This window comes from Pseudomonas sp. GW460-12-10-14-TSB1, from assembly GCF_017349775.1.
In the GTDB taxonomy this organism is placed as follows: domain Bacteria; phylum Pseudomonadota; class Gammaproteobacteria; order Pseudomonadales; family Pseudomonadaceae; genus Aquipseudomonas; species Aquipseudomonas piscium.
Map to the genome: position 1 here is coordinate 1 of NZ_JACNAC010000048.1, position 53,387 is coordinate 53,387.

Annotated in this window: 45 protein-coding genes; 19 read left to right on the plus strand and 26 right to left on the minus strand. The window is 62.8% G+C overall.

The genetic code is table 11. The features are described from left to right. From J4D52_RS23110 to J4D52_RS23120, 3 genes are all read right to left on the minus strand, one after another. The coding region (locus tag J4D52_RS23110) for a gamma-carboxygeranoyl-CoA hydratase (protein ID WP_207272157.1) at positions 1–714 on the minus strand (714 nt) is incomplete at its 3' end. 17 nt (positions 715–731) lie between these two features. After that, positions 732–2,339, minus strand: coding sequence for a carboxyl transferase domain-containing protein (locus J4D52_RS23115; RefSeq protein WP_102677741.1), 1,608 nt, complete (start codon positions 2,337–2,339; stop codon positions 732–734). Between the two features lie 11 nt (positions 2,340–2,350). Continuing rightward, complete coding sequence (locus J4D52_RS23120) at positions 2,351–3,514, minus strand: isovaleryl-CoA dehydrogenase (RefSeq protein WP_025804740.1); 1,164 nt, start codon at positions 3,512–3,514, stop codon at positions 2,351–2,353. A gap of 225 nt (positions 3,515–3,739) precedes the next feature. On the opposite strand from J4D52_RS23120, the gene J4D52_RS23125 reads away from it, so the two are divergent. Further along, complete coding sequence (locus J4D52_RS23125; RefSeq protein ID WP_102677742.1) at positions 3,740–5,434, plus strand: AMP-binding protein; 1,695 nt, start codon at positions 3,740–3,742, stop codon at positions 5,432–5,434. Between the two features lie 7 nt (positions 5,435–5,441). After that, entirely contained in the window at positions 5,442–5,699 is a 258-nt protein-coding gene (locus J4D52_RS23130; protein ID WP_155738298.1) for a hypothetical protein, read from the plus strand. Between the two features lie 390 nt (positions 5,700–6,089). Here J4D52_RS23130 and J4D52_RS23135 read toward each other — a convergent pair whose 3' ends face one another. The 3 genes from J4D52_RS23135 to J4D52_RS23145 all read right to left on the minus strand — a co-directional run bounded on the left by J4D52_RS23135 (position 6,090) and on the right by J4D52_RS23145 (position 8,615). Next, positions 6,090–6,989 carry a hydroxymethylglutaryl-CoA lyase gene (locus J4D52_RS23135; RefSeq protein WP_102677743.1) on the minus strand — a complete coding sequence of 300 codons (900 nt, stop codon included), beginning with the start codon at positions 6,987–6,989 and terminating at the stop codon, positions 6,090–6,092. A 126-nt stretch (positions 6,990–7,115) separates the two neighbouring features. Continuing rightward, on the minus strand, positions 7,116–7,520 hold the full coding sequence (locus J4D52_RS23140; RefSeq protein WP_025804737.1) for a MerR family DNA-binding transcriptional regulator: 405 nt from the start codon (positions 7,518–7,520) through the stop codon (positions 7,116–7,118). A gap of 168 nt (positions 7,521–7,688) precedes the next feature. Further along, entirely contained in the window at positions 7,689–8,615 is a 927-nt protein-coding gene (locus tag J4D52_RS23145; RefSeq protein WP_009044615.1) for a LysR family transcriptional regulator, read from the minus strand. 210 nt (positions 8,616–8,825) lie between these two features. Between J4D52_RS23145 and J4D52_RS23150 the strand changes: the two genes are divergently transcribed. Further along, positions 8,826–10,055: an acyl-CoA dehydrogenase gene (locus tag J4D52_RS23150; protein ID WP_016701915.1), complete on the plus strand. Its 1,230-nt coding sequence runs from the start codon at positions 8,826–8,828 to the stop codon at positions 10,053–10,055. Between the two features lie 80 nt (positions 10,056–10,135). On the opposite strand, the gene J4D52_RS23155 is transcribed toward J4D52_RS23150, so the two are convergent. Continuing rightward, positions 10,136–11,518 carry a substrate-binding domain-containing protein gene (locus J4D52_RS23155; protein WP_102677744.1) on the minus strand — a complete coding sequence of 461 codons (1,383 nt, stop codon included), beginning with the start codon at positions 11,516–11,518 and terminating at the stop codon, positions 10,136–10,138. 250 nt (positions 11,519–11,768) lie between these two features. On the opposite strand from J4D52_RS23155, the gene J4D52_RS23160 reads away from it, so the two are divergent. After that, entirely contained in the window at positions 11,769–12,095 is a 327-nt protein-coding gene (locus tag J4D52_RS23160; protein ID WP_102677745.1) for a YegP family protein, read from the plus strand. 56 nt (positions 12,096–12,151) lie between these two features. On the opposite strand, the gene xthA is transcribed toward J4D52_RS23160, so the two are convergent. After that, the gene (gene xthA / locus J4D52_RS23165) at positions 12,152–12,964 is read right to left on the minus strand and encodes an exodeoxyribonuclease III (protein WP_063432031.1); all 813 of its coding nucleotides are present in this window, start codon (positions 12,962–12,964) and stop codon (positions 12,152–12,154) included. A 218-nt stretch (positions 12,965–13,182) separates the two neighbouring features. Here xthA and J4D52_RS23170 point away from each other — a divergent pair, with 218 nt between their 5' ends. The 7 genes from J4D52_RS23170 (at position 13,183) to J4D52_RS23200 (ending at position 24,267) form a co-directional block, all read left to right on the plus strand. After that, positions 13,183–13,833, plus strand: a complete 651-nt coding sequence (locus tag J4D52_RS23170) for an N-acetyltransferase (RefSeq protein WP_102677746.1) — start codon at positions 13,183–13,185, stop codon at positions 13,831–13,833. Between the two features lie 63 nt (positions 13,834–13,896). Further along, positions 13,897–15,624, plus strand: coding sequence for an autotransporter assembly complex family protein (locus J4D52_RS23175; RefSeq protein WP_102677747.1), 1,728 nt, complete (start codon positions 13,897–13,899; stop codon positions 15,622–15,624). Then, positions 15,621–19,295: a translocation/assembly module TamB domain-containing protein gene (locus J4D52_RS23180; protein WP_102677748.1), complete on the plus strand. Its 3,675-nt coding sequence runs from the start codon at positions 15,621–15,623 to the stop codon at positions 19,293–19,295. Before J4D52_RS23175 ends, J4D52_RS23180 begins: the two co-directional genes overlap by 4 nt. A 215-nt stretch (positions 19,296–19,510) precedes the next feature. Further along, positions 19,511–19,984, plus strand: coding sequence for a MarR family winged helix-turn-helix transcriptional regulator (locus J4D52_RS23185; RefSeq protein WP_025804726.1), 474 nt, complete (start codon positions 19,511–19,513; stop codon positions 19,982–19,984). After that, positions 19,985–21,454: an efflux transporter outer membrane subunit gene (locus J4D52_RS23190; protein ID WP_025804724.1), complete on the plus strand. Its 1,470-nt coding sequence runs from the start codon at positions 19,985–19,987 to the stop codon at positions 21,452–21,454. 15 nt (positions 21,455–21,469) lie between these two features. Then, positions 21,470–22,672: an efflux RND transporter periplasmic adaptor subunit gene (locus J4D52_RS23195; RefSeq protein WP_102677749.1), complete on the plus strand. Its 1,203-nt coding sequence runs from the start codon at positions 21,470–21,472 to the stop codon at positions 22,670–22,672. A gap of 65 nt (positions 22,673–22,737) precedes the next feature. Beyond that, a complete protein-coding gene (locus J4D52_RS23200; RefSeq protein WP_102677750.1) occupies positions 22,738–24,267 on the plus strand; it encodes a DHA2 family efflux MFS transporter permease subunit in 1,530 nt (509 codons plus the stop codon). Positions 24,268–24,388: 121 nt separating this feature from the next. Here the strand turns inward: J4D52_RS23200 and lpxH are convergent, their stop codons facing one another. Both lpxH and J4D52_RS23210 read right to left on the minus strand, forming a co-directional pair. Continuing rightward, positions 24,389–25,138: a UDP-2,3-diacylglucosamine diphosphatase gene (lpxH, locus tag J4D52_RS23205; RefSeq protein WP_025804721.1), complete on the minus strand. Its 750-nt coding sequence runs from the start codon at positions 25,136–25,138 to the stop codon at positions 24,389–24,391. Continuing rightward, complete coding sequence (locus J4D52_RS23210; protein ID WP_007929634.1) at positions 25,135–25,638, minus strand: peptidylprolyl isomerase; 504 nt, start codon at positions 25,636–25,638, stop codon at positions 25,135–25,137. The genes lpxH and J4D52_RS23210 overlap by 4 nt, the downstream gene beginning before the upstream one ends. A 277-nt stretch (positions 25,639–25,915) precedes the next feature. Here J4D52_RS23210 and J4D52_RS23215 point away from each other — a divergent pair, with 277 nt between their 5' ends. Further along, complete coding sequence (locus J4D52_RS23215) at positions 25,916–27,613, plus strand: glutamine--tRNA ligase/YqeY domain fusion protein (RefSeq protein WP_102677751.1); 1,698 nt, start codon at positions 25,916–25,918, stop codon at positions 27,611–27,613. 18 nt (positions 27,614–27,631) lie between these two features. Continuing rightward, on the plus strand, positions 27,632–29,014 hold the full coding sequence (gene cysS, locus J4D52_RS23220; RefSeq protein ID WP_023964366.1) for a cysteine--tRNA ligase: 1,383 nt from the start codon (positions 27,632–27,634) through the stop codon (positions 29,012–29,014). Between the two features lie 82 nt (positions 29,015–29,096). On the opposite strand, the gene J4D52_RS23225 is transcribed toward cysS, so the two are convergent. Beyond that, positions 29,097–30,947 (minus strand): sigma-54-dependent Fis family transcriptional regulator, encoded by a 1,851-nt coding sequence (locus tag J4D52_RS23225; RefSeq protein ID WP_102677752.1) that lies wholly within the window; start codon positions 30,945–30,947, stop codon positions 29,097–29,099. A 327-nt stretch (positions 30,948–31,274) separates the two neighbouring features. Here J4D52_RS23225 and J4D52_RS23230 point away from each other — a divergent pair, with 327 nt between their 5' ends. The 6 genes from J4D52_RS23230 to J4D52_RS23255 are packed head-to-tail and all read left to right on the plus strand — an operon-like array spanning position 31,275 to position 37,235. After that, the gene (locus J4D52_RS23230) at positions 31,275–32,369 is read left to right on the plus strand and encodes an ABC transporter ATP-binding protein (protein WP_102677753.1); all 1,095 of its coding nucleotides are present in this window, start codon (positions 31,275–31,277) and stop codon (positions 32,367–32,369) included. Continuing rightward, the gene (locus tag J4D52_RS23235) at positions 32,369–33,484 is read left to right on the plus strand and encodes an ABC transporter ATP-binding protein (RefSeq protein ID WP_102677754.1); all 1,116 of its coding nucleotides are present in this window, start codon (positions 32,369–32,371) and stop codon (positions 33,482–33,484) included. Before J4D52_RS23230 ends, J4D52_RS23235 begins: the two co-directional genes overlap by 1 nt. Next, positions 33,481–34,347, plus strand: coding sequence for a carbohydrate ABC transporter permease (locus J4D52_RS23240; protein WP_053279915.1), 867 nt, complete (start codon positions 33,481–33,483; stop codon positions 34,345–34,347). The genes J4D52_RS23235 and J4D52_RS23240 overlap by 4 nt, the downstream gene beginning before the upstream one ends. 11 nt (positions 34,348–34,358) lie before the next feature. After that, positions 34,359–35,159 (plus strand): carbohydrate ABC transporter permease, encoded by an 801-nt coding sequence (locus tag J4D52_RS23245; RefSeq protein ID WP_007929618.1) that lies wholly within the window; start codon positions 34,359–34,361, stop codon positions 35,157–35,159. Positions 35,160–35,169: 10 nt separating this feature from the next. After that, entirely contained in the window at positions 35,170–35,442 is a 273-nt protein-coding gene (locus tag J4D52_RS23250) for a DUF2160 domain-containing protein (RefSeq protein ID WP_025804714.1), read from the plus strand. Positions 35,443–35,492: 50 nt separating this feature from the next. Continuing rightward, entirely contained in the window at positions 35,493–37,235 is a 1,743-nt protein-coding gene (locus tag J4D52_RS23255) for an ABC transporter substrate-binding protein (protein ID WP_025804713.1), read from the plus strand. 177 nt (positions 37,236–37,412) lie between these two features. Here J4D52_RS23255 and J4D52_RS23260 read toward each other — a convergent pair whose 3' ends face one another. The 15 genes from J4D52_RS23260 to J4D52_RS23330 form a co-directional block, all read right to left on the minus strand. Continuing rightward, positions 37,413–37,727, minus strand: a complete 315-nt coding sequence (locus J4D52_RS23260) for a DNA-binding transcriptional regulator (protein WP_025804712.1) — start codon at positions 37,725–37,727, stop codon at positions 37,413–37,415. Continuing rightward, a complete protein-coding gene (locus J4D52_RS23265; protein ID WP_102677755.1) occupies positions 37,717–38,130 on the minus strand; it encodes a toxin in 414 nt (137 codons plus the stop codon). The genes J4D52_RS23260 and J4D52_RS23265 overlap by 11 nt, the downstream gene beginning before the upstream one ends. A 183-nt stretch (positions 38,131–38,313) precedes the next feature. Continuing rightward, on the minus strand, positions 38,314–39,777 hold the full coding sequence (nuoN, locus tag J4D52_RS23270) for an NADH-quinone oxidoreductase subunit NuoN (RefSeq protein ID WP_009049791.1): 1,464 nt from the start codon (positions 39,775–39,777) through the stop codon (positions 38,314–38,316). A 7-nt stretch (positions 39,778–39,784) separates the two neighbouring features. Further along, on the minus strand, positions 39,785–41,317 hold the full coding sequence (gene nuoM, locus J4D52_RS23275; protein ID WP_053279911.1) for an NADH-quinone oxidoreductase subunit M: 1,533 nt from the start codon (positions 41,315–41,317) through the stop codon (positions 39,785–39,787). A gap of 39 nt (positions 41,318–41,356) precedes the next feature. Next, positions 41,357–43,210, minus strand: a complete 1,854-nt coding sequence (gene nuoL, locus J4D52_RS23280; protein WP_025804709.1) for an NADH-quinone oxidoreductase subunit L — start codon at positions 43,208–43,210, stop codon at positions 41,357–41,359. Further along, the gene (gene nuoK / locus J4D52_RS23285) at positions 43,207–43,515 is read right to left on the minus strand and encodes an NADH-quinone oxidoreductase subunit NuoK (protein ID WP_023964387.1); all 309 of its coding nucleotides are present in this window, start codon (positions 43,513–43,515) and stop codon (positions 43,207–43,209) included. The genes nuoL and nuoK overlap by 4 nt, the downstream gene beginning before the upstream one ends. Positions 43,516–43,528: 13 nt before the next feature. Beyond that, on the minus strand, positions 43,529–44,029 hold the full coding sequence (gene nuoJ / locus J4D52_RS23290) for an NADH-quinone oxidoreductase subunit J (RefSeq protein ID WP_025804708.1): 501 nt from the start codon (positions 44,027–44,029) through the stop codon (positions 43,529–43,531). A gap of 9 nt (positions 44,030–44,038) precedes the next feature. Beyond that, entirely contained in the window at positions 44,039–44,587 is a 549-nt protein-coding gene (gene nuoI, locus J4D52_RS23295) for an NADH-quinone oxidoreductase subunit NuoI (protein WP_003223795.1), read from the minus strand. A gap of 11 nt (positions 44,588–44,598) precedes the next feature. Further along, a complete protein-coding gene (gene nuoH, locus J4D52_RS23300; protein ID WP_007929607.1) occupies positions 44,599–45,606 on the minus strand; it encodes an NADH-quinone oxidoreductase subunit NuoH in 1,008 nt (335 codons plus the stop codon). Beyond that, complete coding sequence (gene nuoG / locus J4D52_RS23305) at positions 45,603–48,317, minus strand: NADH-quinone oxidoreductase subunit NuoG (protein ID WP_063432011.1); 2,715 nt, start codon at positions 48,315–48,317, stop codon at positions 45,603–45,605. Before nuoG ends, nuoH begins: the two co-directional genes overlap by 4 nt. Positions 48,318–48,442: 125 nt before the next feature. Then, positions 48,443–49,801: an NADH-quinone oxidoreductase subunit NuoF gene (nuoF, locus tag J4D52_RS23310; protein WP_009049785.1), complete on the minus strand. Its 1,359-nt coding sequence runs from the start codon at positions 49,799–49,801 to the stop codon at positions 48,443–48,445. Next, positions 49,798–50,295 carry an NADH-quinone oxidoreductase subunit NuoE gene (gene nuoE / locus J4D52_RS23315; RefSeq protein WP_007929184.1) on the minus strand — a complete coding sequence of 166 codons (498 nt, stop codon included), beginning with the start codon at positions 50,293–50,295 and terminating at the stop codon, positions 49,798–49,800. The genes nuoF and nuoE overlap by 4 nt, the downstream gene beginning before the upstream one ends. Positions 50,296–50,297: 2 nt before the next feature. Next, a complete protein-coding gene (gene nuoC, locus J4D52_RS23320) occupies positions 50,298–52,079 on the minus strand; it encodes an NADH-quinone oxidoreductase subunit C/D (RefSeq protein ID WP_053279908.1) in 1,782 nt (593 codons plus the stop codon). A gap of 72 nt (positions 52,080–52,151) precedes the next feature. Beyond that, complete coding sequence (locus J4D52_RS23325) at positions 52,152–52,826, minus strand: NADH-quinone oxidoreductase subunit B family protein (protein WP_007929186.1); 675 nt, start codon at positions 52,824–52,826, stop codon at positions 52,152–52,154. A 10-nt stretch (positions 52,827–52,836) separates the two neighbouring features. Further along, positions 52,837–53,250: an NADH-quinone oxidoreductase subunit A gene (locus J4D52_RS23330; RefSeq protein WP_007929187.1), complete on the minus strand. Its 414-nt coding sequence runs from the start codon at positions 53,248–53,250 to the stop codon at positions 52,837–52,839. Positions 53,251–53,387: the final 137 nt, after the last annotated feature.

Consider the following 53,387-nt stretch of genomic DNA (forward strand, 5'->3'; position numbering starts at 1 on the left):
GGCAATGGCGTTCTCGCAATAACGACGCAGGGCCGGGGTCAGGGCGCCGTTGCCGACTTCGCGCAGCAGGTCCTTGCTGGCGCGCATGGCGCACGGGCTGTTGAGCAGCAGGTTGTCGATCCACGACGCCACCTGTTGTTCCAACTCGGTCGCCGGGTAACTTTCCGACAGCAGGCCGATTTCCCGGGCCCGCTGGCCGCTGAAACGCTCGGCGGTCAGGGCGTAGCGGCGCGCCGCGCGTTCGCCGATGGCCTGCACCACGAACGGGCTGATCACTGCCGGGGCCAGGCCGATGCGGACTTCCGAGAGGCAGAACTGCGCGTCGTCGGCGCCGATGGCCATGTCGCAGCAACTGATCAGGCCCAGGGCGCCACCAAAGGCCGCGCCTTGCACCACGGCCAGGGTCGGGATCTTCAGCTTGGCCAGGTTGTACATCAGCTCGGCCAGCTCACGAGCGTCGTCGAGGTTGGTGTGGTAGTCGAGTTCGGCCGACTGCTGCATCCAGGCCAGGTCGGCGCCGGCGCTGAAGTGTTTGCCACGGCCGCGCACCAGCAAAAAGCGCAGGGCCGGATCGCTTTGCACCTGATCCAGGGCGAGGATCAGCTCACGGATCATTTCCGCGTTGAAGGCGTTGTTCTTTTCTTCACGGCTGAGCCACAGGGTGGCGAAACCACGCGGGTCCTTCAGCAGTTCCAGGGTGTTGAAGTCGTTCATGTCGGTTTCGCTCCGGGTCACATGCGGAACACGCCAAAGCGGCTCTGTTCGATAGGGGCGTTGAGGGACGCGGACAAGGCCAGCGCCAGGACGTCGCGGGTCTGCGCCGGGTCGATGACGCCGTCGTCCCACAGCCGGGCGCTGGAGTAATACGGATGGCCCTGGTGTTCGTACTGATCGAGGATCGGCTGCTTGATCTCGGCTTCCTGGGCGGCGCTGAATGGCTGCCCGCTGCGTTCGGCCTGCTCGCGCTTGACCTGCACCAGCACCCCGGCGGCCTGCTCGGCGCCCATCACGCCGATCCGCGCGTTGGGCCACATCCACAGGAAACGTGGGTCGTAGGCGCGGCCGCACATGCCGTAGTTACCGGCGCCGAAGCTGCCGCCGATGATCACCGTGAACTTCGGCACCTTGGCGCAGGCCACCGCGGTCACCAGCTTGGCGCCGTGCTTGGCGATGCCGCCGGCTTCGTATTTCTGCCCGACCATGAAGCCAGTGATGTTCTGCAGGAACAGCAGCGGGATGCCGCGCTGGCAGGCCAGTTCGATAAAGTGCGCGCCTTTCTGCGCGGCCTCGGCGAAGAGGATGCCGTTGTTGGCGAGGATGGCGATCGGGTAGCCGTGCAGGTGAGCGAAGCCGCACACCAGGGTGGTGCCGAACAGCGCCTTGAACTCATCGAAGACCGAACCGTCCACCAGCCGCGCTATGACTTCGCGCACATCGAAGGGTTGCTTGGCGTCCGCCGGAATCACCCCGTACAGCTCGTCGCTGGCATACAGCGGGGCGATCGGCGCGCGTTGCTGCAACTCGCCCTGCTTGCGCCAGTTGAGGTTGGCGATGCTGCGCCGGGCCAGGGCCAGGGCGTGTTCGTCGCTGTCGGCGTAGTGGTCGGCGACACCGGAGATCTTGCAGTGCACATCGGCGCCACCGAGGTCTTCGGCACTGACCACTTCACCGGTGGCAGCCTTCACCAGCGGCGGGCCGGCAAGGAAGATGGTGGCCTGTTCGCGGACCATGATCGCTTCGTCGGCCATGGCCGGCACGTAGGCCCCGCCGGCGGTGCAGGAGCCCATGACAACAGCGATCTGCGGGATGCCCTGGGCGCTCATGTTGGCCTGATTGAAGAAGATCCGCCCGAAGTGCTCGCGGTCGGGAAATACCTCGTCCTGGCGCGGCAGGTTGGCGCCGCCGGAGTCCACCAGGTAGATGCAGGGCAGGCGGTTCTGCTGGGCGATGGTCTGGGCGCGCAGGTGTTTTTTCACGGTCAGCGGGTAGTAGGAGCCGCCTTTCACCGTGGCGTCGTTGGCCACGATCATGCATTCGACGCCTTCCACCCGGCCGATGCCGGCAATCACCCCGGCGGCCGGCACGTCTTCGCCATACACCTCGTACGCCGCCAGTTGGCTGACTTCGAGGAAGGGCGAGCCCGGGTCAAGCAGGCGGTTGATGCGTTCGCGCGGCAGCAGTTTGCCGCGCGAGGTGTGCCGTTCCTGGGCCTTGGCGCCGCCGCCTTGCTGGACCTGGGCGAGCAGGGTGTGCAGGGCATCGACCTGTTTGAGCATCGCCGCGCTGTTGGCGACGAATTCCGCCGAACGGGGGTTGAGCTGGGTATGCAGGATAGCCATGGACAGCTCCGTTAGCGGGTTTCGTTGAACAGTTCGCGACCGATCAGCATGCGGCGGATCTCGCTGGTGCCGGCGCCGATTTCATACAGCTTGGCGTCGCGCAGCAGGCGGCCGGCGGGGAATTCATTGATGTAGCCGTTGCCGCCGAGGATCTGGATTGCGTCCAGGGCCATCTGGGTGGCGCGTTCGGCGCTGTAGAGGATCACCCCGGCGGCGTCCTTGCGCGTGGTCTCGCCGCGTTCGCAGGCCTGGGCCACGGCATACAGATAGGCGCGGCTGGCGTTGAGCTGGGTGTACATGTCGGCGACCTTGCCCTGGATCAGCTGGAACTCGCCGATGCTCTGGCCGAACTGCTTGCGGTCGTGGATGTAGGGCACCACCAGGTCCATGCAGGCCTGCATGATCCCGGTCGGGCCGCCGGAGAGCACCACACGCTCGTAGTCCAGGCCGCTCATCAGTACCTTCACGCCGCCATTGAGGATGCCGAGGATGTTTTCTTCCGGCACTTCCACGTCATCGAAGAACAGCTCGCAGGTGTTGGAGCCGCGCATGCCCAGCTTGTCGAACTTGTTGCTGCGGCTGAAGCCTTTCCAGTCGCGCTCGACGATGAATGCGGTAATGCCGTGCGGGCCCTTTTCCAGGTCGGTCTTGGCGTAGATCACGTAGGTGTTGGCGTCGGGACCGTTGGTGATCCAGGTCTTGCTGCCGTTGAGCACGTAGTGGTCGCCGCGCTTGTCGGCGCGCAGCTTCATCGACACCACGTCGGAGCCGGCGTTGGGTTCGCTCATGGCCAGGGCGCCGATGTGTTCGCCGCTGATCAGCTTGGGCAGGTATTTGCTTTTCTGCTCGTGGTTGCCGTTGCGGTTGATCTGGTTGACGCAGAGGTTGGAGTGGGCGCCGTAGGAAAGGGCGACCGAGGCCGAGCCACGACTGATTTCTTCCATGGCCACCACGTGGGCCAGGTAACCCAGGCCGGCACCGCCGTACTCTTCCGGCACGGTAATGCCCAAGAGGCCCATGTCGCCGAACTTGCGCCACATGTCGGCGGGGAACAGGTTGTCGACGTCGATCTGTGCCGCCCGTGGCGCCAGCTCGGCCTTGACGAAGGCCTGCACCTGGTCGCGGAGCATGTCGATGGTTTCGCCGAGGGCAAAGTTCAGGGTCGGATAGCTCATGGGGGCACCTTCAAACTTGTTTTTATGTAAGGGAGTCGGGCTGTAGAGAGCGGGTGATCCGGCTCTCACCTTTACGTTAACGTAAGCCTGCGACAGGTGGCTGTCAATCACCCTTTACGTAAACGTCAACTTGCGCCAGAGTAGGGGCGTTTTCGCTGGGGGCCAGGCTCCTTCGCTACACGCCTGGCTCATGCTTGCCCACTAATAAAGACAATAGGGGTCATCATGGATCAACCCGCATCCGCGCCGGGGCGCAGCTACACTCGCGGCACGCAGGACAAGGCCTTGCTGGCGCTGACCATCGGTCAGGCGTTCGATCGCACGGTGGCGTCATACCCACAGGGCGAAGCCCTGGTGGTGCGTCATCAGCAGCTGCGCTACAGCTGGCAGCAACTGGCCGAAACCGTCGATCTGCATGCCCGGGCGCTGCTGGCCCTGGGGCTCAAGACCGGCGACCGGCTGGGCATCTGGGCCCCCAACTGCGCCCAGTGGTGCATCAGCCAGTTCGCCAGTGCCAAGATCGGCGCGATCCTGGTGAACATCAACCCGGCCTATCGCAGCTCCGAGCTGGAATACGTGCTCAAGCAGTCCGGTTGCCAGTGGCTAGTGTGCGCCGGCGCGTTCAAGACCTCCGATTACCACGCCATGCTCCAGGGCCTGGCGCCCGAGCTGGCGCAGCAGTCCATCGGCCAGTTGCAGAGCGAGCGCCTGCCGGATTTGCGCGGTGTGATCAGCCTCGACGCGCAGCCGCCGTCGGGCTTTCTGCCCTGGTCGCAACTGGCCGACCTGGGGGCCGGCGTCAGCGTCGAAGCGCTGCGCGAACGCCAGGACAGCCTGGACCCCGACCAGGCGGTGAACATCCAGTACACCTCCGGCACCACCGGTTTCCCCAAGGGCGCGACTCTCAGCCACTACAACATCCTCAACAACGGTTATATGGTCGGCGAGAGCCTGGGCCTGGGTCATGAGGACCGCCTGGTGATCCCGGTGCCGCTGTACCACTGCTTCGGCATGGTCATGGGCAACCTGGGCTGCGTGACCCACGGCACCACCATGATCTACCCCAACGATGCCTTCGATCCGTTGTTGACCCTGAGCGCCGTGTCCGAGGAAAAGGCCACCGGGCTGTACGGCGTGCCGACCATGTTCATCGCCATGCTCGACCAGCCACGACGGGCCGAGTTCGACCTGTCGAGCCTGCGCACCGGGATCATGGCCGGGGCCACCTGTCCGATCGAGGTGATGCGCCGGGTGATCAGCGAGATGCACATGAGTGAAGTGCAGATCGCCTACGGCATGACCGAAACCAGCCCGGTGTCGTTGCAGACCGGCCCGGCGGACGACCTCGAACTGCGCGTGACCACGGTCGGCCGCACCCAGCCGCAGCTGGAAAGCAAGATCATCGACGAGGCGGGCAATATCGTGCCGCGGGGCACCATCGGTGAGTTGTGCACCCGCGGTTACAGCGTGATGCTGGGCTACTGGAACAACCCCCAGGGCACGGCCGAAGCCATCGACCAGGCGGGCTGGATGCACACCGGCGACCTGGCGACCATGAACGAGCAGGGTTACGTGTGCATCGCCGGGCGCAACAAGGACATGATCATCCGCGGCGGCGAAAACATTTATCCGCGCGAACTGGAGGAGTTTTTCTTCACCCATCCGGCGGTGGCCGACGTGCAAGTGATCGGCATCCCGTGCTCGAAATACGGCGAAGAGATTGTCGCCTGGATCAAGTTCCACCCCGGCCACAGCGCCAGCGAGGAGGAGCTGCAGGCCTGGTGCAAGGAGCGTATCGCTCACTTCAAGACGCCGCGTTACTTCAAGTTCGTCGAGGAATTCCCGATGACCGTGACCGGCAAGATCCAGAAGTTCAGGATGCGCGAGATCAGCATCGAGGAGTTGCGCGGGCGTTCCTGATGTCATCGTGAGCAAGCTCGCTCTTTGTAGGAGCGAGCTTGCTCGCGATAGCGACCCCAAGGTCGCCGCCGAATCAGGGAAGAAAACAGGAATGGCAGAAAGCACAAAGGGGAGCCGAAGCTCCCCTTTAATTTTTGTCGTTGCGTGCTCTTTTTTTATTATTGAGGGGCGGTCTGTTGTTGTTTTTGGCAACCGTTACCCTTTACCGCTGTTTTTGGCGATCCCCATCCGGGATCAAGAGCAAACGTATTTTTTTGAGCGCTGATCTATTTTCTCGCTTGAGCGACCAACCAGTTCGGGAGCTACCTTGGGGTAGTTTTATTGTTCTCTGCCCGGTTGCGGGTGGCTCTTATTGTTAAAGACACCCTGGAAAACACATCCTCTCCAAAAAAATCTGTTAGCTGCGTCTCTGCCGTGTTGTTTTTGTTATGTCAGAGTCGTTTCGTCTTATTTTTATTAGCTTTGCTGCTTTTTATTCTTGTTATGCCAGAGATATAGCAGAAGCCGTGCCAACTTTTTAAAATCCTTTAAAATCAACGACTTAATAAAAATGGTCTTTCATCTGTACCGCTAGAAAATCGACAAACTGTTTCCGTGTTACCCGTTTCGAGCGTGCGCTAGAGCGGCCGGTAACACCCTGAAACAGGCAACCCCCTCAACCTGGGTAACGGGCCTTGGCGACGCGCGAGCCGGTGGGGCGCCCCAGCACGGAGCAGATCTGCTGGCCGGCGAGGATCAGGCGCTCCATGTCGATACCGGTTTCGATGCCCAGCCCATTGAGCAGGTACAGCACGTCCTCGCTGGCGACGTTACCGCTGGCGCCCTTGGCGTAGGGGCAGCCGCCGAGCCCGGCGATGGAGCTGTCGAACACCGCGATGCCTTCCAGCAGGCTGGCGTAGATATTGGCCAGAGCCTGGCCGTAGGTGTCGTGGAAGTGCCCGGCGAGCTTGTCCCGCGGGACATGGGCAGCCACCACCTCGAACATGCGGCGGGTAGCGCCGGCGGTGCCGGTGCCGATGGTGTCGCCCAGGGACACTTCGTAACAGCCCATGCTGTACAGCTCGCGGGCAACCACCGCGACCTGTTCCGGCGCTACCTCGCCTTCGTAAGGACAGCCCAGCACACAGGACACGTAACCGCGCACGGTAACGCCATGCTGTTTCGCCGCCTCCATGATCGGTACGAAGCGTTCCAGGCTCTCGCTGATGGAGCAGTTGATGTTGCGCTGGGAGAAGGACTCGGAGGCGGCGGCAAACACCGCGACCTCCTTGACCCCGGCGGCCAGGGCGTCTTCGAAACCGCGCAGGTTCGGGGCGAGGGCGCCGTAGGTCACCCCCGGCTTGCGCTGGATCTGCGCGAACACCTCGGCGGACCCGGCCATCTGCGGCACCCATTTGGGCGAGACGAAGCTGCCGACTTCTATATAGCCGAGCCCGGTCGCGCTCAGGGCGTCCACCAGTTGCACCTTGTCGGCGACGCTGATGGGCTGGGCTTCGTTCTGCAAACCGTCGCGAGGACCGACTTCGACCAGGCGCACATGGGTGGGGAGGGACATGGGGCTTTACCTTTTATATGTAGGGCCGCTGATGTAGCCGCTGCCGCAGGCTGCGCTCGGCGACGAAGTCGGCGTAAAACCAGGCACTGTGGTCTGTCTGGCAGATTGTCTGTGTTACTGGGGCGGTTACTGCACGGCGCTTTTCTGATTCTTGATGGTCTGCTCCAGCGCCTGGGTGCAGCGCTCTTCCGCGGTGTCCAACTCCAGCTTCATCTGTTCGATGTCCAGCAACTGCTGCTCCAGCTGTTCGCGGCGCTCGGCGATTTTCGCCAGCATGCTGTGCAGCTGCTTCAGGTTGCCGCTGCTGGGGTCGTAGAGTTCGATCAGCTCGCGGCATTCGGCCAGGGAGAAGCCGATGCGCTTGCCGCGCAGGATCAGCTTCAGGCTGACCTTGTCCCGTGGCGAGTAGATGCGTTCCTGGCCACGACGTTCGGGGGCGAGCAGGCCTTGTTCTTCATAAAAGCGGATGGCCCGGGTGGTGATGTCGAGCTCGCGGGCGAGGTCGGAAATGCTGTAGGTCTGGCTGCTCATGGGGGCACTCGAAAAAGGTCTTGGCGTTAAACTAATTCGAGGTTGACGTATACGTCAAGCAAGATGCAACCCTATCCGTAGGAGCGAGGCTTGCCCGCGATGGGTACGTTGAGGTTTCCCTGAACCACCACGTTCTTCCTTATCGCGGGCAAGCCTCGCTCCTACCGGTCACTTCTCGAGTTTTTTCTCGTGGGCCGTCACCTGCTGGCACAGCTCGATCATCTGCTCGCGCATCCAGCGGTTGGCCGGGTCCTGGTCGGTGCTTTCGTGCCAGTAGAGGTGGGTCTCCAGCGGTGGCACGTCGTTGACCGGCAGGTTGAAGGCTTGCAGGTCGTGGCGACGGGCGAATCTCTCGGGCACGGTCATGACCATGTCGGTCTGTTGCAGCACTTGCGAAGCCATCAGGTAATGCTGGGAGCGCAGGGCGATCTTGCGCTGGATGCCCATCTTGCCCAGGGCCAGGTCGACGTAACCCAGGCCGCTGCGGCGGCTGGAGATGTGGATATGGGTCAGCGACAGGTAGTCGTCGAGGCTGAGTTTTTCCTTGTTCGCCAGCGGGTGGCTCTTGCGCATGGCACAGACGTAGCGGTCCTCCATCAGCTTGACGTGGCGGACCTGCGGGTCGGTGTTGAGGGGGGCATCGACGGCGAAGTCCAGGCGGCCGGCGGCCAGTTCCTTGGTGGTTTCCCGGCGCTTGGACAGGAAACTCTCGATGATCACCGTGGGGGCCAGGCGCCGCAGGCGCTGGAACAGCGGCGGCAGGATCACCGCCTCGGTCAGGTCGGTCATGCTGATGCGGTAGGTCTTGACCGCCTGCAAGGGGTTGAAGATGCGGCTTTCCTGCACCGACACCCGTAGCAGCGACAGGGCGTTGCGCACCGGGCCGATGATGTTCTGTGCCATGGGCGTGGGCACCATGCCCTGGGCGGTCCGCACGAAGAGCGGGTCGTTGAAGGTCTCGCGCAGGCGAGCCAGGGCGTTGGAGACAGCGGGCTGAGTGATGCCGACGATCTGCCCGGCACGGGTCAGGTTGGCTTCGGTGTAGATCGCGTCGAAGACGATGAAAAGGTTGAGGTCGACCTTGCTCAGATTCATTGCGCTGCACTCTTATTGTTAGGGGCCGGGGGATTGTCGAGTCCGGGAATATTGTCAGTCCGACCAGTGGGCTGATGGCCTGCCCGATCAGTCAATCATATATCGGTGATGAATGTTAATACACGCCGAGAATAGGCTAGGTAAATTTTCGTAAGCTGTTCTAGCATCGGTTCCATGCCCTCAACCACCTCGCCAAGAAGGTAGCTGCCCATGGATTTCGCCTATTCCCCCAAGGTTCAGGAACTGCGTGAGCGCGTGACCGCGTTCATGGACACTTATGTCTATCCGGCTGAAGCAGTGTTCGAACGCCAGGTCGCCGAAGGCGATCGCTGGCAGCCGACGGCGATCATGGAAGAGCTCAAACTCAAGGCCAAGGCCGAGGGGTTGTGGAACCTGTTCTTGCCCGAGTCGGAACTCGGCGCCGGCCTGACCAACCTCGAATACGCGCCGCTGGCGGAGATCATGGGCCGCTCCCTGCTGGGGCCGGAACCCTTCAACTGTTCGGCACCGGACACCGGCAACATGGAAGTGCTGGTGCGCTACGCCAATGAAGAGCAGAAGCAACGCTGGCTGGAGCCGCTGCTGCGTGGTGAGATCCGTTCCGCCTTCGCCATGACCGAGCCGGATGTGGCGTCGTCCGACGCTACCAACATGGCCGCCCGTGCGGTGCGCGATGGCGACGAATGGGTGATCAACGGCAAGAAGTGGTGGACCTCGGGCGCCTGCGATCCGCGCTGCAAGATCCTGATCTTCATGGGCCTGAGCAACCCGGACGCGCCGCGCCACCAGCAGCACTCGATGATCCTGGTACCGGTCGACACCCCCGGGGTGAAGATTGTCCGGCCGCTGCCGGTGTTCGGTTACGACGACGCGCCCCACGGCCATGCCGAAGTGCTGTTCGACAACGTACGGGTACCCTACGAGAACGTGCTGCTGGGCGAGGGCCGTGGTTTCGAGATCGCCCAGGGCCGCCTTGGCCCGGGCCGGATTCACCACTGCATGCGTTCGATCGGCATGGCCGAGCGCGCGCTGGAATTGATGTGCAAGCGTTCGGTAAGTCGTACCGCATTCGGCAAGCCGCTGGCGCGCCTGGGCGGTAACGTCGACAAGATCGCCGATTCTCGGATGGAGATCGATATGGCACGCCTGCTGACCCTGAAGGCGGCGTACATGATGGACACCGTCGGCAACAAGGTGGCGAAAAGCGAAATCGCCCAGATCAAGGTGGTGGCGCCGAACGTGGCCTTGAAGGTGATCGACCGGGCCATCCAGATTCATGGCGGGGCCGGGGTGTCCAACGATTTCCCGCTGGCCTACATGTACGCCATGCAGCGTACCTTGCGCCTGGCCGACGGCCCGGACGAAGTGCACCGCGCGGCCATCGGCAAGTTTGAAATCGGCAAGTACGTGCCCAAGGAAATGCTGCGCAGCGGGCACTAAAAGCGATCACGGGCAAGCTTGCGTAGGAGCGAGGCTTGCCCGCGATAACATCCTCGATTACGCCGCCGATTTTCCCTCCCTCAATACACCCAGACCTCCACCCGCCGATTCTTGATCCGCCCCTCGTCCGCGGTATTGGCCGCGACCGGCATCTGCGCGCCAAAACCGCGGATCTCGCGCAGCACCACAGCGTTTCTCACCAGCTCCCGGCGCACGGTCATGGCTCTCAGCTTGGACAGCAATGCCGCGCGTGCCGGATCGTTCTTGGCGTCGCCGAAGCCGACCAGGGTCACGCGCTTGTTCAATTTGTCGTAGCGCTTCAAAAAATCCAGGACCCGCGCCAGATCCTGGCGTGCCTTGTTGTCGAGGGTGGCGCTGCCTTCCTCGAAACGGAAGTTCACGGTCAGGCGCTGCGCCTGCCGGGCGATGGCCTGGTAACCCTCGGGCATCTGCGGGGCGGGGGTGACACTCATGGCCAGCACCGTCTGGGCGATAAAACCGTTGGTCGCGACTATGGCCTGGCCCCTGGCGCTTTGGGCGAAACGCACCAGGGCGCTGGCCCAGGGGTTTTGCTCATCGGGTGGCAGGTAGAAGTACAGGCGCCGGGACAGCGGGTAGTCCTCGGTGGCGATCAGGCTGTCGAGGGGCAACATCGGCTGCGAACCGCCGTCGACGATCGCCACGGCCTTGGCCTGGCGCACATAGGGCAGGCCGATAAAACCTATGCCCTGGGGATCGTGGCTGACCGCGTCGGAGAGCAGCTCGCTGGACTCGAAGCGTTTCGCCGTGGTGCTCAGGTTCTTGCCGCGGTGGGCGAGCACCAGCTCCTTGAAGGTGTCGTAGGTGCCGGATCGATCATCGCGGGCGTACAGGTGAATGGCACCGCCGACGCCACCCAGTTCTTCCCAGGTTTTCACCTCGCCGCTGAATACCCGCGCCAGTTGTTCGGTGTCCAGCCGCGTCAGCGGGTTTTGCGGGTGGAGGATGATCGCCAGGCCGTCGATGGCGATCACCTGTTCGGCGTCGGGGTCTTTCAGGTCGCCGAGGGCTTCCAGTTCCACCAGTTCGCTGTCCTTGATCGGTCGTGACGCGGCGGCGAGGTCGGCGCTGGCGTTCTTCAGTGCGGCAAAGCCGGTACTGGAGCCATGGGCGGCGATCTCGACGAGAACGCGCCGGCCCTGGGCATCCTGGCCTGTCACCCGACGCTCATTGTCTTTGCCCGATGCCTCGATCCGTATGTCGAGCAAGCCCTGTTCTTGCATCAGGCCCTTGACCAGGGCCGGACCCAGCGCGGCACCGATGGTGTTGGAGCCCTGGATGCGCAACACCGGCTGGTTGTCGCCGGCCAGGGGCAGGGCAGCGAACACCGACCAGGGCAGGGCGTAGCAAACGAAGCCAACCAGCAGCAGGCAGAGGGTGCGGCACCAGAGGTCCCGTTCACTGACGGTGGAAACGCGTGACATGCGGCAATGGCCTTCTATGGCGAGAGCGAGTGCGGCGAGATTAAGTCAGGGAGGTGACGGGGATGTGACAGCTGATGGGGGTAACCAGAGCCTTCTCATGGCTTTTCAGAATGCTCTTAAAGACCCGGCACAGCTGGCTCAGTAGAGTTGAAAACTTTGTCTGGAGGGGAATTGGCGCACGCCGACTCTCGTCGTCACCAGGCGTCGATGCAGCCCTGGCTGCAATTTGCTTGTGTCAAAGGAGTATGAAATGAGTGGCTGGTTCGAGCTGAAGCAATATGGCAGCGGAGGTTTCAGGTTCTTGCTGAAGTCCAAGGACGCGCAGACCATGCTTCAAAGCGACCGTTACCCTTGTCGTGAGAGTGTCGATGCAGCCATCGCGCTGTTGCGCAAGCACTGCACGTCCCCGGGTAGTTACGAAAAGAAGATCGCCCCTGGCGGCAAATCCTACTTCAATCTCAAGGCCGGCAAGGAGGTGATCCTGGTCAGCCACTTGTATGACTCGGAGCCGACCCGTGAGTCCGCCATCGAGGCCATCATGCAGGCCGGCACCAGCACCCGGGTCGAACTGTGTTGAGACGCTGAAACAATAAAAAAAGCCCATCGCAGGATGGGCTTTTTTATGCCTGGCGATCAGCTCAGTTCGAGCCAGATCGGTGCGTGGTCGGAAGGTTTTTCCATGCCGCGCAGGTCGTAGTCTACCCCGGCATCCTTGATCCGTGGCAACAGGCCGCGGGAGGCCATGATCAGGTCGATGCGCAGGCCGCGCTTGGGTTCGTCCTCGAAACCGCGGCTGCGGTAGTCGAACCAGCTGAAGCGATCGGCCACCTCGGGGTTGAGGTGGCGGAAGCTGTCCACCAGGCCCCAGTTCTTCAGGCGGGCCATCCACTCGCGTTCTTCCGGCAGGAAGCTGCACTTGCCGGTTTTCAGCCAGCGTTTGATGCTGTCCGGGCCGATGCCGATGTCGCAGTCTTCCGGGGAAATGTTCACGTCGCCCATGACCACCAGCGGCTGCTCGTTGCTGAAACGGGTTTCCAGCAGGTGCTGCAGGTCGCTGTAGAAACGCTGCTTGGCCGGGAACTTGGTAGGGTGGTCGCGGCTTTCGCCCTGGGGGAAGTAGCCGTTCATGATGGTCACCGGGGTGCCATCGACGTCGGCGAAGGTGCCCCAGATAAAGCGCCGCTGGGCATCTTCCTCGTCACCGTCGAAGCCCTTGTGCAGCGCCAGCGGCGCCTGACGCGAGAGCAGGGCGACACCGTAGTGGCCTTTCTGCCCATGGAAATGCACGTGATAACCCAGCGCCTGGACTTCGTCCAGGGGGAACTGGTCGTCCGATACCTTGGTTTCCTGCAGGCCAATGATGTCCGGTTGATGCTTTTCGATCAGCGCCGCCAACTGATGGGGGCGGGCACGCAGCCCGTTGATGTTGAACGAGACGATCTTCATGGTCGGCAGTCCTGGCAAAACTGCGATGCTAGCCGACAAGTCGCCCGGCGGCCAGCGTGGCGGCAGGGCGGATGCGCTGCTAAGGTCCATGAGCAGCGCGCAGTGGAACGATCGCGGGCCTGCAAAGCTCGTAGCTATGAGCACACCAATAACTGGCACAAGTTTGCCGCCACCCAGCGCGGCCACTTCAAGCCGGGCCCAGGGGGAGACCAATCGCCATGCCTGAAACCTCGACTGCCATCGCCGACATTCATATGCTCGACAGCGGCTATGCCCGCGAAGCCCGTTCCCTGCTGTATCAGGCTTATCGCCACGAGCCGACCTTCGCCTATCTGTTCGAGTCCGAACGCCCGGGTTACGAACAACGGGTGCGGGCCACGGTGCGTGAGCTGGTCAAGCAGCACTTCATTCAGGACCTGCCGGCCATCGGCCTGCTGGTCAACGACCGGCTGATCGGTATCGCCCTGATCGCACCGCCCCAGCGTCGCCTGGGCATTACCGAGAGTTGGGCTTGGCGCCTGCGCATGGTGCTCAGTACCGGTTTCCGCTGCACCCGGCGTTACCTGGACTATCACGCGGCGGTGCTGGGCTGCCTGCCCAGCGATGCGGTGCATGTGCTGCCGCTGCTGGGAATTCATCCGCAGTTCCAGGGCAAGCATTTCGGCGAGCAGTTGCTGCAGGCGGTGCACAACTGGTGCGCGGAGGACGAGCATTCCCAGGGCGTGGTGCTGGACACCGGCAACCCGCGTTACCTGGCGTTCTATGAGCGCCAGGGTTACGAAGAGATTGGCGAGATCGCCGTCGGCCCGGTCCGCGAGCACATTTTCTTTCACGCCAACCCGCAGGTTCTGCAAAGCGCGACCGGCTGAACAGAACTTTCCTCGCATTTGTGCGCTCTATCGGGCTCCCTGCTCGTGATAGCATTCGCGCCTATGAAGTTTTCAGGAAGATTCACCAGCGGCTTTCTGCTGCTGTTCACAAGCTGTGCGGCACTGGCGCAAAGCGAATTGGACGTCAGGGTCAAACCCTCTAACGATGAGCTCAAGGCCAATGTGGAGGGCTACATTGGCGGGGTTGGCGATCGCGACGAGGAGGCTCTGCTGCGTTTCAGCCGTGGCGCCGAGGAGCAGGCCCGCAAGGCCGCCCAGGCCCTGGGCTACTACCAGCCGCAGATCAGCAGCGAAGTCAAAGGCGGCGAAAAGCCGCGTTTGGTGCTGAATATCGATCCCGGCGAGCCGGTGCATCTGCGCAATGTCACCATTCGGGTCGATGGCCCGGCGGCCTCCCTCAAGGGCTTTCGTGTGCCCAGGAGCGACCAGCTGAAAAGCGGCGCGGTCCTCAATCACGGTCATTACGAAGACGCCAAGCGGCTGATCCAGAACCAGGCGTCGCGCTACGGCTTTTTCAGCGGGCGTTTCACCCGGCAGAAGCTGGCCGTGGACCCCCAGGCCGGGGTGGCGGATATCGAACTGGTGTACGAAAGCGGTCCGCGTTATGCCCTGGGCAAGGTCAGTTTTGCCGGCGATACGCCGTTCGACGAAGACCTGCTGCAACGCATGGTGCCGTTCAAGGCTGGCGCCCCCTACGATTCCGAACTGATCGCCGAACTCAACCAGGCGCTGCAATCGAGCGGTTACTTCGAAGGCGTGCGAGTCGACGCGGCGCCGACCGCGGCCACCGCCGAGGTGATTCCAGTGGCGGTCCAGCTGGAAACCCGCAAGCCGCGCACCATGGGCCTGGGCCTGGGTTTTTCCACCGACGTCGGGCCGCGGGCCAAGGCCAACTGGACCCGGCACTGGGTCAATGCCCAAGGTCACAGTTATGGCTGGGAGGCGGAAGTCTCCGCGCCGCGGCAGAACGTCGGCCTGTTCTACGACATACCGCTGGACCCGCCGCTGACCGACAAGCTGCGTTTTGCCGGCGGCTATCAGAACGAAGAAATCGCCAACACTGACACCCTGAGCAAGCTGCTCACCCTCGGTCCCGAGTGGCACAGCAAGTTGCCCAGCGGCTGGCAGCGGGTCATCTCGCTGAAGTGGCAGCGCGAGGAATACCGCCTCGGCGACGACTCGGGCCTGAGTACCCTGTTGATGCCCGGCGTCAGCTATTCCTACCTGCGCAGCGATAACCGCATCGACCCGCACAATGGCTATCGCCTGCAATTCGACACCAAGCTGGCCAAGGAAGGGCTGGGCTCGGACACCAACCTGTTATATGGCACCGTGCTGCTCAAGGGCCTGACCACGGTGTGGGACAACCATCGGTTTCTCGGCCGGGTGCAGTTCGGTGGCAGCGCCACCAACGGCTACAAGAAGGTCCCGCCGTCCCTGCGCTTTTTCGCCGGTGGCGATCAGAGCGTGCGGGGTTACGATTACCAGAGCCTGTCGCCGGAGAACTCCGACGGCGACCGGATCGGCGGACGCTACATGGTGGCCGGCAGCGTCGAATACCAGTACGCCATTGCGGAAAAATGGCGCCTGGCGACCTTTGTCGACCAGGGCAACTCCTTCGACAAACTTGAACTGCCGAACCTCAAGACCGGGGTCGGTGTCGGCGTGCGCTGGGTGTCCCCGGTGGGGCCGATCCGCCTCGACCTCGCCCGTGCGCTGGACGATGACGGCGGCATTCGCTTGCACTTTTCCATGGGGCCAGAGCTGTGAAGCGTGGTTTGAAGATTGCGCTACTGGTGCTGCTTGCGCTGGTGGCGGTGCTGGTACTGGCGCTGGCTTCGATACTCGGCACCCAGGCCGGCAGTCGCTGGGCCCTGGGCCTGGTGCCGGGTTTGACGGTGGAGAACTTCGCCGGTCGCCTGGGCGGGCAGTGGAGCGCCGATCATCTGTTGTGGCAGCAGGACAGCAGCCGGGTCGAACTCCAGGCGCCGAAATTCGCCTGGTCGCCGGCCTGCCTGATGCGCATGACTCTGTGCATCGAGCAACTGGACGTGGAGCAGGTCAGCCTGCAATTCCCGCCGGGTGCGGAAGAAGAGAGCAGCGGCCCGATCAGCCTGCCGGATCTGCAGCTGCCCCTGGCCATCGAGCTGGGTCAGGTGCGGGTCGGCAGCCTGCAGTTCAATGGCAGCGAGGAACTCAAGGGCCTGCAGCTGGCGGCGCAGTGGACGACCAAGGGCCTGCAGATCGACTCGGTGAGCCTGCAACGCGACGACCTCAGCCTTAATCTTTCGGGGTTGTTGTCGCCCAGCGGCGACTGGCCATTGAGCGCCACCGGTACCCTGACCCTGCCGGCGCCCGGCAGTGAACCCTGGGCGCTGGTGCTGAAGGTCGACGGCGACCTGTTGAAGACCCTCAAGCTTGCGGCCGACAGCAGTGGTTATCTGCAAGGTCGGTTGAGCGGTGAGCTGCAACCGCTGGCGGAGAACCTGCCGGCCCAGGTGCGGATCACCGCCGATGGCTTCAAGGCCAGCGCCGATCTGCCCGATACCCTGATGCTCAATCAGCTGGAGCTGATCGGCAAAGGTGACCTCAAGGCGGGTTACCAACTGCTGGGCAAGGCTACCCTGCCGGCCGAACAGGGGCCGGTGGCACTGGCGCTGCAAGGCAAGGTCGACGCCAAGGGCGCGCAGATCGCCGCGCTGGACCTGACCGCCAACGACAAGCAAAACCTCAAGCTGACCGGCCAACTGGACTGGAGCCAGGGCCTGAACGCCGAAGCCAAGCTCGACTGGCTGGATTTCCCCTGGCATCGCCTGTACCCGCTGATCGAAGAACCCGCCGTGGCGGTGCGCCGTTTCAATGCTGAAGTCGCCTACCGCGATGGCAATTACCTGGGCAACTTCAAGGGCGACCTCGATGGCCCGGCGGGGGCGTTCAGCCTCAGCAGCCCGTTCAGTGGCGACCTGACAAAAATCTTCCTGCCCCAGTTCAAGCTCGCGGCCGGCCAGGGCAAGGCCGAAGGCCACCTGAACCTGCAATTCGCCGATGGCATCGCCTGGGACACCGCGCTGGACCTGTCGGCGATCAACCCGGCGTACTGGGTCGCCGAGCTGCCGGGCACCTTGGCCGGGCCGCTGCGCAGCCAGGGTGAGATGAAGAATGAGCAACTCAAGCTCAACGCTGACCTCGACCTCAAGGGCAAGTTGCGCGGCCAGCCGGTGGTGCTGCAGGCCAAGGCCGATGGCGCTGGCGAGCAATGGAACCTGAGCGCGCTGGATATCCGCCTGGGCGACAACCGCATCAACGGTTCCGGCCGCCTGCAACAACGTTTGGCCGGGCAGCTCGATATCAAGTTGCCACGTCTTGGCCAGCTGTGGCCCGAGTTGCGTGGCCAGCTCAACGGCCGCCTCGATGTGGCCGGCACCCTGAAGGCGCCGCAGGGCAAGCTCGACCTGCAAGGCCAGCAACTGGTGTTCGCCGACAATCGCCTGCAGAGCCTCAAGCTCGATGCCAACCTGGACAGCGCGCAACGGGCGCGGATCGACCTCAAGGGGGCCGGGATCCAGGTCGGTGAAACCTCGCTGGGGACGCTGACAGCCAGCGGCCAGGGCGATATCAAGAACCAGAAACTGCAACTGGACCTGCAAGGCCCGCAGCTCAAGCTGGCGCTGGGCCTGGACGGCAAGCTGGACCAGGGCAACTGGCGCGGCCGCCTGGCCAGCGGCGATATCCAGACCGGTGGCCAGGATTGGAGGCTGCAGGCCCCGGCGAAGCTCGAATACCTGGCCGACGGCAAGCTCAACTTCGGCGCCCATTGCTGGGCCAGCGGCGATGCCAGCCTGTGCGGCGAGGATCAGCGGCTGATGCCCGAGCCCAAGTTGCGCTACCACCTCAAGCAGTTCCCGATCGACAGCCTCGCGCAGTGGCTGCCCAAGGACTTCGCCTGGAAGGGCCGGCTCAACGCCGATATCAAGCTGGACGTACCGGCCGGCGGCCCGCAGGGGCGGATCCTGCTGGATGCCAGCGGCGGCACCTTGCGGGTCAAGGAAAAGCAGCAGTGGCTGGACTTCCCGTATCAGACGCTGAAAATCGACACCACCCTCAACCCCAAGCGTATCGATACGCAGCTGGCGTTCAGCGGCGGCAAGCTCGGTGAACTGATGCTGCAGGCGCAGATCAATCCGTTGCCGAAAAACAAGCCGCTGTCCGGCGAGTTCCGCCTCAGCGGCCTGGACCTGGCGGTGGCGCGGCCGTTCGTGCCGATGGTCGAGAAGCTCGCCGGCACCCTGAACGGCAGCGGGCGCATCTCCGGTGGTCTGCTGGCGCCGCAGGTCAACGGCAACCTGGCCCTCAGCGGTGGTGAAGTCTCCGGTCCCGAATTGCCCATCAGCCTCCAGGACCTGCAACTGCAGGCACTGATCTCTGGTGAAAGCGTGCAATTGAACGGTGGTTGGAAGAGTGGCAAGGCCGGGCAGGGCAGCCTGAACGGCAATATCACTTGGGGCCAGGCGCTGGTGGTGGACCTGAGCCTCAAGGGCTCGCAGCTGCCGGTCACCGTCGAGCCCTATGCGGTGCTGGACGTGGCGCCGGACCTGAAGATCTCGATGAAGGACGACAAGCTGGCGATCGCCGGCAAGGTCCAGGTGCCCAAGGGCGAAATCACCGTTCGTGAGTTGCCGCCGTCGACGGTCAAGGTGTCGGACGACACCGTGATCATCGGCCACCAGACCGAGGAGGGCAAAGCGCCGATGGCCATGGCGATGGACATCGATGTGGTGGTTGGCGAGGACAAGCTCAGCTTCACCGGTTTTGGCCTGACCGCCAACCTGCAAGGCCATGTGCACATCGGCGACAATATGGACACCCGTGGCGAGCTGTGGCTCAACGACGGCCGCTACCGCGCCTACGGCCAGCGCCTGACCGTGCGCCGGGCGCGCTTGCTGTTCGCCGGGCCGATCGACCAGCCGTACCTGGACATCGAGGCGATCCGCCAGACCGATGACGTGATCGCCGGTATCCGCCTCAGTGGCAGCGCCGAACAGCCGACCACGCAGATCTTCTCGGAGCCAGCCATGAGCCAGGAGCAGGCCTTGTCCTACCTGGTGCTCGGGCGTCCCTTGAGCACCACCGGCGAGGACAACAACATGCTGGCGCAAGCCGCCTTGGGCCTTGGCTTGATGGGCAGCTCGAACATCACCGGCGGGCTGGCCAAGGACCTGGGGATCGACGACTTCCAGCTCGACACCCAGGGCAGCGGCAATACCACCAGCGTGGTGGCCAGTGGCAATATTTCCGAGCGCCTCAGCCTGCGTTACGGGGTGGGGGTCTTCGAGCCGGCCAACACCATCGCCCTGCGCTACAAGCTGAGCAAAAAGGTCTACCTGGAAGCGGCCAGCGGCGTCGCCAGCTCGCTGGATATCTTCTACAAGCGCGACTTCTGATAACCGTCAGCGATCCAGTCCCCTTTGACGAGGGGGCTGGCTACCACCAAGCCATAACCCTCCAGCCGGTATTTCTTCCCCCGTTTTTTTCGATTTCAAGACTTTCCCATTAATTAGCTTAATAGTAAGCATGCTAATTATTGTTTGGATATTGGCTGCCTAGGCAGTAACATCTCGACATACTTTCGCTGCCTAGGCAGCTAACAGGTGGTCAGATGAAGCACTTCACCCCAGACGGTTTCCAAAATTGCCACCTCGGGCTCTTGCTGGGCCGCGCGGCCCTGCTCAAGGACCGGATCATCGACACCCACATGGAACCCCACGGCATCACCGCCGCGCAGTTCAAGGTGCTGATCATCATGGCCCAGTTCGGCGTCGACACCCCGGCCGAGCTGTGCCGCCACCTGTCCCTCGACAGCGGTTCCATGACCCGCATGCTCGATCGCCTGGAGCAGAAGGACTTCCTCGCCCGCCAACGCTCGGAGCACGACCGCCGTCAGGTGCGCCTGGTGCTCACCGAGGAGGGCCAGAAGCTCGCCGACCGTCTGCCGCACATCGGCGCCGACGCCATGAATGAATTGGCCGGCGCCATTACCCCTGAAGAGTTGAAAACCCTGGAGCAGCTCCTCAAGAAAATTTTGCTGGCGGCCGGTGACCCGATCACTGTGTTGCGGGTAGGTGATAAGTAAATGAGCAGTAAAACCTTGCGTGCCCGTTTGAGCCTGGTACTGCTGGCCATGAGCCTGGCCGGTTGTGCCAACTACAGTGGCCTGATAACCGAAGGGGTGAGCCTCGATGCCAAATCCCTCAAGGCCGGACAATCCCTGAATGGCGTGACCTTGTCGCCGGCGGCCTGGCCGAAGAGCGACTGGTGGAAGAGCCTGGGCGATCCACAACTCGATGGCCTGATCCGCGAAGCCCTGCACGACAGCCCCGACATGCAGATCGCCAGCGCCCGGGCCCACCAGGCCAGCGCGGCGGCCTATGCCGCGGATGCGGCGCGCATGCCGACCCTGGATGCCAGCGGCAGCGTCAGCCGCTCGCGCCTGGCTCGCTCGCAGGACCCGAGCGGGCAGGGCGACAACTACAGCACCCTGCGCAGCCTGACAGCCAACTTCAATTACACCTTCGACCTCTGGGGCGGCCAGCGCGATACCTGGGAGGCCGCCCTGGGCCAGGCCCGCGCCGCCGAGATCGATCGCCAGGCCGCGCAACTGACCCTGGCCGCCGACGTGGCCCGGGCCTACAGCGACCTGGGCCAGGCGCATATCGTCCATGACCTGGCCGATGAAGACCTCAAGCGCACCCGGCAGATGCTCGAGCTGAGCCAGAAACGCCTGAGCTCGGGCATCGACAGCCAGTATCAGTACCAGCAGACCGAAAGCCTGGAGGCCAGCTCCGAAGCCAGCCTGATCGACGCCGAGAAAAACCTGCAGAGCGCCAAGATCGCCCTCGCGGTATTGCTCGGCAAAGGCCCCGACCGGGGCAACGAAATCGCCCGGCCGAAAGTCCTGCAGGCCAGCGCGGTGGCGCTGCCGTCGGTGCTGCCGGCGGAACTGCTGGGCCGCCGTCCGGACCTGGTGGCCGCGCGCTGGCGGGTCGAGGCGGCGAGCAAGAGCATCGACGCCGGCAAGACCAACTTCTACCCCAACCTCAACCTGAGCGCCGCCGCGGGCACTCAAGCGTTGCTGGGGGACGCGATGTTCGGATCGGCCAGCCGCTTCTTCAACATCGCCCCGACCGTGTCGCTGCCGATCTTCGACGGTGGCCGCCTGCGCGCCGACCTGGATGCCCGGGACGCCGACTACGACCTGGCCGTGGCGCAGTACAACAAGAGCCTGGTGACTGCCCTGGGGGATGTCAGCGACACCATCTCCCAGTTGCGTGACATCGGTCGGCAGATTGCTGCCCAGCAACACGCCACCGACATCGCCCAGGACTCCTACGACACCGTGGTCCAGCGCTACGGCTCGGGTATCGGCAATTACCTGGACGTGCTCAGCATCGAGCAGCAGTTGCTGCAGGCCCAGCGTCAGCTGGCGACCCTGAATGCCCAGCAGATCGACCTGTCGATCCAACTGATGCAGGCCCTGGGCGGTGGTTTCCAGACCGACAATCTGGCCGCGGCCACCCCGACCCCAGCCTCGCGCAATCAATAATTCAAGGTACTCATCATGGCCACTGCCGAAAGCAACAACGCTCCTGAAAACACCCCGGACGCCGCTAACCCGCACAAACGCAAGGTCATGCTGCTGGGCCTGGTGGCGCTGATCGTCCTGGGCGGGCTGGGGGTCTTTGCCTGGTACGAACTCTACGGACGCTGGAATCAAGGCACCGACGACGCCTATGTGAACGGCAACGTGGTGGAGATCACCCCGCTGGTCACCGGCACGGTGGTCAGCATCGGCGCCGACGATGGCGACCTGGTCCACGAAGGCCAGGTGCTGATCAACTTCGACCCCAACGATGCCGAGGTCGGCCTGCAAAGCGCCGAGGCCAACCTGGCCCGCACCGTGCGCCAGGTGCGCGGGCTGTACAGCAATGTCGACGGCATGCGCGCCCAGGTGGCGGCGCAGAAGGCCGAAGTGCAGAAAGCCCAGGACAACTTCAACCGTCGCCGGACCCTCGCCAGCAGCGGGGCGATTTCCCAGGAAGAACTGTCCCACGCCCGCGATGACCTGACCTCGGCGCAGAACGCCTTGGCCAATGCCCAGCAGCAGCTCAATACCACCAACGCGCTGGTGGACGACACCGTGGTTTCCAACCATCCGGACGTACAGGCGGCCGCCGCGCAACTGCGCCAGGCCTACCTGACCAACGCCCGCAGCACGCTGATCGCCCCGGTGACCGGTTATGTCGCCAAGCGCACCGTGCAACTGGGCCAGCGGGTACAGCCGGGCACCGCGCTGATGGCGGTGATCCCGCTCGACCAGCTGTGGATCGACGCCAACTTCAAGGAAACCCAGTTGCGTGACATGCGCATCGGCCAGCCGGTGGACATCGAGGCCGATATCTACGGCAGCGAGGTCAAGTACAGCGGCACCATCGACAGCCTGGGCGCCGGTACCGGCAGTGCCTTCGCCCTGTTGCCGGCGCAGAACGCCACCGGCAACTGGATCAAGATCGTGCAGCGGGTGCCAGTGCGTATCCACGTGAACGCCGAAGAGCTGGCCAAGCACCCGCTGCGGGTCGGCCTGTCGACGGTGGTCAACGTCGACCTGCACGACCAGAGCGGCCCGGTACTGGCCCAGCAGCCGCCACAAAAGGCTTCGTTCAGTACCAGCGTCTACGACCGCCAATTGAGCGAGGCCGATGCCCTGATCGCCCGCTTGATCCACGACAACAGCGCCGCCATCGGCAAGACCGCGCAGCGCTGATTCGCCGATCCCTCTGCTGCGGCCGCTAGCGGCCGCGGCGCCTGCCTCGCTTCATAGGATTCGCGATGAGCAATAACGCCTCTTTCACGCCGCCCAGCCTGTTGCTCAGCACCATCGGCCTGTCGCTGGCGACCTTCATGCAGGTGCTCGACACCACCATCGCCAACGTGGCCTTGCCGACCATCTCCGGCAACCTCGGGGTGAGTTCGGAGCAGGGCACCTGGGTGATCACCTCGTTTGCCGTGAGCAACGCCATCGCCTTGCCGCTGACCGGCTGGCTGAGCCGGCGCTTCGGCGAAGGGAAGCTATTTATCTGGGCCACCCTGTTGTTCGTGCTGGCCTCGTTCCTCTGCGGGATTTCCACCTCCATGCCCGAGCTGGTGGGCTTTCGGGTGCTGCAAGGGGTGGTGGCCGGGCCGTTGTACCCGATGACCCAGACCCTGCTGATCGCGGTCTACCCGCCGGCGAAAAGGGGCATGGCCCTGGCGCTGCTGGCGATGGTCACGGTGGTGGCGCCGATTGCCGGGCCGATTCTCGGCGGCTGGATCACCGACAGCTACAGCTGGCCGTGGATCTTCTTCATCAACGTACCGATCGGCCTGTTTGCCGCCTGGGTGGTCAAGCAGCAGTTGAAGGCGCGGCCGGTAGTGACCAGCCGCCAGCCGATGGACTATATCGGCCTGCTGAGCCTGATCGTCGGCGTCGGGGCCTTGCAGATCGTGCTCGACAAGGGCAACGACCTGGACTGGTTCGAATCCAACTTCATCATCATCGGTACGCTGATTTCGGTGATCGCCCTGGCGGTGTTCGTGATCTGGGAAATGACCGACCGCCATCCGGTGGTCAACCTGCGGCTGTTCGCCCACCGCAACTTCCGCATCGGCACCATTGTGCTGGTGGGCGGTTATGCCGGTTTCTTCGGCATCAACCTGATCCTGCCGCAGTGGGTGCAGACCCAGATGGGCTATACCGCGACCTGGGCCGGCCTGTCGGTGGCGCCGATGGGCATCCTGCCGGTGCTGATGTCGCCTTTCGTCGGCAAGTATGCGCACAAGTTCGACCTGCGCTTGCTGGCCGGGCTGGCGTTCCTGGCGATCGGCCTGAGCTGCTTCATGCGCGCCGGGTTCACCAACGAGGTGGACTTCCAGCACATCGCCCTGGTGCAGCTGTTCATGGGTATCGGCGTGGCGTTGTTCTTCATGCCGACCCTGAGCATCCTGATGTCGGACCTGCCGCCGCACCAGATTGCCGATGGCGCCGGCCTGGCCACCTTCCTGCGGACCCTGGGCGGCAGTTTCGCCGCCTCGCTGACCACCTGGATCTGGATCCGTCGGGCGAACGAGCATCATGCCTATATGGGCGAACACATCAGCACCTTCGAGCCGGCCACCCGCGATGCCCTGGGCACCCTGGGCGGTGCCAGCAACCAGGCCTACGCGCAGCTGGACCAGGTGCTGACCGGCCAGGCGTACATGATGTCCACCGTGGACTACTTCACGTTGCTGGGCTGGAGCTTCATGGGCCTGATTCTGCTGGTGTGGCTGGCCAAGCCGCCGTTCACGGCCAAGGCCGGGCCGGCGTCGGCGGGGCACTGATATCGCGGTGGGGCAGAGGAGTTATCGCGAGCAAGCTCGCTCCTACAGGAAGGCGTACCTTTTTGTAGGAGCGAGCTTGCTCGCGATAGAACGCGCAGCGTTCGCCCGGAAGGCGGCGCTGTTATGAGCGGGGCAACGCCAACTGCGACGGCACGAAGTCGAAAGCCGCCAGCTGGAAGCCCTGTTCATCCACCTGCAAGGCCCAACCCTGACGGTCCCAGTCCCCCAGCACGATGCGCTTGGCGGCCTGGTCGCCGATCTGCAACTTGTGGATGGCCGGGCGGTGGGTGTGGCCATGGACCAGGGTCCGCACCTTGAACTCCTGCATGATCCGCGGCACTTCGTCCGGGGTCACGTCGACGATGTCGTTGGCCTTCATGCGGGTTTGCGCGCGGCTTTCGTTGCGCAGCTTGCGCGCCAGCTTGTGCCGGGTGCGCAGCGGCAGGTGCCTGAGGATCCACAACGAAACCGGGTTGCGCAGGTAACGGCGCATGCGCATATAGGCTTCGTCGCGGGTGCACAGGCTGTCGCCGTGCATCAGCAGCACCGGCTCGCCGTAGAAGTCGACCACGCTCGGGTCCTTGAGCAGGGTCGCGCCCGCGGCCTTGCAGAAGGCCTTGCCGAGCATGAAGTCGCGATTGCCATGCATCAGGAAAACCTGCGTGCCGCTGTCGCTGAGCTCGCGCAGTGCCTGGCAAATGGAAAGCTGGTAGGGGGTCATGGCGTCGTCGCCGATCCAGACCTCGAAGAAATCTCCCAGGATGTACAGCGCTTGCGCCGAGCGGGCACGCCCGCCCAGTAAATCCAGAAACGCCCGGGTAATGTCCGGGCGCTCCTCTTCCAGATGCAAATCTGAAATCAGCAGTATCACTCAACGATCTCGGCTTTCTCGATGATCACGTCTTCTGCCGGTACGTCCTGGTGGCCGGCCTTCATGGTGGTGGCCACGCCTTTGATCTTGTCGACCACTTCGGTGCCGGCGACCACTTTGCCGAATACCGCGTAGCCCCAGCCCTGGACGGTTTTGCCGCTGTGGTTGAGGAAGCTGTTGTCAGCGACGTTGATGAAGAACTGCGCGGAAGCCGAATGCGGCTCCATGGTGCGGGCCATGGCGACGGTGTACTTGTCGTTGGAAAGACCGTTGTCGGCTTCGTTCTGGATGCTTGGACGCTTGTCTTTCTTTTCTTTCATGCCTGGCTCGAAACCGCCGCCCTGGATCATGAAGTTACCGATGACGCGGTGGAACACGGTGTTTTCGTAATGACCGGCTTTAACGTATTCGACGAAGTTGGCCACGGTGACCGGGGCTTTCTCGGCGTTCAGTTCCAGCACGATGTCGCCGTGGTTGGTGGTCAGTTTGACTTGAGTCATGATCGGTACTCTTTATAAGGAGGAGCGTTTTCAAGGAATTCCCGGGTTCCGGGAGGTAGGCCTGGGGCCCGCGGGCCGGAACCGCGCTGGCAAAAATCCGCCAAGGTGCGCAGTTTAGCGTGCCGGGCGTGAAATTCGAGGCTGTTTTTTCATTTGCGACGGATTAATCGCGGCAGATTTAAAGCCCGCTCTGTCAGGGGCTTGACCGCATCGGCTATGATATCCGTTTTGATTTATCAGGCCGCACCGGCCGCGCACTTGTACGTTCAAGGATCCTATGAGCAAGCCCACTGTCGACCCTACCTCGAATTCCAAGACCGGACCGGCCGTGCCGGTCAACTTCCTGCGCCCGATCATCCAGGCGGACCTGGACTCGGGTAAGCACACACAGATCGTGACCCGCTTCCCGCCGGAGCCCAACGGCTACCTGCACATCGGTCACGCCAAGTCGATCTGCGTGAACTTCGGGCTGGCCCAGGAATTCGGCGGCGTCACCCACCTGCGTTTCGACGACACCAACCCGGCCAAGGAAGACCAGGAATACATCGACGCCATCGAAAGCGACGTCAAGTGGCTGGGCTTCGAGTGGTCCGGTGAAGTGCGCTACGCCTCGCAATACTTCGACCAGCTGCACAAGTGGGCGGTGGAGCTGATCAAGGCGGGCAAGGCCTATGTCGACGACCTGACCCCCGAGCAGGCCAAGGAATATCGTGGCAGCCTGACCGAGCCGGGCAAGAACAGCCCGTTCCGCGACCGTTCGGTGGAAGAGAACCTGGACCTGTTCGCGCGCATGAAGGCGGGCGAATTCCCGGACGGCGCACGGGTGCTGCGGGCCAAGATCGACATGGCCTCGCCGAACATGAACCTGCGCGACCCGATCATGTATCGCATCCGCCATGCCCATCACCACCAGACCGGCGACAAGTGGTGCATCTACCCGAACTACGACTTCACCCACGGTCAGTCGGACGCCATCGAAGGCATCACCCACTCGATCTGCACCCTGGAGTTCGAAAGCCACCGTCCGCTGTACGAGTGGTTCCTCGAGAACCTGCCGGTGCCGGCGCAGCCGCGCCAGTATGAGTTCAGCCGCCTGAACCTGAACTACACCATCACCAGCAAGCGCAAGCTCAAGCAACTGGTGGACGAGCAGCACGTCAACGGCTGGGACGATCCGCGCATGTCGACCCTGTCGGGCTTCCGCCGTCGTGGCTACACGCCGAAATCCATCCGCAACTTCTGCGAAATGGTTGGCACCAACCGTTCCGACGGCGTGGTGGACTTCGGCATGCTGGAGTTCAGCATCCGTGACGACCTCGACCACAGCGCCCCGCGCGCCATGTGCGTGCTGCGTCCGCTGAAGGTGGTGATCACCAACTACCCGGAAGGCCAGGTCGAGAACCTCGAACTGCCGCGCCACCCGAAAGAAGACATGGGTGTGCGGGTGCTGCCGTTCGCCCGTGAAATCTACATCGACCGTGACGACTTCATGGAAGAGCCGCCAAAGGGCTACAAGCGCCTGGAGCCAGCCGGTGAAGTGCGCCTGCGCGGCAGCTACGTGATCCGTGCCGACGAGGCGATCAAGGATGCCGACGGCAACATCGTCGAGCTGCGTTGCTCGTACGACCCGGACACTCTGGGCAAGAACCCGGAAGGGCGCAAGGTCAAGGGCGTGATCCACTGGGTGCCGGCCGCCGCCAGCGTTGAGTGCGAAGTGCGCCTGTACGATCGTCTGTTCCGTTCGCCGAACCCGGAGAAGGCCGAAGACAGCGCAAGTTTCCTGGACAACATCAACCCTGACTCCCTGCAGGTCCTCACTGGTTGTCGTGCCGAACCCTCGCTGGGCAACGCACAGCCGGAAGACCGTTTCCAGTTCGAGCGCGAAGGTTACTTCTGCGCGGATATCAAGGACTCGAAACCGGGCGCACCGGTATTCAACCGTACCGTGACCCTGCGCGACTCCTGGGGTCAGTGATCAGTTAAGGAACTCCTTGTGCTAACGATCTACAACACGCTCACCAAGAGCAAAGAAGTCTTCAAGCCGCTCGATGGCAACAAGGTGCGCATGTACGTGTGCGGCATGACCGTGTACGACTACTGCCACCTGGGCCACGGCCGCAGCATGGTCGCCTTCGACCTGGTGACCCGCTGGCTGCGTTTCAGCGGCTACGACCTGACTTATGTGCGCAACATCACCGACATCGACGACAAGATCATCAATCGGGCCAACGAGAACGGCGAGTCGTTCGAGGCGCTGACCGAGCGCATGATCGCGGCGATGCACGAAGACGAAGCGCGCCTGAACATCAAGAAGCCGGACATGGAGCCGCGTGCCACCGACCATATCGCCGGCATGCACGCGATGATCCAGACCCTGATCGACAAGGGCTACGCCTACGCGCCGGGTAACGGCGACGTGTACTACCGGGTTGGCAAGTTCCTCGGTTACGGCAAGCTGTCGCGCAAGAAGATCGAAGACCTGCGCATCGGCGCGCGCATCGAAGTCGACGAGTCGAAACAGGACCCGCTGGACTTCGTGCTGTGGAAAGCCGCCAAGCCGGGCGAGCCGAGCTGGGAATCGCCATGGGGCGCCGGGCGTCCGGGCTGGCATATCGAATGCTCGGTGATGTCGACCTGCTGCCTGGGCGAGACCTTCGACATTCATGGCGGCGGCAGCGACCTCGAGTTCCCGCACCATGAAAACGAGATCGCCCAGAGCGAGGCGGCCACCGGCAAGACCTACGCCAATGCCTGGATGCATTGCGGCATGATCCGCATCAATGGCGAGAAGATGTCCAAGTCCTTGAACAACTTCTTCACCATCCGCGACGTGCTCGACAAGTACCATCCGGAAGTGGTGCGTTACCTGCTGGTGTCGAGCCACTACCGCAGCGCGATCAACTACTCGGAAGACAACCTCAAGGACGCCAAGGGCGCCCTGGAGCGTTTCTACCACGCCCTCAAGGGCCTGCCGAGCGTGCCGGCCGCCGGTGGCGAAGCCTTCGTCGAGCGTTTCACCGAGGTGATGAACGACGACTTCGGCACCCCGGAAGCCTGTGCGGTGCTGTTCGAGATGGTGCGCGAGATCAACCGTCTGCGTGAGAGCGATCTTGATGCGGCGGCCGGTCTGGCGGCGCGCCTGCGGGAACTGGCGGACGTGCTGGGTGTGCTGCAGCTGGAAGCCGACGACTTCCTGCAGGCCGGTGCCGCCGGCCGGGTCGACGCGGCGCAGGTCGAAGCGCTGATCCAGGCGCGCCTGGCCGCCCGTGCCAACAAGGACTGGGCCGAGTCCGACCGCATCCGCGACCAGATCACCGCCATGGGCGTGGTGCTGGAAGACGGCAAGGGCGGGACTACCTGGCGTCTGGCTGACTGATCGCGGTACTGGCTACAAACAGAAACCCGCCTTGTGCGGGTTTTTGTTTGCCTGCCATTTGAGGATGGAGGGGGGCGGGGGATCAATCCTCCTGCTGACGCAATCTTTTATAGAGGGTATTGCGACTCACCCCCAGCCGCCGCGCCAGCAGGGAGATGTTGCCGCCCACGGCCTTGAGCTGGCGGTGCAGGTCGGCGCTGTCTTCCAGGGCGATGTCGCCGGGCGGTTCGTGGCTGGCGGCCGGCTCCATGTCCAGGTCGACAAAAAAATCGTCCGGCAGGTGCTCGGCGCGGATCGGTTGTTCTTCGGCCATGGCCAGCGCCACCTGCATCACGCTGCTGACCTGGCGCAGATTGCCCGGCCAGGGGTGGCGCTCGAACAGTTCCTGGACCTCGCGGCTGAGCCCGGCCCATTGGCCGGACTCGCGGTGCTGTTCCCAGATGCGCTTGAACAGCGCCTGTTTGTCGCTGCGTTCGCGCAGGGGCGGCAACTCCAGGGTCAGGCCGCCGATACGGTAGTACAGGTCCTCGCGGAAGCGCCCGAGCTGCACCTGTTCGCGCAGGGAGCGGTTGGTGGCGGAGATGATGCGGATGTCCACCGGGAACAGTTCGCTGCTGCCCACAGGTTGTACGCAGCGTTCCTGCAGCACCCGCAATAGGCGAGCCTGGGTCGGCAAGGGCATATCGCCGATTTCGTCGAGGAACAGAGTGCCTTTGTCGGCCTTGCGGATCAGGCCGATGCTGCCTTTCTGGTTGGCGCCGGTGAACGCGCCTTTTTCGTAGCCGAACAGCTCGGACTCCACCAGTTCGGCGGGGATCGCTGCGCAGTTGACGGCAATGAACGCCTGTTTGCTCCGCGAGCTGGCCTGGTGCAGCGCCTTGACGAAGACTTCCTTGCCGACCCCGGTTTCGCCGTGGATCAGCAGCGGAATGTCCTTTTCCAGCAGCCGTTCGGCCTGGCGTACGGCTTTCTCCACCCGGCTGTCGCCGAAGTGCAGGGTGTTCAGGCTGATGGCATCGGTGTTGGTGGGAGAAGGGCGAGCAGGTGCCTCGGCGAAGACTCGGGCCTGGATCGGCATCTGTCTTGGACGCTTGAGCAGGCAATGGAAGCGGTTGCGACCGGCGGCCTGCAGGGCGAAGGGCAGGCCTTCGGGTTGGTTGAGCAACTCAAGCAGGGACACCTTGAACAGGCTCTCGATGCCGACCCGCGACAGGCTGATGCCCAGCAGGTTGTCGGCGCGGCGGTTGGCCGAGAGCACCTGGCCGCTTTCATCGAAGATCAGCAGACCGGCCCACTGGCTGTCGAGGTTGTTCAGGCCGGTGTTGAAGGTCAGCTGGAAATGCCGGCCTTCGAACAGGTTGAGGATCAGCCGGTTCTCCACTGTCTGGCTCATCATCTTGACCATGCCCAGGGTGTGGGAGGGCGGTAGGTAGCTGTCGCTGGAGACGTCCAGCACTGCGATCACCCGGCGCTCGGCATCGAAGATCGGCGCGGCCGAGCCGGTCATGAAGCGGTTGGCCTTGAGGAAGTGTTCATCGTGCTCGATATGCACCGCCTGCTCGCAGGCCAGGGCGGTGCCGATGGCATTGGTCCCGCTGCAGTGTTCCAGCCAGCTGGCGCCGGCACTGAAACCACGGGCCAGGCTCGGCTCGATAAAACGCTGGGTGCCCCAGGAGGTCAGCACCTGGCCCTGGTTGTCGGCGAGCATGATCAGGCAATTGGAATTGCTGAGGATGTTCTCGTAGTAGGGCAGGACTTCCTGGTGGGTGGTCTGCACCAGGGCATGCTGGCTCTCCAGCAACTGGGCGATGCGCTCGGCGGGCAGTTGATCGAAGGCGGGCGCGCTCTGGTGGCTGAGGCCAAAGGCCCGGCAGCGACTCCAGGAGTCCTTGATGATGGTCTCGTGAGACAGCGGTGAGGCAGGTGCGCTCATGGCGGTAGGTCTCTGAAAACGCTTTTATTGTTGTTATTGGCGCATGGCCTGGCCTTTGTAGCCGCTGGCGTAGCCAGCGGCTACAAGAAGCAATCTTGTCGGCAAAAACGTCCATCCAGTGTTGTTCACTCTTGTTCATTGTCAACCGCCGGATTGTTCAGTTGTTCAGTGCGGGTTGTTCATTTCTGTTCAGCTGTGAACCCTCGAACAGCCTGCCTTGGCATAAATTCCAGGCTTATCAGTGGCTTGGTTTGACGTCACGGTTCTGGCACGAAAGTCGCTCTGCTGCTCCGGTCGCTTGACTCCAATAATAAAAAAGGCCGAGCCATGTCATTAACGCTGGAGCACGTCAGCCGTGTCGTCGAGGGCCAGACCTGGATCGATGACATCTCGCTGCGCTTTGAACCCGGTTCCTTCAATGTCCTGCTGGGGCGCACGCTGTCCGGCAAGACCAGCCTGATGCGCCTGATCGCCGGGCTCGACAAGCCCGCCAGCGGGCGCATCCTGATGAGCGGCGTGGACGTCACCGGGCGTCCGGTGCGGCTGCGCAACGTGTCGATGGTCTATCAGCAGTTCATCAACTATCCGACCATGACCGTGTTCGAGAACATCGCCTCGCCGTTGCGCCAGGCCGGCGTCGCCGCGCAACTGATCGAGAGCAAGGTGCAGGAGACGGCGAAGATGCTGCGGATCGAGAAGTTCCTGCAGCGCCATCCGCTGGAGCTGTCCGGCGGCCAGCAGCAGCGCACGGCAATGGCCCGGGCGCTGGTCAAGGATGCCGAGCTGATCCTGTTCGACGAGCCGCTGGTCAACCTCGACTACAAGCTGCGTGAAGAGCTGCGCCAGGAGATGCGCGAGCTGTTCCAGGCCCGCCACACCATCGCCATCTACGCCACCACCGAGCCCAACGAGGCGCTGGCCCTGGGCGGCACCACCACCATCCTCCACGAGGGGCGCCTGGTGCAGAGCGGTAAGACCGCCGAGGTCTATCACCAGCCCCAGACGGTGCTGGCCGCCGAGCTGTTCTCCGAACCGCCGATCAACCTGATGCCGGGGCGCATCGCCGGCAATGAAGTGAGCTTCGCCAACTTCGTGCACTTTCCGCTGAACGTCGACCTGCGCCCGGTCGGCGAGGGCGAGTTCCGCTTTGGCGTGCGGCCCAGCCATATCTCCCTGGTGCCGAGCAACGACGACGACCTGGAGCTGGCGGTGACCGTCGAGGTGGCGGAAATCAGCGGCTCGGAAACCTTCCTCCATGTGCGCAACGAACAGTTCCTGCTGGTGCTGCACCTGCCCGGCGTGCACGAATACGACGTCGACGCGCCGATCCGCATTTATATCCCCACCCACAAACTGTTCGTCTTCGATGCCCAGGGCCGTCTGGTCCAGGCGCCGGGGCGGCGCGTCGCGAGGGTTGCCTGATGGCCGAGATCCGTTTGCACAACCTCGCCCACAGTTACACCAGCACCCCGGCCGGTCCCGAGGACTATGCGATCCGCGAGATGAACCACATCTGGGAGCAGGGCGGCGCCTATGCCTTGCTCGGGCCGTCCGGCTGCGGCAAGTCGACCTTGCTCAATATCATTTCCGGGCTGCTTAGCCCGTCCCAGGGACAGGTGCTGTTCGATACCCGGGTGGTCAACGAGCTGACTCCCGAGAAGCGCAATATCGCCCAGGTTTTCCAGTTCCCGGTGGTCTACGACACCATGACGGTGTTCGACAACCTGGCCTTCCCGCTGCGCAACCAGGGCATGGCCGAAGCCAAGGTGCACAGCAAGGTGCAGGAGATCGCCGAGGTCCTCGACTTGCAGGCGCTGCTGAACAAGAAGGCGCGCAACCTCAGCGCCGATGAAAAGCAGAAGGTCTCCATGGGCCGCGGCCTGGTGCGCGACGACGTGTCGGCGATCCTGTTCGACGAGCCGCTGACGGTGATCGACCCGCACCTGAAGTGGAAGCTGCGGCGCAAGCTCAAGCAGATCCACGAGCAGTTCAACATCACCATGGTCTACGTCACCCACGACCAGCTCGAAGCTTCGACCTTCGCCGACAAAATCGCGGTGATGTACGGCGGGCAGATCGTCCAGTTCGGTACCCCGCGGGAGCTGTTCGAGCGGCCGAGCCACACCTTTGTCGGCTACTTCATCGGCAGCCCGGGGATGAACCTGATCGAGGTCCGGGCAGAGGCCGGCGGTGTCAGGTTCGCCGGCACCCACCTGGCACTGCCCGAGGTCTTGCAGCAACGTATCGCCGAGAGCGATTACCAGAGCCTGAAAGTCGGCATCCGCCCGGAGTTCATCCATGTCTGGGACGAGCCTTACGAGGAGGCGCTGCAGGCTGATGTGGTCCATGTCGAGGACTTGGGCACCTACAAGATCATGACCCTGAACCTCGACGGCGCGGTGTTGAAAGTGCGCCTGGCCGAAGACAAGCCGGTGCCGCAGGGCAGGGCCTGCATCAGCTTTCCCGCGCAGTGGCTGATGGTCTACGCCGATGAGTACCTGCTGGAGGCCCACGCCACGAACGAGGTTCAGCCATGAACAAAGTGCAGAACAACAAGGCCTGGTGGCTGGTATTACCGGTGTTCCTGCTGGTGGCCTTCAGTGCGGTGATCCCGATGATGACTGTGGTCAACTACTCGGTGCAGGACATCTTCGACCAGTCCAGCCGCTACTTCGTCGGTGCCGACTGGTACCGCCAGGTGCTGCTCGACCCGCGCCTGCACGACTCGCTGCTGCGCCAGTTCATCTATTCGGCCTGCGTGCTGCTGATCGAAATCCCCTTAGGGATAGCCATTGCCCTGACCATGCCGAGCAAGGGGCGCTGGTCGTCGGTGGTGCTGATCATCCTCGCCATTCCGCTGCTGATTCCGTGGAATGTGGTGGGCACCATCTGGCAGATCTTCGGCCGCGCCGACATCGGCCTGATGGGCTCGGCGTTGAATGCCCTGGGCATCGATTACAACTACGCGGCCAACACCATGGATGCCTGGGTCACGGTGCTGGTGATGGACGTGTGGCACTGGACCTCGCTGGTGGCGCTGCTCTGCTACTCGGGGCTGCGAGCAATTCCGGACGTGTACTACCAGGCCGCGCGCATCGACCGCGCGTCGAACTGGGCGGTGTTCCGCCACATCCAGTTGCCGAAGATGAAAAGCGTGCTGCTGATCGCGGTGATGCTGCGCTTCATGGACAGCTTCATGATCTACACCGAGCCGTTCGTGCTCACCGGTGGCGGGCCGGGCAACGCCACGACCTTCCTCAGTCAGACCCTGACCCAGATGGCGATCGGTCAGTTCGACCTGGGCCCGGCCGCGGCGTTCTCCCTGGTGTACTTCCTGATCATCCTGCTGGTGTCCTGGCTGTTCTACACCGCCATGACCCACTCCGACGCCAATCGCTGAGGACGGCCGCCATGACCAAGCGCAAGCTGATACCGCTGCTGATCTACATCCTGTTCCTGCTGGTGCCGATCTACTGGTTGCTGAACATGTCGTTCAAGAGCAACAACGAGATCCTCGGCAGCCTGACCCTGTGGCCCCAGGATTTCACCTGGCACAACTACAAGGTGATCTTCACCGACCCCAGCTGGTACACCGGCTACCTCAACTCGCTGTATTACGTCAGCCTGAACACGGTGATTTCCCTGAGCGTGGCGCTGCCGGCGGCCTATGCGTTCTCGCGCTACCGCTTCCTCGGCGACAAGCACCTGTTCTTCTGGCTGCTGACCAACCGCATGGCGCCGCCGGCGGTGTTCCTGCTGCCATTCTTCCAGCTCTATTCGTCCATCGGCCTGTTCGATACGCACATTGCCGTGGCCCTGGCCCACTGCCTGTTCAACGTGCCGCTGGCGGTGTGGATTCTCGAAGGTTTCATGTCCGGGGTGCCGAAGGAAATCGACGAGACCGCCTACATCGACGGCTACAGCTTTCCCAAGTTCTTCGTGAAGATCTTCGTCCCGCTGATCGGCTCGGGGATCGGCGTGACGGCGTTCTTCTGCTTCATGTTTTCCTGGGTCGAGTTGCTGCTGGCGCGGACCCTGACTTCGGTGAACGCCAAGCCGATCGCCGCGGTGATGACCCGCACCGTGTCCGCCTCCGGTATCGACTGGGGCGTGCTGGCGGCGGCCGGGGTGCTGACCATTCTGCCGGGCATGCTGGTGATCTGGTTTGTTCGCAACCATGTGGCCAAGGGCTTTGCCCTGGGCCGGGTATGAGGATCCGCTGATGGAATGGATGAACTGGACCGTCCCGACGGCGGCATTCTTCGGTGTCATTGCTTTGATCCTGCTGGGCATGACCAGCTGGGAATTGCGTTCGCCGAGCATCCCTCGGCGCGGCTTCCTGCCGATTGCCACCACCCGTGGCGATCGTCTGTTTATCGGTCTTCTCGGCAGCGCCTACCTGCATCTGCTGGTAATCGGCGTCACCGACTGGAGCATCTGGGTGGCGTTCGTGCTGTCCCTGGTGTGGCTGTTGGCTGTGATGCGTTGGGGCTAGCCGGGCGCGTGCGCGGTGGTCCTGCTTCGAAATTCAACCGGGAGGTCTCTATGTTCGACAAAAACAATAAGCTGCGACATAGCGTTTCATTGGCGGCCATGCTGGCACTGAGCGGCTTGAGCGCGACGGCCTGGGCCGACGCCTACGAGGACGCCGCAAAAAAATGGATCGGCAGCGAGTTCAAGCCATCCACCCTGACCGCGGAACAACAGCTGGAAGAGCTGAAGTGGTTCATCAAGGCGTCCGAGCCGTTTCGCGGGATGAAGATCAACGTGGTCTCGGAAACCATCGCCACCCATGAATACGAGTCCAAGGTGCTGGCCAAGGCCTTCAGTGAAATCACCGGGATCAAGCTGACCCACGACCTGCTGCAGGAAGGCGACGTGGTGGAGAAGCTGCAGACCCAGATGCAGTCGGACAAGAACATCTATGACGGCTGGGTCAACGACTCCGACCTGATCGGCACGCACTTCCGTTATGGCAAGACCGAATCCATCACCGACCTGATGGCCAACGAAGGCAAGGACTACACCTCGCCAACCCTGGACATCAAGGACTTCATCGGTATCTCCTTCACCACCGCGCCGGACGGCAAGATCTATCAGCTGCCCGACCAGCAGTTCGCCAACCTGTACTGGTTCCGCGCCGACTGGTTCGAGCGTGCCGACCTGAAAGCCAAGTTCAAGGAGAAATACGGCTACGAGCTGGGTGTGCCGGTGAACTGGTCGGCCTATGAGGACATCGCCAAGTTCTTCAGCGAAGACGTCAAGGAGATCGACGGCAAGCGGGTCTACGGGCATATGGACTACGGCAAGAAGGACCCGTCCCTGGGCTGGCGCTTCACCGATGCCTGGTTCTCCATGGCCGGCGGCGGCGACAAGGGCTTGCCTAACGGTTTGCCGGTGGACGAGTGGGGGATCCGCGTCGAGGATTGCCATCCGGTGGGCTCCAGCGTGACCCGCGGCGGCGACACCAACGGCCCGGCGGCGGTGTTCGCCACCACCAAATATGTGGACTGGATGAAAAAGTACGCGCCACCGGAAGCGGCAGGCATGACCTTCTCCGAGTCCGGGCCGGTGCCGTCCCAGGGCAATATCGCCCAGCAGATCTTCTGGTACACCGCCTTCACCGCCGACATGACCAAGCCGGGCCTGCCGGTGATGAACGCCGACGGCACGCCGAAATGGCGCATGGCGCCGTCGCCCAAGGGGCCGTACTGGGAGGAGGGCATGAAGCTGGGGTACCAGGACGCCGGCTCCTGGACCTTCCTCAAGTCCACCCCGGAGAAACAGAAGCTCGCGGCCTGGCTCTATGCCCAGTTCGTGACCTCGAAAACCGTGTCGCTGAAGAAAACCATCGTCGGCCTGACACCGATCCGCGAGTCGGACATCAACTCCCAGGCGATGACCGACCTGGCGCCGAAACTCGGTGGCCTGGTGGAGTTCTATCGCAGCCCGGCCCGTGTGCAGTGGACGCCGACCGGCACCAACGTGCCGGACTACCCACGCCTGGCGCAGCTGTGGTGGAGCCATATCGCCGAAGCGGCCAGCGGCGAGAAAACCCCACAACAGGCACTCGATGGCCTGGCCAAGGACCAGGACGCGATCATGACCCGGCTTGAGCGCTCGAAAGCCCAGGCCACCTGCGCCCCGAAAATGAACCCCGAGCGCGACGCGCAATACTGGTTCGACCAACCGGGCGCGCCGAAACCGAAACTGGCCAACGAGAAACCCAAGGGCGAGACCGTGAGCTACAACGAACTGCTCAAGTCGTGGGAGGCGGCGCGCAAGTAAGGTTGTGGATCGGTAATGCGCAACGGCACCTTCGGGTGCCGTTCTGTTTTGGGAGTGATGGTCGTGGAGCCTGGGCCATCGCTGTCGCGGGCCCAGGTGTCGAAGGATCACGCAGCTCCGTTCTTCTGTAGGAGCGAGGCTTGCCCGCAATGATGTCCTTCGAACCAGCGTGGTTCTTCAGGCAAGGGCTGCCAGCCGCTCCACCGTATCGGGAAAACGCTGTACCAGGCGGATCAGGGTGGTGGCCTGAGCGTTGGGTTTTGCCCGTCCTTGCTCCCAGTTCTCCAGGGTCCGAGTATTGGTGCGCAGGTACATGGCAAATACTGATCTGGACAGGTTCAGCTGTTCGCGCACGGCCAGCACTTCTTCGGCGGTGATCGGTAGCAGTGCGTTCAGCTTGACCTTGTGGGTGCGCAGCGTGAGCTTGCCTTGGCGCTCTTTGGCCAGGGCGTCGAAACCTTCGACCAGTTCGGAAAAGATGTCACGTTTCATGATGGGTTCTCGCCTCGACTTCTCTGTTCAGCAGTTGCTTGAGCAGTTTTTTCTGATGGGATGTCAGGTCGTTCTGCTCGTTCTTTGCGTAAAGGGTGAAGAGCCAGAACTGGGCGCCTCCGGACCACCAGTAATAAATCACCCGGATCCCGCCACGTTTGCCCTTGTGCCGTCGCTCATCGACAAAGCGGATCTTGCGCAAGCCACCGGTTCCCTCGATGAGATCTCCGGCTTCGGGGGCTTTCAGCAACTCAAGCTGCAAGCTACGAAAAAGCTCGTCGTCCAGGTAGTCCTGTCGATGGCGTTGGAACGGGGGCAGCTCAATAAAAAGTGCGTCCATGCTCTGTACGTAATCTGCGTATATTTTTGATTGAATGGGTCGAGAGGTCAAGGCGTTGCGCATGGCGCTCGTCGCCTTTTAATGACCTTAGACTTAGCAATCAGGATGAGATGTAGGGCGCGTCTTTAAAGCCTGAAAGGCAATTCCTTTCAGGTGGCAGGAGGAAGGGCAGGGCGGTTTTTCTTTGGAAAACAAAACGGCGCCCGAAGGCGCCGTCTTGTTTTGCTGCGGATCGTTCTTGAGCGATCAGCCCGCCAGACCGGATTGCTGAACCAGGATCAGCAGCGGTTGTGGGTAGACGCCGAGGAAGAACGCCAGGACCGCGATGGCCAGCAGCATCACGCCGCCGGCTTTCTGTTCCCAGTGCAGCTGGGCGTCGACGCGGCGCAGGTTCGGCTCGATCAGGTACAGGGTGACCATGACGCGCAGGTAGTAGAACACGCCGATGGCACTGCCCAGGACCAGGGAACCGACCAGCCACCATTGGTGCGCTTCGACACCGGTGGCGATGATGTAGAACTTGCCGATGAAGCCCGCGGTCAGCGGGATACCGGCCAGGGACAGCATCATCACGGTCAGTACGGCGGTCAGGTACGGACGACGCCAGAACAGGCCGCGGTACTCGTACAGGGCATCCGCGTCGCGACCCTTGTAAGGCGAGGACATCAGGGTGATCACGCCGAAGGCGCCGAGGCTGGTGATCACGTAGGTGACCAGGTAGACGCCGATGGCCTCCATCGCCAGGCCCTTGCTCGCCACCAGAGCGATCAGCAGGTAACCGAAGTGGGCGATGGACGAGTAGCCCAGCAGACGCTTGAGGTTGCTCTGGGTCAGCGCCAGCAGGTTACCGAACAGGATCGAGGCAATCGCGATCAGGGTCAGCACGGTGTTCAGGACACCGCTGCTGGCTACCGGCGAGATCTGGAACAGACGCACCATCACCGCGAATACCGCCACCTTGCTCGCGGTGGCCAGGAAGGCCGCCACAGGCGCTGGAGCCCCTTCGTAGACGTCCGGGGTCCACAGGTGGAAGGGTACCAGCGACAGCTTGAACGCCAGGCCGATCAGCATCATGCCCAGGCCCAGTTGGGCCATCGGGCTAGGCAGGCCGGTCGCGGCCAGGGCCTGACCGATGCCGTTGAAGCTCAGGCTGCCGGCTTCGGCGTAGAGCAGGGCCATGCCGAACAGCAGGAACGCGGAACCGGCGGCCGACAGCACCATGTACTTGATGCCGGCTTCCAGCGAACGCTTGTTGAAGAAGGCATAAGCCACCAGGCCGTAGACCGGTACCGAGAGCAGCTCCAGGCCGATGAACAAGCCGGCCAGGTGTTGCGCGCTGACCAGCACCAGGCCACCGGCGGCGGCCATCAGGATCAGCAGGTACAGTTCTTCGCGGTTGCCCGGGTAACCGGTGCCGCCGTCGCCCAGGTAGGCGTGGGCGAGGGTGACGCAGGCCAGGGTGGCCACCAGGATCAGCGCCATGTACAGGCAGGCGAACTGGTCGATCTGCAGCAATGGAGTCACCGCCAGAGGGGTGACTTTCAGGGCCGGCAGGATCGACAGCAACGCCAGGTTCAGACCGGCGACCGACAGCAGGAAGGTTTGCGAATGGTTGCGACGCCAGGCGATAGCCAGCATCACCACAATGATGGTGAGGCTGGTGATCAACAGCGGCGCAAGCGCGATAAAGTGTTGAATCGTAAAGTCCATAGCGCTCTTACCGGGCCGAAGCGAGTTGAGTGAAGGCGGTACCGAGCCACTGCTGCACGCCACTCATCGTAGCGGCAGAGGTATCGAGGAACGGTTGCGGGTAGACGCCGATGTAAATCAGCAGTGCCGCCAGTCCAGTCACCATGATCAGTTCGCGAGCATCCATGCCGTGCAGTACTGCGTCCGATTTGGCCGGGCCGAAGTAGGCACGGTGAATCATGATCAGCGAGTAGACCGAACCGAATACCAGGCCGGAAGTCGCGAGCACGGAAACCCATGGCGCGCTGGCGAAGGTACCGACCAGGATCAGGAACTCGCCGACGAAGTTACCGGTCGCCGGCAAGCCCAGCGAGGCCGCGGCGAAGAACAGGCTGATGGCTGGCAGGTAGGCGATCTTCGACCACAGGCCACCCATTTCACGCATGTCGCGGGTGTGGGTGCGTTCGTACAACTGGCCGCACAGGATAAAGAGTGCCGCCGCCGACAGACCGTGAGCCAGCATCTGGATCACCGCGCCCTGCAGGGCCAGCTGGCTGCCGGAGTAGATGCCGATCAGCACGAAGCCCATGTGCGAAACGCTGGAGAATGCCACCAGGCGCTTGATGTCGGTCTGGGCGAAAGCCAGGAAGGCACCGTAGAAGATCCCGATCAGACCCAGGGTCATGGCGATCGGCGCGAACTCGGCCGAGGCATTCGGGAACAGCGGCAAGGCGAAGCGCAGCAGGCCGTAGGCCGCGGTTTTCAGCAGGATCCCCGCCAGGTCCACGGAACCCGCGGTCGGTGCCTGGGCGTGGGCATCAGGCAGCCAGGAGTGGAACGGCACCACTGGCAGCTTCACCGCGAAGGCAATGAAGAAGCCGAGCATCAGCACGTACTCGGTGGTGGTCGACATCTTGGTCTTCAACAGGTCGGCGTAGTTGAAGGTAATCACGCCGGTGTCGTTGAAGTTGACCAGCACCAGACCGAGGATCGCCACCAGCATGATCAGGCCGGAAGCCTGAGTGAAGATGAAGAACTTGGTCGCGGCGTAGATCCGGGTTTTCTTGCCGTCCGAAGAACTGTGACCCCAGAGCGCGATGAGGAAGTACATCGGCACCAGCATCATTTCCCAGAAGAAGAAGAACATGAACAGGTCGAGGGCGAGGAACACGCCGACGACACCGCCCAGGATCCACATCAGGTTCAGGTGGAAGAAGCCCACGTGACGCTGAATCTCTTTCCAGGAGCAGAGCACCGACAGCACGCCCAAAAGGCCGGTCAGCAGGATCATCAACAGCGACAGGCCGTCGAGGGCCAGGTGCACGTTGATGCCGAAGCGCTCGATCCAGACGTGCTTGAACTCCAGGGTCCAGGTCGGATCGGCGCCAGGCGCCGGAGCGAGTGAGTAGTCGCCGTGGGCCCACAGCCAGAGGCCGAGGCTGAGCAACAGGGACATGGTGATCAGCGCAATCCAGCGGGGGAGGGTGGCGCCGAAGCGCTCACCCATCCAGCACAGCAGGCCGCCGATGAAGGGGATCAGGATTAGCCAAGGCAGAATCATGACGGGCTCAATTCCTTTCGCAAGTTCGCAAGGTTCATATCAGACCGCTACCAGCACGACGGCGCCGATAACCAGCACGGCACCAGCAGCCATCGAGGCGGCGTACCAACGCAGTTGACCGGTTTCCGTACGGCTCAGGGAGTTGTGGCCCCCTTTGGCCAGGCGCGGGATCAGACCGATGGTCTGGTCGAGCGGGTCTTTGCGCAGTACATGGCTGATCGCCAGATATGGCTTGACGAACAGTTTGTCGTAGATCCAGTCGAAGCCCCAGGCAGCGAACCACCAGGCCGAGAGGATGCGGCCGATGCCGCTGTTGGCGATGGCGGTAACGAAGCGACGCTTGCCGAGGAACAGCAGCGCGGCCAGCAGGATACCGGCGATGGCGATGGCGCCAGACGCGAGTTCCAGGCTGTGCTTGGCTTCGCCGCCGGCATGGCCGACGCTGAGTGGCAGCACACCGTGCAGCGGTGGAGTGATCATGGCGCCGACGGCGGTCGACAGAACGATCAGCACCGACAGCGGCAGCCAGTGGCTGATGCCGTGGCCGGCGTGGGCTTCGGTCTTGGCTTCACCGTGGAAGGTGATGAAGATCAGGCGGAAGGTGTACAGCGAGGTCATGAAGGCCCCCACCAGACCGGCATACAGCAGGCCGTGGTTACCGCTGGCGAAGGCTTCCCAGAGGATCTCGTCCTTGGAGTAGAAACCGGCGGTGACCAGTGGCAGGGCCGCCAGGGCCGCGCCGCCAACGATGAAGCTGGCGTAGGCCAGCGGCAGTTTCTTCCACAGGCCGCCCATCTTGAAGATGTTCTGCTCGTGGTGGCAGGCAACGATCACCGCACCGGAGGCAAGGAACAGCAGGGCCTTGAAGAAGGCGTGGGTCATCAGGTGGAAGATCGCGCCGTCCCAGGCGCCAACGCCCAGGGCCAGGAACATGTAGCCGATCTGGCTCATGGTCGAGTAGGCGAGGATCCGCTTGATGTCGGTCTGTACCAGCGCGGCGAAGCCGGCCAGGACCAGGGTCACGCCACCGACGACGCCCACCAGGTGCAGGATGTCCGGCGCCAGGGCGAACAGGCCGTGGGTACGGGCGATCAGGTAGACACCGGCGGTCACCATGGTTGCGGCGTGGATCAGTGCCGAAACCGGGGTAGGACCGGCCATCGCGTCCGCCAGCCAGGTCTGTAGCGGCAGCTGGGCGGATTTACCGACCGCGCCACCCAGCAGCATCAGGGTCGCCAGGACGATCCAGAAGTCGCCGGCCTGGAACTTCGCAGGCGCCGCGACCAGCAGTTGCTGGATGTTCAGGGTACCCAGCTGCTGGAACAGGATGAACAGGCCGATGGCCATGAACACGTCGCCGATGCGGGTGACGATGAAGGCCTTGAGTGCCGCGTTACCGTTGTTGCGGTTGCTGTAGTAGAAACCGATCAGCAGGTACGAACACAGGCCTACGCCTTCCCAGCCGAAGTACAGGAACAACAGGTCATCGCCGAGCACCAGGAACAGCATGCTGGCGATGAACAGGTTGGTGTAGGCGAAGAAGCGCGAGTAACCGTCTTCACCGCGCATGTACCAGGACGCGAACAAGTGGATCAGGAAACCCACGCCCACCACCACGCCGAGCATGGTCACGGACAGGCCGTCCAGATACAGGGCGAAGGTCGGCTTGAAGTCGCCAACGGTCATCCACTGCCACAGCACCTGGGTGTAGTGGCCACCTTCCGGCGGGGCGACGTTGAATTGCCAGATCACATAAGCCGCGACAATCGCCGACAGGCCAACGGAACCGACACCGATCAGGGCGGAGAGGTTTTCCGAGAGGCGTCCACGGGAGAACGACAGCAGCAGGAAACCGATCAGGGGGAACAGGAAAGTCAGATAGAGAAGGTTCATCCGCGCATCTCGCTGGCAGCGTCGATATCGAGAGTGTGGAAGCGGCGATACAGCTGCAACAGGATCGCCAGGCCGATACTGGCCTCGGCGGCTGCCAGGCTGATCACCAGGATGAACATGACCTGTCCATCCGGCTGCGCCCAGCGGCTACCGGCGACGATGAAGGCCAAGGCGGAGGCATTCATCATCACCTCCAGGCTCATCAGCACGAAGAGAATGTTGCGGCGCACCATCAGGCCGACCAGGCCGAGGCAGAACAGGATGCCGGCAACGGCCATGCCGTGCTCCAGAGGGATAGTTCCGATAGTAGGCATGGTCTTACTCCTTCGCCTCGTTGCGGCCCAGGTGGAACGCCGTGACGGCTGCGGCGAGCAGCAGCATCGAGGCGAGTTCGACCACCAGCAGATAAGGACCGAACAGGCTGATGCCCACGGCCTTGGCGTCCACGGTGGTGTGGCCGATACCGCTACCGCTCTGGTGGCTGAACAGCACGTACAGCAGTTCCACCAGCAGCAGGGCGGCGAGCACCACCGGCCCGAGCCAGATCCCCGGCTTGAGCCAGATGCGTTCCTGCTGAACCGAGGCTGGGCCCAGGTTCAGCATCATCACCACGAACACGAACAGCACCATGATGGCGCCGGCATAGGCGATCACTTCCAGCACGCCGGCGAACGGCGCGCCGAGGCTGAAGAACGTCATCGCCACGGCGATCAGCGAAATGATCAGGTAGAGCAGGGCGTGCACAGGGTTGGTGTTGGTCACCACGCGTAGCGTGGAGACAACGGCGACACCTGACGCGAAATAGAAAGCGAATTCCATCTTTCTTCCTTAAGGCAGCAAGCTCTTCACGTTGATCGGCTCGGCTTCGTTTTGCGCGGAGCCTTTTGGCTTACCGGCAATGGCCATACCTGCAACACGATAGAAGTTGTAATCAGGGTTCTTTCCGGGACCGGAGATCAGCAGATCTTCTTTCTCGTAAACCAGGTCCTGACGTTTGAACTCGGCCATCTCGAAATCCGGGGTCAGCTGGATCGCGGTGGTCGGGCAGGCTTCCTCGCAGAGGCCGCAGAAGATGCAACGCGAGAAGTTGATGCGGAAGAAGTCCGGGTACCAGCGACCGTCTTCGGTTTCAGCTTTCTGCAGCGAGATGCAACCCACCGGGCACGCCACGGCGCACAGGTTGCAGGCTACGCAACGCTCTTCGCCATCGGGGTCGCGGGTCAGCACGATGCGGCCACGGTAGCGGGGCGGCAGGTAGACCGGCTCTTCCGGGTATTGCAGGGTGTCGCGCTTGCGAAAGCCATGGCCGAAGACCATCACCAGGCTGCGCAGTTGGGTACCAGTACCCTTAACGATGTCGCCAATATATTTGAACATGGGTCAAATCCTCACTGAACCGCGCCCGCTGGCGTGTTCAACAACACAAGCGCAGCAGTCACCAGCAAATTGATCAGGGTCAGCGGCAGGCAGAATTTCCAGCTGAAGTCCATCACCTGGTCATAACGCGGACGCGGGATGGAAGCGCGCAGCAGGATGAACAGCATGATGAAGAACGCGGTCTTCAGGGCGAACCAGACGAAGGACAGTTGCGGCAGGATGCCGAACGGACCGTGCCAGCCACCGAAGAACAGGGTGACCAGCAGTGCCGAGATCAGGATGATGCCGATGTACTCGCCAACGAAGAACATGCCCCATTTCATGCCGGCGTATTCAATGTGGTAACCGTCGGCCAGTTCCTGTTCCGCTTCCGGCTGGTCGAACGGGTGACGGTGAGTCACGGCCACGCCAGCGATGAAGAAGGTACAGAAGCCGAAGAACTGCGGAATGATGAACCACAGGTTCTGCGCCTGGTAGTCGACGATGTCGCGCATGTTGAACGAACCGACCTGGGCCACGATGCCCATCAGCGCCAGGCCCATGAACACTTCATAGGACACGGTCTGGGCCGAGGCCCGCAGGCTGCCGAGCAGGGCGAACTTGTTGTTGCTCGACCAGCCGGCGAACAGCACCGCGTAGACCGACAGGCCGGCCATGGCGAAGAAGAACAGCAGGCCGATGTTCAGGTCCGCCACACCCCAGGTCGGGGTGATCGGGATGATCGCGAAAGCGATCAGCAAGGCGCTCATGGCCACGACCGGTGCCAGGGTGAAGATCACCTTGTCGGCAAACGGCGGGGTCCAGTCTTCCTTGAAGAACATCTTCAGCATGTCGGCGGCGATCTGGAACATGCCGAACGGGCCAACGCGGTTCGGACCGTAACGGTCCTGCCACCAGCCCAGTAGGCGACGCTCGACAAAGCTGAGCAAGGCACCTGCGACCACCACGGCCAGCATGATGACCAGGGCTTTGACGACCGCCAGGATCACGTCGATCACTTCAGGGGTGAACCAGGTCATTGCGCTGCCTCCTGCAGACCGTCAACGGATTTGCCAAAGATCGCCGGTGGAATGCCCGCCAGGCCAGCCGGCAGGGCCACCAGGCCAGCGCCCAGTTCTTCGTTGATGCGCAGCGGCAGACGCAGGGTCTGGCCTGCCACGTTCACGGCGAGCAGCGCACCATCGTTGACGCCGAGGCGATCGGCTTCGGACTTGGCCAGGGAAACGTAGGCGGCCGGGATGCGTTCCTGGACCGGAGCGGCTTTCGAAGAGTTCTCTTCGCTGCCGAACAGGTGGTAGAACGGCACCGCCTGCCAGGTGCCCTGGGCAGGGGAGAAGGCGCGCGGCACGCTGGCGAACCAGCCGAGGCTGTCGCCCTGGCTTTCGATCAGGCGGGTGCCCGGATCGCCGGCACGCAGGTGACCACCGACTTCGTCCTGGAACTTGTTCCAGGCTTGCGGCGAGTTCCAGCCCGGCGACCAGGCGAACGGCACCTGGGAGCGCGGTTCCACGGAGCCCGAGTAACCTTCCATGGAGAAGGAGAACGCGGTGTCCTGGTCCTGCGGGGTACGTGGCTCGTGCACGTTGATGTCGGCGCGCATGGCGGTACGGCCGCTGTAACGCAGCGGTTCGCGGGCCAGCTTCAGGCCCTTGATGCGGAACGACGCCGATGGCGCGGCATCGACGATGCGTGCCAGTTGCGGGTTGCTCTGGGCGCAGGCGGCGGTCACGTGGTCCAGTTGGGTCCAGTCCACCGGCTTGTTCAGCAGGGTAGAGCGCAGGGCATGCAGCCAGCGCCAGCCTTCGTGAACCAGGATGCTGGCATCCATGTAAGTCGGGTCGAACACCTGGAAGAAGCGCTGGGCACGGCCTTCCTGGCTGACCAGGGTGCCGTCGCCTTCGGCGAAGCTGGCCGCTGGCAGAATCAGGTGCGCGCGATCGCTGGTGGCGGTCTTCTGGTGGTCGGCGACGATCACCACTTTCGCGGCGTTCAGCGCGGCATCGACCTTGGCGGCGTCGGTGCGGGTGTACAGATCGTTTTCCAGCACGACCAGGGCGTCGGCCTTACCGTCGATCACCGCTTGCAGGGCGGCGTCCACCGATTCGCCACCGAGCATGGCCAGGCCGAGGCTGTTGGCCTCAGGCACGATCAGGCTGATGGAACCGTTCTTCTCGCGCAGCTTCAGGGCCTTGGCGATGTTCGCCGCGGCTTCGATCAGTGCCTTGGAACCCAGGGAGGTGCCGGCGATGATCAGTGGGCGCTTGGCGGCGAGGAGGGCGTCGGCGATGCGCTTGGCCAGTTCCTGGGCTTGTGCGTCCAGGCCTTCGACAGCCGGGGCGCTGGCGTCCAGGGCATGGGCCACGGCGAAACCGATGCGTGCCAGGTCGTCGGGAGCGGCGTGTACACACTCCTCGGCAACGTCGTCGAGCTTGGTTTCAGCCAGGCTGGCGATGAACAGCGGGTTCAGCGCGTGCTGGCCGATGTTTTTCACCGCGGCGTCGAGCCATGGCTGGACGCGCATGGCGTCGGCCATCTCTTCAGCCTTGCCCTTGACCGACTGACGCAGGGCCAGGGCCATGCGGGCGGCGGTCTGGGTCAGGTCTTCGCCGAGGACGAACACCGCATCGTGGTCTTCGATGTCGCGCATGGTCGGCACGGGCAGCGGGCTGTTTTTCAGCACTTGCAGGACCAGGCGGATGCGCTCCAGCTCGGCGGCTTCGATACCGCTGTAGAAGTGCTCGGCGCCTACCAGCTCACGCAGGGCGTAGTTGCTTTCCAGGCTGGCGCGGGGCGAACCGATACCGACGATATTGCGGCCGCGCAGCAGGTCGGCGGTCTTGTCCAGCGCCTGGTCCAGGTTCAGCTTGGTGCCGTCGTTCAGCAGCGGCTGGCGTGGACGGTCTGTGCGGTTGACGTAGCCATAACCGAAACGGCCGCGGTCGCACAGGAAGTACTGGTTCACCGAACCGTTGTAGCGGTTTTCGATGCGTCGCAGTTCGCCGTAGCGCTCGCCCGGGGAGATGTTGCAACCGCTGGAGCAGCCATGGCAGATGCTCGGCGAGAACTGCATGTCCCATTTGCGGTTGTAGCGCTCGGAGTGAGTCTTGTCGGTGAACACACCGGTCGGGCAGACCTCGGTGAGGTTGCCGGAGAACTCGCTTTCCAGGGTGCCGTCTTCAACGCGACCGAAGTACACGTTGTCGTGAGCGCCGAACACGCCGAGGTCGGTGCCGCCGGCATAGTCTTTGTAGAATCGTACGCAACGGTAGCAGGCGATGCAGCGGTTCATCTCGTGAGCGATGAACGGGCCGAGTTCCTGGTTCTGGTGGGTACGCTTGGTAAAGCGATAACGGCGCTCGTTGTGGCCGGTCATCACGGTCATGTCTTGCAGGTGGCAGTGACCGCCTTCCTCGCAGACCGGGCAGTCGTGCGGGTGGTTGGTCATCAGCCATTCGACGACACTGGCGCGGAAGGCCTTGGATTCTTCATCGTCGATGGAGATCCAGGTGTTGTCGGTGGCGGGTGTCATGCAGGACATGACGATGCGACCACGGGTGTCGTTCTCGTCGGTGTACTGCTTGACCGCGCACTGGCGACAGGCACCGACGCTACCGAGAGCGGGGTGCCAGCAGAAATAAGGGATGTCGAGGCCTAGTGACAGACATGCCTGTAACAGGTTGTCCGCCCCATCGACTTCGAGCGCTTTGCCGTCTACGTGGATAGTGGCCATGGTTCAAAGTTCTTCGTTGGCCCGGTGTCAGCGGGCGTGGCTAATGGAATCTTGGTGCTCGCCTGGCGCGTCGCGGCGTCTTCAGGCGATACGAGGGCGGCACGGACCACCCTCGTTCGATACGTTTACGCGCCGACTACGATCGGCCGGGCCAGGGGCGGGACGACGGCAGCACTGGTGGCTGCGATGCCGGCCTCGAACTCTGGACGGAAATACTTGATGGCGCTGCCCAATGGCTCCACGGCGCCCGGTGCGTGAGCACAGAAGGTCTTGCCTGGGCCGAGGAAGCCGACCAGACCCAGCAGGGTCTCGATATCGCCGGCTTGCCCTTCGCCTTTCTCGAGGGCGCGCAGCAGCTTGACGCTCCACGGCAGGCCATCGCGGCAAGGGGTGCAGAAGCCGCAGGATTCGCGGGCAAAGAACTCTTCCATGTTGCGCAGCAGCGACACCATGTTGATGCTGTCGTCGACCGCCATGGCCAGGCCGGTACCCATGCGGGTGCCTACCTTGGCGATGCCGCCGGCGTACATCTGCGCATCCAGGTGTTCAGGCAACAGGAAACCGGTACCGGCGCCGCCTGGCTGCCAGCACTTGAGCTTGAAGCCGTCGCGCATGCCGCCGGCGTAGTCTTCGAACAGCTCGCGCGCGGTCACGCCGAACGGCAGCTCCCACAGGCCAGGGTTCTTCACTTTGCCGGAGAAGCCCATCAGCTTGGTGCCGTGGTCTTCACTGCCTTCGCGAGCGAGGGATTTGTACCATTCCACGCCGTCGCCGATGATCGCTGGCACGTTGCACAGGGTCTCGACGTTGTTCACGCAGGTCGGCTTGCCCCAGACGCCGACGGCGGCAGGGAAGGGCGGCTTGGAGCGTGGGTTGGCGCGGCGGCCTTCGAGGGAGTTGATCAGCGCGGTTTCTTCACCGCAGATGTAACGCCCGGCGCCGGTGTGGACGAACAGCTCGAAGTCGAAGCCGCTGCCCAGGATGTTCTTGCCCAGCAGGCCTGCAGCTTTGGCTTCTTCCACTGCACGGTTGAGGTGCTTGGCGGCGGTGGTGTACTCGCCCCGCAGGAAGATATAGCCGCGGTAGGTTTTCAGCGCGCGGGCGCTGATCAGCATGCCTTCGATCAGCAGATGGGGCAGTTGCTCCATCAGCATGCGGTCTTTCCAGGTGTTGGGTTCCATTTCGTCCGCGTTGCACAGCAGGTAGCGGATGTTCATGGATTCGTCTTTGGGCATCAGGCCCCACTTCACGCCAGTGGGGAAGCCCGCGCCGCCGCGGCCCTTGAGGCCGGCGTCCTTGACGGTCTGGACGATGTCGTCCTGGGACAGGTCGGCGAAGGCCTTGCGCGCAGCGGCGTAGCCGTTCTTGGCCTGGTACTCGTCGAGCCATACCGGCTCGCCGTCGTCGCGCAGGCGCCAGGTCAGCGGATGGGTTTCCGGGCTGCGCTGGATGCGGTTGGCAGGGCCGAAGGATGTCAGGGTCATACGTAGCCCTCCAACAGTTTGGCCACGCCAGCAGGCTGCACGTCGCCGAAAGTGTCGTCGTCGATCATCAGTGCCGGGGCCTTGTCGCAGTTGCCCAGGCAGCACACCGGCAGCAGGGTGAAGCGGCCGTCGGCGGTGGTCTGGCCGAGGCCGATGCCCAGCTCGCTCTGGATCTGGCTGACCACGGACTCGTGGCCGCCGATGTAGCAGACCATGCTGTCGCAGACACGGATGATGTGACGGCCGACCGGCTGACGGAAGATCTGGCTGTAGAACGTCGCCACGCCTTCTACGTCGCTGGCCGGGATGCCGAGGATCTCGCCGATGGCGTAGAGCGCGCCATCAGGCACCCAGCCACGTTCCTTCTGGACGATCTTCAGGGCTTCGATAGACGCCGCGCGCGGGTCTTCGTAGTGATGCAGCTCGTGCTCGATGGCCGAGCGCTCGGTTTCGCTCAGGGCGAAACGGTCTGTCTGGATAAGCGTGCTGTTCATGCTTAGCGGTCCACGTCGGCCATAACGAAGTCGATACTACCCAGGTACGCGATCAAGTCCGCGACCATGCTGCCGCGGATCACCGAAGGGATCTGCTGCAGGTGGGCGAAGCTCGGGGTACGGATCCGGGTGCGGTAGCTCATGGTGCCGCCATCGCTCGTCAGGTAATAACTGTTGATGCCCTTGGTCGCTTCGATCATCTGGAAGGACTCGTTGGCCGGCATGACCGGGCCCCACGAAACCTGCAGGAAGTGCGTGATCAGGGTCTCGATGTGCTGCAGCGTGCGCTCTTTCGGCGGCGGTGTGGTCAGCGGGTGGTCCGCCTTGTACGGGCCTTCCGGCATGTTGCGCAGGCACTGGTCGATGATCTTGATGCTCTGGCGCATTTCTTCGACGCGGACCATGCAGCGGTCGTAGGCATCGCCGTTGGCCGCCAGCGGGACTTCGAACTCGAAGTTCTCGTAGCCGGAGTAGGGGCGCGCCTTACGCAGGTCGAAATCGCAACCGGTGGAACGCAGGCCAGCACCGGTGACGCCCCATTCCAGGGCTTCCTTGGTGTTGTAGGCGGCGACACCGATGGTACGACCCTTGAGGATGCTGTTCTGCAGGGCGGCTTTGGTGTATTCGTCGAGGCGTTTGGGCAGCCAGTCGACGAAGTCCTTCACCAGTTTTTCCCAGCCGCGTGGCAGGTCGTGGGCGACGCCGCCGATGCGGTACCAAGCCGGGTGCAGACGGAAACCGGTGATGGCTTCGATCACGGTGTAGGCGCGCTGACGGTCGGTGAAGGTGAAGAACACCGGGGTCATGGCGCCGACGTCCTGGATGTAGGTACCCAGGAACAGCAGGTGGCTGGTGATCCGGAAGAACTCGGCCAGCATGATGCGGATGACGTCGACCTTCTCCGGCACCTTGATCCCGGCCAGTTTCTCGACCGAGAGCACGTACGGCAGGTTGTTCATCACGCCGCCGAGGTAGTCGATACGGTCGGTGTACGGAATGAAACTGTGCCAGGACTGACGCTCGGCCATCTTCTCGGCGCCACGGTGGTGGTAGCCGATGTCCGGTACGCAGTCGACGATCTCTTCACCGTCCAGTTGCAGGATGATGCGGAAGGCACCGTGAGCCGAAGGGTGGTTCGGGCCCAGGTTGAGGAACATGTAGTCCTCGTTGGCGCCGGAACGCTTCATGCCCCAGTCTTCCGGCTTGAAGCGCGCGGCTTCTTCTTCCAGTTGTTGCTTGGCCAGGGTCAGGCTGAACGGATCGAATTCGGTGGCGCGCGCCGGGAAGTCCTTGCGCAGCGGGTGACCTTCCCAGGTCGGCGGCATCATGATGCGCGACAGGTGAGGGTGGCCGGCGAAGTTGATGCCGAACATGTCCCAGACTTCACGCTCGTACCAGTTGGCGTTTGGCCAGATACCGGTCACGGTCGGCAAGCTGAGGTCGCTCTCGGACAAGGCGACCTTGATCATTACGTCACTATTACGCTCGATCGACAGCAGGTGGTAGAACACACTGAAGTCGGCGCCTGGCAGCCCTTGACGCTTGGTGCGCAGACGCTCGTCCACGCCATGCAGGTCATAGAGCATGACGTACGGCTTGGGCAGGTTGCGCAGGAAGGTCAGAACTTCGACGAGTTTGGCACGGGTAACCCACAGCACCGGCATGCCGGTGCGGGTGGCCTGGGCGGTGAACGCCTCAGGGCCAAAACGGTTATTGAGTTCGACGACCACATCCTGGTCGTCTGCCTTATAAGGCGGGATGTACAGAGCACTGCCTGTAGTCATGGTTTTTTATCGCTTTCGGTCAACGTAAAGAATGAAGCCAGTTTTTCGTTCTTTGTAAGAAGCGCTCTGGAATCAGACTTCGTCGGGGCTGCGCAGGTTGGTTACCTGAATACGCTGTTCGCGGCGCTGTTCCTTTTGCGACGGCATTTCGGCGCGATACACGCCTTGGTCACCGACGACCCAGGAAAGTGGGCGACGCTCCTGGCCAATCGACTCCTGCAAGAGCATCAGGCCTTGCAGAAAAGCTTCAGGGCGGGGCGGGCAGCCAGGCACGTAGACGTCCACGGGCAGGAACTTGTCCACCCCTTGAACGACGGAATAGATGTCGTACATGCCACCGGAGTTGGCGCACGAACCCATGGAGATGACCCACTTCGGTTCGAGCATTTGCTCGTAGAGACGCTGAATGATCGGCGCCATCTTGATGAAGCAGGTTCCGGCAATAACCATGAAATCCGCCTGGCGCGGTGATGCCCGGATAACTTCGGCGCCGAAGCGCGCGATGTCGTGGGGCGCCGTGAAGGCGGTGGTCATTTCCACGTAGCAGCAGGACAGGCCGAAGTTGTACGGCCACAGGGAGTTCTTACGCCCCCAGTTGACCGCGCCGCTCAGCACGTCTTCCAGCTTGCCCATGAAGATGTTTTTGTGGACTTGATCTTCTAACGGATCGGAAACGGTTTCCCGTTCGCCGATCGGATACTGCTCGTTAGGAGCATCGGGGTCGATCCTGGTGAGATTGTATTGCATCGCCAAAGCCTCATTGTTTTAGCTTCGCCTGCCGCTTACGGCGACCTTCCGGAGCCCAATCAAGAGCCCCCACCCGCCAAAGGTAGACAAGACCTGCCAACAGAATTGCTATGAAAACGAGAGCTTCGACGAATCCGGTCCAGCCGCTTTCGCGGACGGACACAGACCAGGCAAAGAGAAATAGGGCTTCGATATCGAAGATCACGAAGAGCATCGCGACCAGATAGAATTTGGCTGAGAGCCGCAAGCGGGCGCCACCGGTAGGTAGCATGCCGGACTCGAACGGTTCGTTTTTGCTGCGGCCCCAGGCTTTTGACCCGAGGAGGCTGGAGACGCCGAGCATGAAGGCGCAGAGGCCGCCTACACCCAGAAGGAAAATGGCAAAGCCCCAGTTGTGGGCCATGAGTCCTGTCGCTTCGGGCATGCTGGTAATCCTTAACAGAGAGCAAAGGTCTCTGAGCTTGATAAAGAAATAAAGCAGTGACGATATGTCGCAGTGCAGTCAATCGGCGTGATTTTATGGCTAAACACGGGGCAAGTAAATTTTCTATGGCGAAATTA

Excerpts from the sequence above, each read along its gene's own strand:
- J4D52_RS23115 (WP_102677741.1), bottom strand. The coding sequence starts at position 2,339 with ATGGCTATCCTGCATACCCAGCTCAACCCCCGTTCGGCGGAATTCGTC.
- J4D52_RS23120 (WP_025804740.1), bottom strand. The coding sequence starts at position 3,514 with ATGAGCTATCCGACCCTGAACTTTGCCCTCGGCGAAACCATCGACATG.
- J4D52_RS23125 (WP_102677742.1), top strand. The coding sequence starts at position 3,740 with ATGGATCAACCCGCATCCGCGCCGGGGCGCAGCTACACTCGCGGCACG.
- J4D52_RS23135 (WP_102677743.1), bottom strand. The coding sequence starts at position 6,989 with ATGTCCCTCCCCACCCATGTGCGCCTGGTCGAAGTCGGTCCTCGCGAC.
- J4D52_RS23140 (WP_025804737.1), bottom strand. The coding sequence starts at position 7,520 with ATGAGCAGCCAGACCTACAGCATTTCCGACCTCGCCCGCGAGCTCGAC.
- J4D52_RS23145 (WP_009044615.1), bottom strand. The coding sequence starts at position 8,615 with ATGAATCTGAGCAAGGTCGACCTCAACCTTTTCATCGTCTTCGACGCG.
- J4D52_RS23150 (WP_016701915.1), top strand. The coding sequence starts at position 8,826 with ATGGATTTCGCCTATTCCCCCAAGGTTCAGGAACTGCGTGAGCGCGTG.
- J4D52_RS23155 (WP_102677744.1), bottom strand. The coding sequence starts at position 11,518 with ATGTCACGCGTTTCCACCGTCAGTGAACGGGACCTCTGGTGCCGCACC.
- J4D52_RS23160 (WP_102677745.1), top strand. The coding sequence starts at position 11,769 with ATGAGTGGCTGGTTCGAGCTGAAGCAATATGGCAGCGGAGGTTTCAGG.
- xthA (WP_063432031.1), bottom strand. The coding sequence starts at position 12,964 with ATGAAGATCGTCTCGTTCAACATCAACGGGCTGCGTGCCCGCCCCCAT.
- J4D52_RS23170 (WP_102677746.1), top strand. The coding sequence starts at position 13,183 with ATGCCTGAAACCTCGACTGCCATCGCCGACATTCATATGCTCGACAGC.
- J4D52_RS23175 (WP_102677747.1), top strand. The coding sequence starts at position 13,897 with ATGAAGTTTTCAGGAAGATTCACCAGCGGCTTTCTGCTGCTGTTCACA.
- J4D52_RS23185 (WP_025804726.1), top strand. The coding sequence starts at position 19,511 with ATGAAGCACTTCACCCCAGACGGTTTCCAAAATTGCCACCTCGGGCTC.
- J4D52_RS23190 (WP_025804724.1), top strand. The coding sequence starts at position 19,985 with ATGAGCAGTAAAACCTTGCGTGCCCGTTTGAGCCTGGTACTGCTGGCC.
- J4D52_RS23195 (WP_102677749.1), top strand. The coding sequence starts at position 21,470 with ATGGCCACTGCCGAAAGCAACAACGCTCCTGAAAACACCCCGGACGCC.
- J4D52_RS23200 (WP_102677750.1), top strand. The coding sequence starts at position 22,738 with ATGAGCAATAACGCCTCTTTCACGCCGCCCAGCCTGTTGCTCAGCACC.
- J4D52_RS23210 (WP_007929634.1), bottom strand. The coding sequence starts at position 25,638 with ATGACTCAAGTCAAACTGACCACCAACCACGGCGACATCGTGCTGGAA.
- J4D52_RS23215 (WP_102677751.1), top strand. The coding sequence starts at position 25,916 with ATGAGCAAGCCCACTGTCGACCCTACCTCGAATTCCAAGACCGGACCG.
- J4D52_RS23225 (WP_102677752.1), bottom strand. The coding sequence starts at position 30,947 with ATGAGCGCACCTGCCTCACCGCTGTCTCACGAGACCATCATCAAGGAC.
- J4D52_RS23230 (WP_102677753.1), top strand. The coding sequence starts at position 31,275 with ATGTCATTAACGCTGGAGCACGTCAGCCGTGTCGTCGAGGGCCAGACC.
- J4D52_RS23235 (WP_102677754.1), top strand. The coding sequence starts at position 32,369 with ATGGCCGAGATCCGTTTGCACAACCTCGCCCACAGTTACACCAGCACC.
- J4D52_RS23240 (WP_053279915.1), top strand. The coding sequence starts at position 33,481 with ATGAACAAAGTGCAGAACAACAAGGCCTGGTGGCTGGTATTACCGGTG.
- J4D52_RS23245 (WP_007929618.1), top strand. The coding sequence starts at position 34,359 with ATGACCAAGCGCAAGCTGATACCGCTGCTGATCTACATCCTGTTCCTG.
- J4D52_RS23250 (WP_025804714.1), top strand. The coding sequence starts at position 35,170 with ATGGAATGGATGAACTGGACCGTCCCGACGGCGGCATTCTTCGGTGTC.
- J4D52_RS23255 (WP_025804713.1), top strand. The coding sequence starts at position 35,493 with ATGTTCGACAAAAACAATAAGCTGCGACATAGCGTTTCATTGGCGGCC.
- J4D52_RS23260 (WP_025804712.1), bottom strand. The coding sequence starts at position 37,727 with ATGAAACGTGACATCTTTTCCGAACTGGTCGAAGGTTTCGACGCCCTG.
- J4D52_RS23265 (WP_102677755.1), bottom strand. The coding sequence starts at position 38,130 with ATGCGCAACGCCTTGACCTCTCGACCCATTCAATCAAAAATATACGCA.
- nuoN (WP_009049791.1), bottom strand. The coding sequence starts at position 39,777 with ATGGACTTTACGATTCAACACTTTATCGCGCTTGCGCCGCTGTTGATC.
- nuoM (WP_053279911.1), bottom strand. The coding sequence starts at position 41,317 with ATGATTCTGCCTTGGCTAATCCTGATCCCCTTCATCGGCGGCCTGCTG.
- nuoL (WP_025804709.1), bottom strand. The coding sequence starts at position 43,210 with ATGAACCTTCTCTATCTGACTTTCCTGTTCCCCCTGATCGGTTTCCTG.
- nuoJ (WP_025804708.1), bottom strand. The coding sequence starts at position 44,029 with ATGGAATTCGCTTTCTATTTCGCGTCAGGTGTCGCCGTTGTCTCCACG.
- nuoI (WP_003223795.1), bottom strand. The coding sequence starts at position 44,587 with ATGTTCAAATATATTGGCGACATCGTTAAGGGTACTGGTACCCAACTG.
- nuoH (WP_007929607.1), bottom strand. The coding sequence starts at position 45,606 with ATGACCTGGTTCACCCCTGAAGTGATCGACGTGATCCTGGCGGTCGTC.
- nuoG (WP_063432011.1), bottom strand. The coding sequence starts at position 48,317 with ATGGCCACTATCCACGTAGACGGCAAAGCGCTCGAAGTCGATGGGGCG.
- nuoF (WP_009049785.1), bottom strand. The coding sequence starts at position 49,801 with ATGACCCTGACATCCTTCGGCCCTGCCAACCGCATCCAGCGCAGCCCG.
- nuoE (WP_007929184.1), bottom strand. The coding sequence starts at position 50,295 with ATGAACAGCACGCTTATCCAGACAGACCGTTTCGCCCTGAGCGAAACC.
- nuoC (WP_053279908.1), bottom strand. The coding sequence starts at position 52,079 with ATGACTACAGGCAGTGCTCTGTACATCCCGCCTTATAAGGCAGACGAC.
- J4D52_RS23325 (WP_007929186.1), bottom strand. The coding sequence starts at position 52,826 with ATGCAATACAATCTCACCAGGATCGACCCCGATGCTCCTAACGAGCAG.
- J4D52_RS23330 (WP_007929187.1), bottom strand. The coding sequence starts at position 53,250 with ATGCCCGAAGCGACAGGACTCATGGCCCACAACTGGGGCTTTGCCATT.